This is a genomic window from Nitrosomonas oligotropha (genome assembly GCF_009833085.1).
Taxonomy (GTDB): Bacteria; Pseudomonadota; Gammaproteobacteria; order Burkholderiales; family Nitrosomonadaceae; genus Nitrosomonas; species Nitrosomonas oligotropha.
The window spans coordinates 1-56,835 of sequence record NZ_QRBZ01000005.1; the positions used below are offsets into that span (position 1 = coordinate 1).

The window sequence follows — 56,835 nt, forward strand, 5'->3', positions numbered from 1 at the left end:
AGCCACATAAGAGTTTGAGTAATGCCACTCCTTATGAAATACTCAACGCTTATTTCTATCAACCTCTCTGTAAACAACCCTGAGATTTCTTACACATTAGTTAATATGAATGGGATTATAAGTACCGCAGTCGGTTACGACTTCCCAGGCATCATGATGCTCTTGGTACATTTTATTGAGCGCGTCTTCTACTTTCACGTAATAGGGGCGGCGCATGCCATGATAGTCTACCGGTGGTCCGATCGGATTGAAATTCAAGCCGTAAAAACCCATCAGCTTATTCAGCGCAGGATCGGCAACCGACAGCCAGTGCTTGATATTGTATTTGACGGACATGCGCAACACACCCGCCATCAACACCAGCCCGATGCTGAGCGCGGAACGGCGGTCGCTGGAACGGCGGTCCTGTGTGTTTCTTTTATCGCTGTCAGTCTCGGTGGTTTCCTTACGGCGCTCTTCCCTGCGCCGCTCGTCTTTACGCCGGTCAAATTGGCTGATCACCAGGAAACGGGAAATCTCAGCCGTCTGCTGGCGCGGTAACGCTTTGATATCGCACAATGCCGGGTCTGTTTGGCTATACAATTCAACCGGCAATAGCTTCTCAGGCCGCGTTGAATCCGGCAGAATTAACCGTACCGTGCCGATAAATTGTCCCGATGGGCGATAGCGCAAAAGCACATGGCAGGAGTGGCTGTCATAACTATCTTTTTCCTTTTCATCCGGACAAAGCGCAGGATCGAATCCGGGTAAACGCTGTTCCACGCACAGTACCTGATAGCGAATTCTATAAACATGCTCAAGCAGCTCAGCTGTATCAGCGACTACAATTTCAAAGAACTTCTGAAAATTTTGATACAAATCATTCATAGAATCACCCAATTAAATATGCAGCTGGTTACATTCATTTTTAGCACTCCCCGGACATTCGTTGATATCAAGAAAAGTGTCAGAATAGTAAACTGTGCTGGCGCTACATCATCATTGAAAAAGCGCAGAATCTACGGTGCATTTCTTATTTTTAGCCGCACGAAACAAAGCTTTTCTTTCAATAAGTAATATAAATTTACTACAGCGGTCATTTAAGTATATTTAAAGCGAATATTCAACTGATCTTTAGCAATTAATGGCAGAATTACAACAAAGATAACTGCTTGTACACAATAAACAACAATTGCGCGCAGATTGATGAAATTTAATCGATTAAACCAACACTTCGATGGGTACGGGGTGACTTAAGAATGCGACCGGACTAGCGGTTAAACCGTAAGCGCCCGATTGTAACACCACAACCAAATCACCGGCGGATGCCTCGGCCATGGGTAACTGATCGGCCAATACATCCAGCGGTGTGCACAATGGTCCCGTAACGGATACCACTTCCCTTTCCGCGCCGCGGACTTTATTGCCGATGATGACCGGATAGTTCTTGCGGATGACCTGGCCGAAATTGCCGGAAGCCGCCAGGTGATGATGCAGTCCGCCATCGGTGATGAGAAAAACCTGCCCGCGCGAGATTTTACGTTCCAGAACCCGGCACACATAAATCCCCGCTTCCGCAACGATATACCGGCCTAATTCGATTGCGATTCTGGCGCTTGGCAACTGCCGCTGCACTTCCGGCATCAGACGCTGCAAATTTTCCCCCACAGCAGCAAGATTCAGTGCCCGCTCTCCGGGAAAATACGGCACCCCCAAACCGCCGCCGATATTCAACAAGCGCGGCGGCGATGGCGCGTATTCAGCCAGCCGGATACCCAGCTGCAAGGACTTTGCATGCGCTTCCTGCAGCGCGGCTGCATTGAGACTCTGCGAGCCGCTGAAAATGTGGAAACCGGTAAAGTCCAATCCAAGCACAGCCAGCCGTTTTAATGTATGCGGCACGCACTCGGCATCGATACCGAATGGCTGCGGCCCACCGCCCATTTTCATGCCGGAAGACTTGAGCGCAAAATCCGGATTCACCCGGATGGTTACCTTGGGCATCATCCCTAAACTGGCTCCCAGTTGCGCAATCAATTCCATTTCCTGACCGGATTCAATATTAAGAACAACACCCGCCGCAATCGCACTGCGCAGTTCGTGTTCTTTTTTCCCCGGCCCGGCAAAACTGATATGACCCGGTGGCAGAACCGTATCCAGCGCCACGCGCATCTCGCCCGCCGAAGCCACATCCATGCCGTCGACCAAACCGGCCACATGCTGCACCAGCGCCGGCATCGGGTTGGCTTTCATGGCGTAGTGCAGCAAAATCCCGTCGGGTAAATGACACCGCAAAAATGCAATCCGGTCACTGATTTTCTGCCGGTCATACGCATAAAACGGCGTCGTACCCACGCGTTGCGCTAAACGCGTCAACGCCATACCGCCCACTTGCAGGCAATCGTCCTGCACGGCAAACTGCACCAGCGGCGCATGTTCCGGAGGTAAATTGCTCATTGCGCGGTTTCCTTAAATAAATGCTGTAATTCCTGAGAAAGCAATTTGCGGTCTATTTTACCGTTCGGGTTGCGCGGCAGATCACCCTCACGCATTTCGATGTGACTGGGCAGCATATACGCAGGCAATCGCTGTTTGCATAGATGCAGCAAAAGACCGGCATCCGGCTGCATGCCGCGGCGGGCCGTCACAATCACCGCAATCGCTTGCCCCAGTACGGGATGCGGCACACCGATCGCAACCGCTTCCGCAACACATTCCGACGCATAAATAACTTCTTCCACTTCGGTAGGGCTGACCCGGTAACCGGAGGTTTTGATCATTTCGTCGCGGCGTTCGATGAAATACAAAAAACCTTCTTCATCCATGCGGACGGTATCGCCGGACCAGGCAGCGATCTCCGCAAGTGGCAACCCGGCCTGGCGCGCTTTCAGCGGTTTGAAGCACAACGCCGTTCTTTCCGCATCGTTCCAATACCCCATCGCCACCAATGCGCCCCGCTGCACCAATTCGCCCGGCTCACCCGGTGCGCACGGTGAGCCATCGTCGCGCAGAACCAAAACTTCCGCACTCGGTACCGCCTTGCCGATCGAATCCGGACGCCGCTCGATTTCTTCCGGCGCCAGATAGGTCGAGCGGAACGCTTCGGTAAAACCATACATCAGGAAAACCTGCGTTGCCGGTAAAACACTGCGCAATTGATTCAGCGTCGCACGCGGCATGGCGCCGCCCGAATTGGTGATATAACGCAACGACGGCGCTTTTCCCCAGTCCAATTGCGCCAGCTGAATCCACAATGGCGGCACAGCCGCAAGGCCGGTGATTCCCTCGTCGTTGACGATGCGGATGATGTCGCGTGGAAGCAGATAATTCATCAGGATATTGGTTGCGCCTGCGTAAAAAGCGGTCGTCAATTGATTCAATCCATAATCGAAGCTGAGCGGCAGCACCGTCAAAATCCGGTCATCAGGACGGTTTTGCAAATACTGCGCGACACTTTTCGCGCCAGCCAGCAAATTGCGATGCGACAGCACTACGCCCTTGGGTTTGCCAGTGCTGCCCGAGGTATAGATAATCGCCGCCATATCGCTATCGATCACGCCCGATGCGGAATGTTCTTTTTGCACCGCAGAAACAGCTTGCCAACCGGCAACTGTCAAACCAGCAAGCGCAGGCAAACGATCTCCGCCATCCACGACAATCACGGTATGCAAGTCGTGGCACAGCGGCAAAACCGCTTGCAGCAATTTCAACCGCTCCAGTGAGGTCACCAATATCCTGACATTACAATCGATCAGGATGTACGCCACCTGTTCCGGCTTCAATACCGGATTCACCGGAACCATCACACCACCCGCCGCCGTCGCGGCAAAGAGCGCGATTACGGTCTCGAAACGTTTCTCGAGATAAACCGCCACACGCTCGCCGCGGCTCAAGCCACATGCGCGCAAGCCATCCGCCGTTGCCGCGACTGCCCCTGCCAGCATGACATAGCTCATACGCTGATTGTCATAAGACAAGGCTTCGGCATCCGGTGTCCGTCCGGCAGCGGCAAAAATCAGATCATGGATCAAGTCAGTCATTGAGCAAACGCGCTTGTTAGTGCCACAAGAAAAGCATCCGAATTAGAAAGTGCGCCCATTATAATCGGCTTTGGCTTTCATACGGCTATCAACATACCCGGCGGAATCGCGTAAACTATCCGCTTTCCAATATTCGGCGTAATAGTTGACACAACAATCATGATGGTACGCACACGATTTGCTCCCAGCCCAACCGGCTATCTCCACATCGGCGGCGCACGCACCGCGCTGTTTTCCTGGGCTTATGCCCGCAAGCACGGCGGAAAATTTATTCTGCGCATTGAAGATACCGATCTGGAACGTTCGACGCAACAATCGATCCAGGCGATTCTGGACGGCATGGCGTGGCTGGGACTGGATTACGACGAAGGGCCGTTTTATCAGATGCAGCGCTTAGCGCGTTATCACGAAATTGCCGAGCAATTATTGCAGAATAATCAAGCGTATTACTGCTACGCCACCAAGGAAGAATTGGAACAAATGCGTGAGCAGCAATTGGCGGCGGGTTTGAAGCCCCGTTACGACGGGCGCTGGCGCGATAGCAAGCAAACCCCGCCCGCCGGTGTAAAACCGGTGCTGCGGTTCAAAAACCCGCTGGACGGTTACGTGACCTTCAACGATCAGATCAAGGGAAAAATCACCGTCGCCAACAATGAACTCGACGATCTGGTGCTGCTGCGCGGCGATGGCGTGCCAACGTATAATTTCAGCGTGGTGATCGACGATCTGGACATGAATATCACCCATGTCATCCGCGGCGACGACCACGTCAACAATACCCCGCGCCAGATCAATATTCTTAAGGCATTGGGCGCCACATTGCCGGAATACGCGCATGTGCCGATGATTCTGGGGGCTAACGGCGAGCGCTTGTCGAAACGGCATGGCGCGGTCTCGGTCATGCAGTATCACGAGGATGGGTATTTGCCGGAAGCGCTGTTGAATTATCTGGCGAGACTGGGATGGTCGCACGGCGACGAGGAAATTTTCAGCCGCGAACAGTTGGTAGAATGGTTCGATTTATCCGCGATCAGCCGCTCTCCGGCGAAATTCAATCCGGAAAAACTGCATTGGATCAATCAGCAATATCTCAAAATAACGGATAATACCCGTCTGGCCGGACTGGTAACACCTTTCCTGGCGAAAGACGATTGCCCGACGAATGGCGGCCCCAATCTGACGCAGGTTGTCGATTTGCTCAAGGAACGGGTGAATACCATCGAAGAATTGGCGGATGCCGCAGTGTATTTTTACCGCCCGCTGGAACCCGACAATGAACTGAAAGCACAGCACTTTACTGCGGAAACGAAACCGATCATGACCGGCCTGCTGGAAAAATTCCGCCACATCGAATGGACACGGGAAATCATCCATCAGGAAATAAAAGCTGCCGCCAAGGAACATGATGTAAAACTGCCGAAAATCGCCATGCCGTTACGGGTCATGGTCACCGGCGAAGTTCACACCCCGTCGATCGATGCGGTACTGGCGTTGCTCGGACGCGAGGAGACACTGGCGCGCATGAACAGTCATCTCAGCAGTTTTCCCGGTTGATCTTTTCTTTACAATAAATCATCGCATCAGTATAATCCCCCTTCCTTTGATCAGGGGGTATAGCTCAGCTGGGAGAGCGCTTGCATGGCATGCAAGAGGTCAGCGGTTCGATCCCGCTTATCTCCACCAAGTTTTTCTTGGATTAAGCGGTGCTATAAACGAAACATCATTTTGTCCCCATCGTCTAGAGGCCTAGGACATCGCCCTTTCACGGCGGTAACACGAGTTCGAATCTCGTTGGGGACGCCAAGTACACTAAGGCTTGAAAAATTCAGGCCTTTTTTATTTTCTTGGCGCGAGAAACCACATCTGATCCAAAAAATGCGAGGTCACTCGGCGTAGTTGTTATCCGAGTACATTTCCAGAAGAAATTTTTCTTAACTGACGGGAAGAAAAATCGTGTCTTTTTCAAATAATTGATTGAATTCGCTTGCAGGCACGGGCTTTGAGAACAAGTATCCTTGCCCGAAATCACAACCGATTTGCTGCAATAATTCAAACTGCGCCCACGTTTCTATACCTTCCGCAACCACGCTTAAGTTAAGTTTATGGGCCATCACAATCATGGCTTCGCATAAGGTCAGGTCGTCCGAATCCGGACTCAGGTTCTGCACAAAAGACTTATCGATCTTGATGTAATCGATATCGAATTTTTTCAGGTAGGCAAGCGACGAGTAACCGGTGCCGAAATCGTCCAACGCCACTTGCATTCCATCATCCCGCAGCATCAGCAGATAATCGCAAACATTATTTTTTGCCTCCATCAGCGAGCTCTCGGTAATCTCAATGACAATGCTCTCACCCGGCAAACCAAGCTGCCGCAGGTATTCAAACCAAGAATGACAGCGTCCGGGATCCACTTTAAACTGAAACGGGGATTTATTAACGCTGATCTGAAATTCCGGATTGTAGCGCGCGCGGCACAGCTGCACTTGCGCAGCCGCTTGGCGAAACACCCATTCACCGATTTCAATGATCAGACCTGTTTCTTCCGCGATGGGAATGAAATTATCCGGACTGATCAGACCAATTACGGGGTGCTGCCAGCGAATCAGCGCTTCCGCTTTACGGATCCTGCCGTCTGCCAGATCGATGATGGGTTGGTAATGCACCACTAACTCGTTTCTTTGCACCGCATAGCGCAAATCATTGGCCAGCCGCATGCGCGTATTGGCGGCTTCCTGCATACTGGGGGTGTAATAAAAAAAGCAGTTCTTTCCTTCACGTTTCGCGGTGTACATGGCTTGATCGGCACATTTGAGCAGGCTGGCCACATCGCTCGCGTCTTCCGGGCAGAGCGCCACTCCGATGCTGGCCGTGAGATAGGCAATTTCACCATCCAGATGATAAGGAATGGCCAATTGCTCCAGTATTGAATTAACACAATAACCGGCCCGGCCAATTTCATTCACGTCACTCAGGATCAAGGCAAACTCATCACTCCCCAAGCGCCCCAGCATGCCTTTCCCTCGTGTGAAAGCCGCCAGTCTGCGAGTCACTTCCCTGAGCAGTTGGTCGCCATACAGATGCCCAAGCGTATCGTTCACTTCCCTGAAACGATCGAGATTGATCAAGATTAACGCCAGTTGCCTGTTATCACGCTGGCAGCGCTTTATTTCCTCGTGCAAGCAATCGTATATCATGCGCCGGTTGGGTAATTCCGTCAGCATATCGTAGTTGGCCTGTTTCCAAATCAACGCCTCTTTTCTCTTTTTCTCAGAGATATCGCTGAATAATCCAACCCAGCCTTGAATAGCGCCATCGGGACCGTAAATCGTGTTGATACTCAGTATTTCCGTAAATAATTCGCCATTCTTGCGGCGGTTTTGTATTTCCCCCTGCCATTTCCCCGTCGTGCTGATGGATTGCCACATGGTCCGGTAAAATTCTTTGCTATTCAGTCCCGCACTCAGGATTTTAGGATTCTTTCCAAGAATTTCATCGGGTTGATAACCCGTCACATCCGTAAAAGCCGAATTAACACTGATGATGCATTTATTCGCATCGGTGACCATCATCGCTTCACTGCTTCTTTGATAAACCAGCGCAGCCAATTTCATGTCCGCCTGCGATTTCCTTAACTCGTGGATAATCAGCGTCAGCAATAAACCAATCACGGCGATGACCAGAAAGGCAAGCTGCATATTGATCAAGCCGGATTCTTGCAAATCCCTTCCAAAGAAACCGATTCCTTGCGCCGCGCCGATCATGGCCTGTATAAATGTCATAGTAATCACCAGCGTGATACCGTGGCGGCCGAAACGGATAGCGCCCCAAGTGGCAAAAACAATGATCCAGTAACCGCGAGCAATGAATCCCAGCTCCTGATGAAACCACTCGAGAAAAACGATTTGCCCGGCCAGAAAAGTCAGGCCGGCAAACGCGGCAGTCTCTAAAATACGGCCCCCCTCGAACCACCCTTCCGGTAATTTCCGCCATGTCAGGAAAAACGGAGTGAATATCACGATTCCCAGCAGATTGGCTATCCACCACAGCAGCATGCTGAAAGTTAATACTCTGGGGCTGAGTTCATCGATCAAATACAACCCGATGACGCATAGAATAGTACCGATAGTGATGGATAAAATCGCTGCCAAACCGAGACGGAGATAATCGTCGGACCGTTCAAGACCGGCGATATTTTGATAACCCGCGCCTTTGAGCTGCCAATTCAGAATCCAAACGGCGATAAGCGGTTCACAGGTATTGCCGATGACGAATATCAGATTCGCTTCCAGGGATTTACCCGCCAAATAATTGGCCATGAAAACACCCAGTGCGATGCCCGGCCATAATCGATAGCCTCCGGCAAGCAAAGCCGCCAAAGCTAATCCGCTAGGTGGCCAGATGGGAGAAAAATTTCCCTGGGCGGCAAAATTTTCAATAATCACGCTCGCCAGCACGGCATAGGTCAATGCCAGCAACCCCATGCAACCCATTCCCACCCAATTGTTCAGCAACTGCTGCTTCAGTGAGCGAGTAATTTGTTGTTTTATTAAAGCAAGCATAATTTTTATGATGATTATTCTCGATTTAAAAAGCATTTTTTCGCCAAAACCATTTGCTGCAACTGCAACTTGTTTAGCCCCCACACAGTCCTTCGACTGTTGCGTCAGTGACTCGGCCGATGCTTCCGCTCCTCCTGCCAGCGCAGCATTCTGTTGTGTAACCGCATGCTTTTAAACAGGTAAATTTAACTTCATTGTCACTCATATCGATGTGTACGCTTATGGCAAATATTACGATTAATTCTTCCTATCGGAGAGAGAGAAAGTTCTTATTTTTACAGCATGTTATTCCTATTCACAGAGAAGTACTTATCTGACAAACCCAGATCAAATTTAAACAGCACCACCTTGATACAGGTCAAGCGTGCCGCATCAAAAATGACACCGGTTATGTCTATGGAAGGTTCATTTTAAAAACAGCAGAATGGATTGTTAGCTTACCAGCATGCAGTTAAACCTTGTTCCGGTTCTTGCACTGATTATCAATCATGCCTGCATTTTTATAAGCAAATCGCTTAGATAGAAATAAGCAAAAGCTTATTTCTTTATCCAGCCAGCGGCCTTATCATGAAAAAAATCTGGAGCATTAAGAAGATTCCCAGATAAATCAGTCATCAAAGTAAAGATCGGTGTGGGGTCTGCACTTTTGGGTACTCTGTGTATGGTCTCGCGTAGTTTCAATTCTAAAAATAAGGAGCTACTCATGAGCAAAAATAAAATTCTGGCTGCCTGCATGCTAACCTGCGCGCTGATGATGACATCGGCAGCCAAAGCAGAAAGCTATTTCATCGACAAATTCAGCCAAGGTATTGCAAACATTGCCTTCGGCTTTATTGAGATCCCCAAAAATGTCATCAATATCACCAGCGATCAAAATATTTTTCTAGGTCTGACGTGGGGTGTTATCCGCGGAATTGTGCATGGTGTGAGCCGGACACTGGTAGGCGGCGTGGAAGTCATCACTTCACCGGTTCCATCCAGTGAATTTGCCTCACCGGCTTATGTTTGGAATCGTTTCAGTGAAGACAGCCGTTATTTTGGCTTGCATTACCCTGGCTACTGGACCAGTTACGGCCCACTGGATGATGGCGAATAAGCCTGCTGCGACCCATTCAATCATAAGGATATCATCATGAAAAAATATCACTGCTTACCGCTCGCAATTTTGATACTGTTCCTGACCGCCTGCGCCACGCCCAAAACCGATACGGAAGATTTGAAGGCCGAGATTAAAGCCGCCAGAACCGGTCACTACGGGCAAGCCATGTGGCATCAAGAGCAATCCGAAGAAGATCTGGAAACCGCCAATGAGATTTTGGGTCATCTCGAGAAAAATCACTATTGGAATATCAACGAGAAGCAAAAGGCTTTAGATGCCGCAAAATCAGCCGCACGCCATCGTTTGGAAGCAGAGAAGGAAATGTGTCTGTGGCTGACAGAAGTGCATGGCCATAACCACCATAAAAAAGAATCGATTCACGATACCGTGGCTTACTTCAAAACAGGCAGCGCCGTGCCCTTTAAAACCAAAGACGAAACCATCGGCAAAGTGGGCAACTGGCTGGAAGCGCATCCCGATGCAACTGCAATCGTCACGGCATCAACTGATACTGTCGGCAAACCGGCCTACAACCAGGATTTGTCGGAAAGAAGAGCCCAGGCGGTGATACAACGATTGGTAGCAAGCGGCGCCCGGCCCAGCCAATTAATTACCAAAGCAATCGGTGAAGTTCCAGGCGCCGACAACACACCCGATCAGGAAAACCGTGTGGCGATTGTGATCACATCGCACCCCGTTTACATGGATTGTCCCAACATAAAGTAGCGTGAAAAACTCACTTGGCTGAATAAAAACCAGCCCGGTGAGTTAGAATCTCAGTTCTAACCAATACGGGGGAAAAACATGAAATTACGTTACTTTTTTATGATTGCGATAGTGCTATTCACTTTATCCGCCTGTGGACAAAAATCAACGGAAACCACAGAAAAAGTAGTCGACAAAGTCAACGACGCGCTAGATCGTCGCCCTAACGAAAAAGCGCGCGATGCAATTGAAGACATCACGAGCGCGGTAAAGGATGCTTCTGAAGAAGCTCAGGGAAAAATGGAAGAAATCGCTAAAGAGATCAAGCACCAAACCGGGGATGCTGCGAAATAATTCAGTTTGAGTTCTGCTCTTTTTTTATTTCCGAATCACATTGCAGCATTCGTTCTTTTTTCCGTCCACGCGCAGAAATAGCCTGAAACCGGAGAATCCGACACTACTGACGAAAATCCGCCAACACATTGAGTAAGTAATCCAAATCTTTCTCAGTATGTTCGGCGGAAACCTGCAAGCGGATTTCCTGGTCGCCTTGCGGTACGACCGGATAATTCAAACCGGTGGCGAGAATATCGTGATCGAATAAATGCGCCACCAATGCGGCGGTTTTGGCGGTATCGCGGACAAATACCGGCACGATGGGGTGCTCTCCGGACAAAGTTTCAAAGCCCAGCTGTTGCAATCCGGATCGGAGTTTAGCGCTGAAGCTGCGCAGTCGATTCAGCAGATGCAAGCCCTCCTCGCTTTCCAGAATATCCAACGCCGCCAGTGCAGCAGCCGCTTCGGCGGGCGTGATCGGGTTGGAATAGATATACAACGGCGCGGTTTCCCGCAAGTAAGCGATGGTCGTGGCGCTGGCGGCAACGTAACCGCCGTTGACGCCGAACGCCTTGCCGAGCGTAGCGATTAATACATCCGCCCGCCCTCCGGTAATCTCTTCAGTACCGCGCCCGGTACCGCCAAAAGCGCCGGCGCCATGCGAGTCATCCACTAGCGTGACAATTCCTTCGGGATAATCGCTTTGGTGTCTGGCACAGCAAGCATCGAGTTCATCCAACGGCGCATGATCGCCGCGCATGCTGAAAACGCCGTCAGTGACCACACAAACCCGTTGATAGCGGTCACGGTTGGTGCTCAGGACTTTTTCCAGATCATGCATGCCACCGTGCGCATAAATCGCTTTTCCGGCCGGATGTGCGAGACGGATCGCATTGATGATGCAATTGTGGTTCAGCGCATCGCTGACCACCAGCGTCTGCTCGGAAATCAATTGCGGCAGCACGCCAACCATCGTGGCATAGGCCGCGCTGAACAACAGCGCCGCTTCACGGCCATGAAACGCCGCCAGTCTGCGCTCCAGCTCCACATGCGGCGCGTACGTGCCGCTGATAAATCGCACTGCGCCGGGACCCGCGCCATATTGTTCCGCTGCCTGCGCTTCCGCCTCAATTACCGCCGGATGCCGCGCCAAGCCCAAATAGGAATTCGAATTCATGCGCAAAAATGCGCGCTTGCCATAACCGTGCAGCTGATAGCGTGGCCCCAATCCGTCTTCGCCCGCGAGAATGCCGGTAATGATTTTCTCGTCGCCCTTGCGGACACCCTGTTGTTGCAGTTGATTTAACTTGGCCAGGAATAGCGGTTCCACTTTCGATAGCGACATAGAGATCTCCAATTAACCGTTACGTAATTTGGCGCTGATGTGCGCCAGCATATCGGCCACCATGCCGGGCAAATCGAAACCCGGCTGCCAGCCCCATTCGGTGCGCGCGGCACTGTCATCCATATGCCGCGGCCAGGAATCGGCAATCGCTTGCCGCAGCGGATCGACCGTATAGCCGATGGTAAAACCGGGCAGATGCTTTTGTATTTCCGCCGCCAATTGCGCCGGAGTAAAGCTCATCGCGGTAACGTTAAAACCGTTGCGGTGCGTCAATTTGCCGGGATCGGTTTGCATTAGTTGCATTGCGGCTGCAATGGCATCGGGCATATACATCATATCCAGTTGGGTATCGGCGCGCAGAAAGCAGTCGTAATGCCGTTGTTTGACCGCGGCGTAAAAAATATCCACGGCATAATCGGTCGTACCGCCGCCGGGCAGCACTTGATTGGAAATCAGTCCGGGATAGCGCACACCGCGCGCGTCGACACCGTAGCGGCGATGATAGTAATCGCACAGCAATTCGCCCGTCACTTTGGTAATGCCATAGATCGTCGAAGGGTGCTGCACGGTATCCTGCGGCGTATTGTACGGCGGTGTGCCGGGACCGAATGCGGCAATGGAACTGGGAAAAAATACTTGGCAACCGAACTGGCGCGCGCTTTCCAGCACATTGAGCAGGCCGTTCATATTGATATCCCAGGCTTGCAACGGTCGCTCTTCGGCCACTGCGGAAAGCAGTGCAGCGAGATGATAGATCACCGTGATACCCTGCCCGGCGATCACCGCATCCAGTGCGGCCGCATCGCGCACATCGAGGCTGCAATACGGCCCGGCTTGCGCCAAACCGCCGGAAGGTTCGCGGCGGTGTCCGGCGGCAACGACATTCTCCACACCGTAACGCTCACGCAAAGCCTGCGTCAATTCCGCGCCGATTTGACCGGTCGCGCCGGTTACCAGAATCTTAGGCATTCCCACCTCCATACTTCGGTATTCTGCCGGTTTGCTGCTTTACAGCTCCTGGCAGAGGGAAATCGGAAAGCTGCGCTATTTCTTCCTGCGCTTTTCCACCGCACTGGCTAGTTGTTGCAGCACGTGTTCGGTCGCCTCAAAATTGATGCAGCCGTCCGTAACGCTCTGCCCGTAAACCAGCTCTTCGCGCTTCTTGCCATCGGCTTTCTGATTACCTTCCACCAGATGGCTTTCGATCATCACGCCGCAAATGGCGTTGCTACCGCCCGCAATCTGTTCCGCCACATCGGCCGCCACTTCGGTTTGGCGGCGGTAATCCTTGTGGCTATTGGCGTGGCTGAAATCGATCATCAAATAGGGCGGCAGCTTGGCTTTTTTCAATTCTTCCACCGCTGAAGCAACACTCGCCGCATCGTAATTTGGTTTACGCCCGCCGCGCAGGATGATGTGACAATCCTCGTTTCCTTTGGTAGCAAAAATGGCGGTATGCCCTTCCTTGGTGACAGACAGAAAATGATGCGGGCGTGAAGCGGCCGCGATGGCGTCAATCGCGATATTCAAATTGCCATACGTGCCATTTTTGAAGCCGATCGGGCAAGAAACACCGGATGCCAATTCGCGATGCCCCTGGCTTTCGGTCGTGCGTGCGCCGATGGCCGCCCAGCTGATCAAATCCGATAGATATTGCGGACTCACCAGATCCAGGTACTCGGTGGCCGAAGGCATGCCGATGGTATTCAAATCCAGCAATAACCGGCGCGCCATGCGCAGCCCTTTGTTGATATGAAAGCTGTTATCCAGATCGGGATCGTTGATCAACCCTTTCCAGCCGATGGTCGTGCGTGGTTTCTCGAAATACACCCGCATCACAATATGCAATTGCGGTTTGAGTTTTTCGCGCAAATGCTTCAACCGCGCCGCATACTCCAGCGCGGCATCGACATCGTGAATGGAACAAGGACCGACCACAACCAGCAAGCGGTCGTCCTCACCGTGCAAAATGCGATGAGTCGCTTGCCGCGCGCTATAAACGGTTTCTGTCGTACTCTCCGTCATCGGATATTCGCGATGCAGTTCAACCGGCGGAGTCAGTTCATGCACGCCGACAATACGTAAATCATCGGTCTGGTATTTCATAACAATTCCTTATTGATAGACTTCCAGGTCTAAGAGCAAAGATTCGCCTTGCAATAAACAACGCGGATCGGAAAAAACCGTATTTTAACCTAAGCGGGGAATTTCATCAGAACGGACTTCAGGAAAATCGCTCGCGCAGCCAAACTTCCAGTCTGCGCGTAGCGATCACGTCGTCACGGTTATAACCCAGTATTGCGGCTTGCAGTTTCTGTTTTTCCGTTAAGCTGGTTCCCGCGCGGAAACGGTTGAATTGCACCACCGACCATTGCGAGCCGGATTCCTCGTTTTCCCATTGGAAATTCACCAGCCCCGGATGCTTGCAGATATCTTTCAGACCATAGCCTTGCAGCGGCAACACCAGACAATCCAATACCGGATTTTGCATATCGAACAACGGACTATCCGCGCCCAGCAGCCACTTCACGGTGGCATGATTTCCCATCCCGTAACGCTCGGCGTATTTGCCGATTGTCGCCCTTTCGTGGTTGGAATAATGCGCCAGCACCAAGGCCGGATACTGTGAGCGATACGCATCCATTTTCTGCAAGAAACCCAGCCAGCCCGTATAATCGCTGGCTTCGTCATCGGTCCAGACGTATTCAAAGCTTTCCCGGTCATACGGCGGCGCCAAAAATCCCCACAAATAAACATGACGCTCGCGATTCGGGGTCAATGGGTTGTCTTCGATATCGAAATGAACCCAGGTGCCTTGCGGCAAAACGGCCTTGTTTAGTTGAAATACTTCGCTGCTCAACATCGAGCGGGCTTGCAAAATGGCGCGGTGCTTGCGTTTATTGCCTTTGAGATGCGGCACATCCGGCAGGGATTCGGCCGACTCCCCGGCAAGCTGCGAGATCGTTGCAATCCCGGCTTGCGCCAGATGATCCGCAGCTTTGCCGTGCACGCCGTACAGCAGCGAAATATCCTCTCTGGCTTCAAATTCCGGGCGGCAATACGCCGTATGCGGACAAATACGGCATTTGCTATGGCTATAGCGGACTTCCGGCGGTTGCGGCAAATCCAGCAGCACTCGCATACTGGCGATAAACTCATCGACCAATGGTTCGACTTCATCGCCCAATTGCGCAACACGGCCATCGCCCAGAAAAACCATCGCCGGTAAATTGTTGGCCAGTAAACGGCGATAGATTCCCAGCTGTATCTGAATCGATTTTTTATTTTCACTCAGGGAAAGCTTCGCGTCCGCGGGCTGATATTGACCGCTTTCATGGCGAATCAGGAAATCGGGATAACCCACTAATCCCAGTTGTTCATCCCGCAAACGGCCTTGATAAATCACCGGCGCCCCTTGCTGCATCAAGGCTTGCGTATGTTCAAAGGAAACCGCTTTGCTGACGGCATACTGATCTCCCAGCTTGGCCAGCATGGCCGCTTCATGTTCCAGACCAAGATCGCTGAGCAGCTGATTAAATCCATCGAGCTCCGTTGCAACCGGTTGATGTTTATCCAGCCAGACACGCCGGATACACGTCATCCATGCGCTGGCGTCACTGGGTTTGATCAGAGTTGGGGAAAAATTACCGGCAGTCATCGCTCTACGGGTAAGCTTGTAATGAAACCGCTGATTTTAGCGGATTTAAGCGATACGTACCGGTGGGATTTCGCGGGAAAAATTCAATTGATTCCGGTGTCGCGGCCAGGCGCTGCTAACCGTAGATATCTTCCTTGAACTGTTGTTGAATCGATTCCACCTTCTGCCGGTTTTCAATCAGCGCGATCACGCAATCGATATCCAGTTTCTCACCGGCGAGCTGTTGCAACATGGCGAATGCTTTTTCGTTGCTCCAGGCTTCCTTATACGGGCGGCGTGAAGTCAACGCGTCAAAAACATCGGCCACCGCGACAATCCGTGCTTCAAGCGGAATCTCATCATCGCGCTTACCGGTAGGATAACCGCTGCCGTTCACCGCTTCGTGGTGAAATTCAGCGATATTGCGTAACACATCGATATGATTGAAATTGCCGAAGCCAAAGTTCATCACGATATCGTCGATCATTTCCCTGCCCTTCTGTGAATGCGTATTCATGATCGTTCGTTCTTCCGCGTTCAATGGCCCCGGTTTCAGCAAGATACTGTCAGGCATAGCGATCTTGCCGATATCGTGCAACGGTGAAAACATGAAAACTTGCTCGATATACGCATCGTCCAGATCGTATCGATCGGCGAGCGCTTCAGCGATGATACGGCTGTAGCGCGACATGCGATCCAAATGGCTGCCCGTTTCGGGATCGCGGAAATGCGTAATGCCGCTGGTCGTTTTCAGCGCGGCGTTCATGACCCTCAACGTGGCCAGTTCATTGACGATCATCAGCGCGATCAGGTGTCCGTAAATATCGAGAATGCTCAATACATTCTCGGTGAATACTTCCGCTTCATGCGAGTTAAAAAACAAAAAGCCGACAAACTCGCCGCCATGAAAAATTGGCATGGTATAGCTCGCGGCATAGCCGGAACGGCCGATACGCTGGGTATGCTCGTGCGTACCGTTCTCAAAAGTCACTAGGTTATTGACCACCCGCGGCAGCCCTTGGGCGAGGATTTCCTTCAACGATGGCGCATTATCCAACGATGTTTGATAGTGCACTAAGGGGTTTTCTCCGTCGCTGCTGTTCAGATACGTTTTCAGCACTCGGGTATCGGGATCGTACAGCGCGATGGCAATCCGTGAAATAAATGGAAATTTGTTCTGAACAGAGCGATGCGCGCTGATCATTTTATCCTTCAGCGGTAACGGTTTATTCAAGTCGTCGAGCAGATCGCGATGATGGAACATTTTGCAATTCCTGGGGAAAAATAACATAACGGCCAGATCAAATTTGAGTTTGAATTTATTTCCTTTGACCGGTAAATGCGCACTTCAGCTGCGATTGAAATTGGAGTAATCCATCATCAACTGGTATACTTCCGCCACATTGAGTTTTATGGCGGGCCTCCCCCCATTGCAAGGTAGTCAATCTGGTCAGGTCCGGAAGGAAGCAGCCACAGCTATTTATTGCGAGTGCCGGGGGTCGGGCTCGCCACCCAACACGAACTGGGATCTGCCTTTCCGGATTTTTACTGGTTTAACAGGATCTAATTCGCTTTTCTAATCAAAAACGTGTCCCAAACACAAGTCCTTGCGCGTAAGTGGCGCCCGAGAAATTTTTCCGAATTGACTGGACAGGAGCATGTGGTCAGAGCATTGACCAATGCGCTTGAGCAAAACCGTTTACACCATGCGTATTTACTGACCGGCACGCGCGGTGTCGGCAAAACCACCATCGCCCGCATTCTGGCCAAGTCGCTCAATTGTGAAACCGGTATAACCGCCACACCTTGCGGCGTCTGCCCGGCATGTCGGCAAATCGATGCGGGAAGTTTTATCGACCTGATCGAATTGGACGCTGCGTCCAACACGCAAGTCGATAACATGCGCGAGCTGCTGGAAAATGCGCTGTATGCCCCCACTGGCGCGCGTTATAAGATTTACATCATCGACGAAGTGCACATGCTGTCGAAATCGGCGTTCAATGCCATGTTAAAAACATTGGAAGAGCCGCCGGCGCATGTCAAATTCGTGCTGGCAACCACCGATCCGCAGAAAATCCCGATTACCGTGTTATCCCGTTGTTTGCAATTCAACCTGAAACAAATTCCGCAAACACAAATTGCCGCGCACCTCAAGAATATCCTGGCGCAGGAAAATATTCCCTGCGATATCCCTTCGTTGCAACTGGTCGCGCGCGCCGCACAGGGCAGCATGCGCGATGCGCTCAGTCTGTTGGATCAAGCCATCGCCTTTGGCGAGGGTAAAGTCGAGGAAGCCGGAGTGCGGGATATGCTCGGCATCATCGATCAAGGCTATTTGTTCGATCTGCTCGAAGCGTTGGTGCAGCGGGATGGCGCAAAATTATTATCTCTGGCCGATGCAATGGAAGCGCAGTGTCTTTCCTTCGATTCCGCGTTGCAGGACCTGGCCGCGTTATTGCATCGCATTGCACTGGCGCAAACCGTGCCGCAGGCGATCAGCGAGGATACGCCGGAATACGCGCGTATCGTTGCATTGGCAAAATCCTTAGCACCCGATGATGTGCAACTGTTTTATCAGATTGCATTGCACGGGCGCGGCGATCTCAGTCTGGCGCCCGATGAGTATGCCGGTTTTACCATGACACTTTTACGCATGCTGACGTTCATGCCGGATGATCTGACGGCGAATCGCCAAACCGCCCAAGCCGCACCGGTGAGCGTCAAACCACCCGTAACCGTGGAGAAAAAACCACAAGCAGCACCCGCAAAAACCATCCCGCAAGAACGCACTGCCGCCCCCCTGCTGGACTGGCCGCAACTGAGCCAGCAATTGAAGCTGACCGGCATGGCAAAAATGCTGGCACATCACAGCGAAGCCAAGACCATCGCCGGGGAGAAAATAGAATTATGCGTACCGGATGTGCATAAGCACCTGCTGGAAAAAAAATATCAGGATAAAATCCAAGCCGCGCTGAATAGCTATTTTGGCAAGCCCGTTAGTTTGAGCTTTTCCGTCGGCAGCATCACCGGATTAACGCCGGTCGCACTGCAACAACGCGAAGAAGAAGAGAAGCAGGCCAATGCCATTGCAGCCATTGAAAAGGATCCGGTCGTGCAAGAATTGATTGAGCAGTTTGACGCAAAATTGATCGTCCCTTCCATTAAACCCATTGAAAAATAAAGGAGAGAGAAGAAATGAAAGGCAATATCGGAAACATGATGAAGCAAGCACAGATGATGCAGGAAAACATGCGGCAAATGCAGGAAAATCTGACCAGTATTGAAGTCGAAGGCCAATCCGGCGCCGGCATGGTAAAGGTCACGATGACCTGTCGTCATGATGTCAAGCGCGTCAGCATCGACGATAGTTTGATCGGCGACGACAAGGAAATGTTGGAAGATCTGGTAGCCGCCGCGTTCAACGATGCTGTCCGCAAAGTCGAAACGACCACGCAGGAAAAAATGGCAGCGCTGACCAGCGGCATGGGTCTGCCGCCGGGAATAAAATTTCCCTTTTAGCGTATTCTGTCACCACACCGCAAAGCGCAAGCATAAAAAACAACAGAATAGCGATACAAGCCGCAAGCAAGCCGTACACTTGCGGCAAACAATCTCACAGCCTTTGATAGACAAGTTATCGCCGGATATGGCGATGCTGCGCGGTGAATTCAAAGAACAAGCATGATTGGCCGCGGAATAGTTTAAAATCCGCCATTGCGCGCATTACCACTCATTTCAACTGTCAGCACACATCGCAGGCCAACTATCCATGAAAGTTAAGAGACCGCTCAGACCGGCCAAGAAAAAAACGCCACCCGCTGAACGCACGTCCAGCCAGAAGCCGATCACAACTCGTGACGAACCGCCAGCAGTGACGTTCAAGCTGCAAAAGCTGCTGGCGCAAAAGGGATTGGGCTCGCGACGGGAAATGGAGGAATTGATTGCGACCGGCGCAGTCAGCGTGAACGGCGAGACCGCCACGCTCGGCGACCGGGCCGGGCCGGGTGATGTGATCCGTATCGGCCGCCGCGTGATCCGCGTTCATGCCGAAGCGGATTTGCCCAAAGTGCTGCTGTATCACAAACCCGAAGGCGAAATTGTCAGCCGTCACGACCCGGAAGGCCGCCCTTCGGTTTTCGACAAACTGCCGCATCTGCGATCATCCAAATGGACCGCCATCGGGCGGCTGGACTTCAATACCAGCGGACTGCTCATTTTCACGACCGATGGCGCGCTGGCCAACCGCTTGATGCACCCGCGTTTTGAAATGGAACGCGAATATGCAGTGCGGATAATGGGACAACTTACCGAAGAACAAATGAAACAACTCACCACCGGCGTGATGTTGGACGACGGCGAAGCGGCCTTCACTTACCTCGCCGATCAAGGCGGCGAAGGCTCGAATCACTGGTACCGCGTCATTCTGAAAGAAGGCAAAAACCGCGAAGTACGGCGCATGTTCGAGGCCATCGGACTCACCGTCAGCCGCCTGATGCGCGTACGCTTCGGCCCGATCAACCTGCCGCCACGGATCAAACGCGGCCAATGGCTGGAACTGGATGAAAAAGAAACGCGGCGGCTGTTGAGTTTGATTGGGTAGTCAACTTTCTATCGTTTGTTTCATTGTCCGGTAAGTTTGGCAAATACGCTAAAAATACATTCCTGAGAACATGAATGAGCACAGCTGACACACAAATAGGATTATAGATGGGGATATCACTTGGAGCAATTTGTCATACATTTTAGAACGGTATCTCTTGTAATTCCAAATTGAAATCAAATTCGTGATCATAGTTCCCATCAGCAGTTTCTAGTCGGAGAATCCCTCTTCCACCCACTTTATATTCGTCCTTTATTTCATCTCCCTCCCATGCCTTTGCAATAGTTCGGGTTGCTTTCACTTTAACTTGAGCCCATCCGTTACGACCAATCTTTGGTACAGGTGGCAAAATAAAATAACGATACTTAAACGGTTTAATATCGGCTTCAGAAAATGGACATTCTTTCGAGTCATTCATTATTTTCCACTGATGTCCGGTATATAGATAGATTGCGGATATTTCAGGCGATATGTTATTCGTTTTGTTATGTAGATCAAAAGCCAAAGTGATGGTTGCTTCAGCAGCATGCTTAGAAGTTGATAAGTCTCCAATAGGTGGCTTTGTTATCACTGATATCTTGCTTTTTTCTCTTGCAATAGCTTCACTTTTAGCCCATTCGATATTTTTAACTAATTCTTCTTTTAAATAAGATATAGAAGAACCGTAAACGATGTGCCTCCTGTGTTTCAAATCAAATGGAATATCTGAAGCATCCGTTGTAAGAAGAATGCAAGTTTTCTCTTTTGCATGAGCGTAGCCCAACTCATAAAAGACATTTGCATTCCGATCTGAAAGATCGGCAACGATAAAATCAGCCAAATCAATTTGGCGATAAATGCGATCAAGCATCCCTTCACCAAAAAGCTGTTCGTCTAACCTCTCCGCCTTTACACCACAATCTTTTGCCGCCTCTTTAATTCCAAGCCTATAAACATCATCAAATCCAGAATTAAATGGCATTATTACGAAAGTAAAAAAATCGAGTTCTCTAGTAATCATAGAAGCTCCTCTTATGTGTAAAACCTTTGTAGGCTTCTAAAATGACGCAATATATTCATCAAAGATATATTTATCATTGCTAAATTCACAAATTCGTACCATTCTGAGAATGGCCTATTCATGAAGTTTCGGCTATTCCTTCGGCAACTGCTTTCGCTGCAACAAAAACACAAACTCATCCCCACCGCTGGTTTCCAGCCAGGTAAACGGTAATTTCGGATACGCTTGTTCCAGTTCGGCACGGTTATGGCCGATTTCGACGATCAGGATGCCGTCGTCGGTCAAATGCCGCGCGGCTTGTTGCAGGATTTGCCGGGTTGCGTCCAGGCCGTCTGCGCCGCTGGCCAGCGCGTTTTCCGGTTCGTGACGGTATTCCTGCGGCAATTGTTGCATCGATTCGGCGTTGACATACGGCGGATTACTGATGATCAGGTCGTAACGTTTTCCCTGCAAGGCCGAGAACAGATCGGATTCGATCAGGCCGATTCTGTGTTCCAGTCCGTAATCCTGCACATTCTTATGCGCCACGGCGAGCGCGTGCGGGGAGATGTCGGCGGCGTCGATGTGCGCATTGTCGAATGCGTGCGCCAGCAAAATGGCAAGGCAGCCCGATCCGGTGCAGAGATCGAGTGCGGCGGTGACGCGATCGGGATCGTCGATCCACGGTGACAATTGTGTTTGCAGCAGTTCGGCGATGAACGAGCGCGGAATGATCACGCGTTCGTCGACATAAAAACTGAAATCGCCGAGCCAGGCTTCGTGCGTCAGATAAGCCGCAGGAATGCGGTCTTTGACGCGGCGCTCGATGATGTCCAGCACTTGCTTGCACTCCGCATCGGTGACGCGCGCATCCAGGAACGGTTCCAGCCGGTCCAGTGGCAAATAAAGGGTTTTCAGAATAAGATACGCCGCTTCATCGTACGCATTGGCGGAGCCGTGGCCAAAATACAGACCGGCTTTGTTAAACTGGCTGACAGCGAAACGTAAAAGATCACGGATGGTATGAAGTTGCGATTGCGCTTGAGCGATCATAGGTGGTCACAATGTTAGAAAAATGAGGTGTTGATGTTACAGTGGCCCGAGGATGCTTTCCCAGCCGGAATGGGGTAGCAATGTAGCACAAAAACCGCCGTGACGATGAGCCGGTGAATATTGATTTTTTGCAACGAAAACGGAATGCCATTGGAAACAAATCCCGATCATTATTTCATGCAAGCTGCACTGGAATTGGCGCAGAAAGCGCAGGATTGCGGCGAAGTGCCGGTAGGCGCGGTGGTGGTGCAGAATGGCCGCATTATCGGGCACGGCTACAACCGCCCGATTTCCACTGCCGACCCCGCCGCGCATGCCGAGATCATGGCGATGCGCGCTGCCGGCAGTCATCTGGGCAATTACCGTTTGCTTGACTGCACATTGTATGTGACGCTGGAACCCTGCACGATGTGCATCGGTGCGATTTTTCACGCGCGCATCCAGCGTCTGGTGTATGCCGCGGCCGATCCGAAAACCGGCGCCTGCGGCAGCATCATCGATCTTCCGGCGGAAACCCGGTTGAACCATCATTTGCAGGTAGAAGCCGGCATAATGGCGGCCGAAGCCAGCACGTTATTGAAACAATTTTTTGCGCAAAGGCGCAAAGCAAGCGAGCGGAACAACCATGAAAATTAATATTACGATTGCAACCCAACAACTGGATTTACTGGATGAACACGGACAAATCGTGCGGCGATACCGTATTTCCTCAGCCAAAAACGGCACTGGCCAGGAAAATGGCAGCTTTTGCACGCCGCTGGGAAAGCATATCATCCGCGCCAAAATCGGCGCCGGTCAGCCGGTCAATACGGTTTTTATCAAACGCCGCCCGACCGGGGAAATCTATTCGCCGGAGTTTGCCGCGCAATTCCCCAGAAGGGATTGGATTCTGACGCGTATTTTATGGCTGCGCGGCTGCGAGCCGGGTTTTAACCGTTTCGGCTCGGTCGATACCATGCGCCGCTATATTTACATTCACGGCACGCCGGACAGCGTGGAAATGGGTAAACCCGGATCGATCGGGTGTATCCGCATGCGTAACAGCGAATTATTGGAGTTGTTTGACCGGGTCAGTGCGGGAACTGAGGGAACCGAAGTGAATATTCTCCGGTAACAGCTTGATTCAGACGGGGCGCAGCACTTTCGCAACCGGTTGGCGTAAAGTACTGCGCAATGGATCAAGTGTTTACGCCAGCTCCGTCTTTGTTCTTCTCATGCTTGCAAATGCCTATACCAGCAACGAGTTGTTGTTTCTGGCGCGGGAAGCAGTACCTTCATCGATTAAAATCTTGAGCGCAGGAAACTCTTTTTGATGCAGCTCTTGCAATGTATAGATTTCTTGTAACACTTCCAATGGAAATCCTTGTCTGTTCTGGTCTTTCTCAACGACCAGCAGCTTCTGGATGAGCTGATAAAATTCCTTGTATCCCCAATGCAGTTCGATCATATCCGCAATTCTTTTGTAGTTCGTATCCAGCAACGATTCTTTATCGCCCAAATATGCTTTAAATCCTTTAATTGAATTTTTTAATGGCATGTCAGCACTCCTTGCACTTTTCCAATATAAATTTATTCATTGATAGCCGAAAAATTCGACGCATCCCAGCTTAATATTCTGGAATTGCAGATTCTTCCAGATGAAACCCAGTGAATCTCACGTCTCAGTTTTTATATATAACGGCAAACTGTAGGAATTATCTGAGTCAATTTTTAAAATAATTTTTGTACTGTATAACCTGAGAGCAGAATCGAGCTCAATTGAAATAACGCGCACTTCAGGAAAGTAGTTTATTACTGATTAAAATCATTCTAAGCAGATATTTTGCATAAAATTTAACCGGTTCCTCCCATCCCTTGCTCATAGGCGTTTGATGCTGCAATCAAATCAAACCTTATAAGCGCCGGTATTCTGTAAAGTATTTTCAATCTTTAAATCTCCTAACGAGGTGGCTTACTTAAAATAATTTTTTTCTTCTGTGCGTTTATTCTGGCAGAACAGCAAAAGGTTCAATGTTGATAAAAATTCCTTGCGACGTGGATTGAAGCCCGTTCATGGACGCATCATGAAATTCAATCTATTCAATGTGAATCAACAGTTTGCAGCGCTCATGAATGAATTGGCCGCAAAGATTACTACATCATGATGTTAAAATTTCCTACTGGAAATCCATTTTGAATTTTAATTTATCCACTAAACTCCGGTTCTCATTGCCCGGCACTGAATCACTTTAAAACAATCGATGGTTTAATCATTTGCGTTCACAATCCATAAAAATAAAAAACCGTCGGCTGCTAGGATTGCTGTTCATTCTGAGTTACCCGATCAGCGCTCATGCTCAGCTAAGCGCCAGCGTAACCGGCACGACCGATTATATTTGGCGCGGTTATTCCAAAAGCGATGGAAAACCCGCCGCGCAGTTCAATATAGACTACGGGTTCAAATCGGGGCTTTACCTCGGCACTTTCGCGTCGACAGTCAATTTTGCCGATCAAGGATTCGCCGCGCGCTCCGATGCGGAATTCAAGCCCTATGCCGGTTGGGCCTATCAACTATCGGACGATTGGCGCTTTAATGCGGAGTGGACCCGTTATATTTTCACGGGCAAAATATTCGGACAGAGCGTTGATTACAATGAATTTTACTTGCATACGCATTTCCGTGATTTGCTATCCGCCAACTTTAGTTTCTCCGAAAATGGCTACCAGCAAAACCATATGTCATTCAATTATGAAATCACCGGGCGCTACCCGATTACCAGCTCAATCGAAATGTCAGGCACGTTCGGTTACAGTCAGCAGAAGAAAGTGCTGCACTATGATTACCTGTATTGGACTTCCGGCGTGACTTGGCATTTTTCCCCGAATATCGGCGTCGATGTCCGCTACTATTCCGGATTGGATTTAGGCGCTGAAAAAGAGCATATCGCAGGCTGGCAATTCCGCCCGCATGTGGTTGATAACCGGGTTTTATTCTCGATTACCGTCGGATTCTGATTTTTATTTTTGCCGCAATGAACTTTTAACCCGCCGCACGGAATAAACAGGGCAAATTTACCGAGACTTAATCAATAGTCATAGCGATTATGAAACACCATGAGTGAATTGCCGGGGTCTAAAGTAAGAAAATCTTTTAACTCGGACGAACAGCAAGTTAAGGAAAGGAATCTGATCGCCGAAGCGGCGGGCGGCAATGGAAAAGCTTTTGAACAACTGTATCAACGTTACTTTGACCGCTTGTATCAGTTCATTTTTCACATTACCCGGCGGCATGATTATATTGAAGAAATTATTAATGACGTGATGTATGTGGTGTGGGAAAAAGCATCGACCTACGATCAAACATGCCGCCCGTCCACCTGGATTCTGGGGATTGCATATTTCAAGGCATTAAAAAGCATCGAACAAAGCCTGATTCGAGAAGACCGGTCCGTTGAATTCAATGATGAATTGGATTACTTTCCCAATCCCGCAGCGCAGTGGGTTTCGCAGCTGGAGATCAGTAACTGGCTGGAAGCGGGCTTCGATAGCTTATCCCCGGAACAGCGCGCTGTGGTGGAGATGACCTATTATCAAGGGCTGCATTACAGTGAGATCGCAGAAATCATGCAATGCCCTGAGAACACAGTAAAAACCAGAATGTTTCATGCACGGAAAATTTTAGCGAAATTACTTCCAGAGCTTAAAGGCAGGAGTTAAACGATGTCTTCTACAATGATCAATGTCACGGGTAAAAACGAGCATCAGAAAGTATGGAATCTCCTGCCCTGGTATGTGAATCACTCCCTGGATGCTGTTGAGAAAGATCGGGTGAGAAATCACATAAGGACGTGCATAGCCTGTCGGATTGAGCTGCAACAGCAACAGCAACTATTTGAAGAAATGCAACAAACGGATCTCTTGCGGCAAGTTTCGCAGGCTGCTTTCGCGCAACTGAGAAAGCGCATTGAACGGCAATCTGTAATCCGTCCTGTTACCCGGCCTAACCAGCCCGGCGAAGAATCCAAACCTTCTTCCGGACAATCTCCCACTTTTGTAAAACATATTGCCTTAGCAGCGAGTTTATTATTGCTGGCAATGCCGTTTATGTTGCATTTACCGGTAAATGAACCTGCGTTGACAGCGGAATACAGAACACTCGCCAGCGCACCGGAAAACACACCGGCGCACAATTTGGTACGTATCGTCTTCGCCGATCAACCGGACCTCAAGCAAATCGGAGCCATCTTGCATAGCGTCTCGGGCCATATCGTTCAAGGGCCTTCGGAAAATGGCATTTATGAAATTCAAATCGGTGACCGGCATACCCGTCCGCAAGAGATCGACGCTGCCATCGCCCATTTACGTAACAATAACCAGATTATTTTTGCCGAACGGGTTCAAGGATTGCAACCAGCCGGTCAGGATATACGCTAATGCAAACTCATCGCGTGCGCATCCACGCCTTTTTCTTTTCGTTGCTGATGGCGATGCTGGTCGTTTCACCTGCCAGTGCGGAGCAGGAATTTTTTGCCGATCCTCAACTTTTCGATAGCACGCAAGCCGACCGGATCATCTTAGTCACCTACGCCGACAAGCACATCGACCGCATCCCGGTTGGCGTGGCGAACCAATCTTATCGCCGCAGAGGCGAATACAGCAGTTCAACCTGGGGAAAAAGAGTAGCTTCGAGTATCGAAGCGGATTACAAACTGACCATCCTGTCGCAGTGGCCAATCCGGGAAATCGGTGAGCATTGTGTCGTCTATCTGATTGACGAAGACCAATCCGTGGACGCAATCATCAAAGCCTTAAGCGAGGACGACCGTGTCGATAATGTTCAAACGATGAGCACTTTCAAGGTCATGGCGAATAGCTACAGCGATCCTTATTACCGCCTGCAATTCAATATCCAGTCGATGAATCTGGCCGAAATACACCATCATACAACCGGCAAAAATGTAACCATCGCCATAATCGATACCGGAATCGACGCGACACATCCCGATTTGCAAGGCCAGATTCAGCAAACCAAGGATTTTGTCACCCGGAAATCCCCGGAATCGTTCAACGATCTGCATGGCACCGCCATAGCGGGCGTCATTGCGGCCAAAGCAAACAATGGACAGGGCATCGTCGGTATCGCGCCGGATAGTCAGGTGATCGGATTGAAAGCCTGCTGGGAAATCAAAACCGGCAGTTTCGAGGCAGCTTGCAACAGCTTTACCTTGGCGCTCGCGCTCAATACCGCGATCCAAATGAAAGTCGATGTGCTCAATCTCAGCTTAACCGGGCCGCATGATCCGCTGTTGGCCAGATTAATCGAAAAAGCCGTGCAAAAAGGCATGATCATCGTCGCTTCGCAAGCGGACAGGAACGACAGCAAATCCGGCTTTCCGGCGCAACAAGCGGGCGTTATCGCGGTTCGCAGCACGCATAACACCATCGTGCCATCGTCCCATGGCAGTAGTGACCTCGCCATCTCCGCGCCGGGACAAGAAATACTGACGACATTACCCAAGGGCGCGTACGATTTTGTGTCCGGTAATTCCCTCGCGACAGCCCACGTCTCCGGCCTTACCGCCTTGCTGCTGCAAATCAACCGTAACCTGACGCATCAAGAGATCTCCAGATTGCTGGAAAAAGCGAACGAACCCACTTTCTATCAGTTGTTCAGCAAAAACAAACTGTTCAGCACCATCAGCGTAAAAACCTCAAAAGCTCATAAACAGCACACAGGAAGTTAATTTCATCACTTGAAATAACGCTTCCGCATCGTATCGCCGCAGCATTTCACTCCGCCAGGTTTCACAACCCCGCTTCACCCGGTAAAATTAACTACAGCAGACTGAACGTATTTGCGCGCCGCGCAACGCAGCCGAATTTCGTTTTGCGCGGTGTCGTGTTAATCTCTGCGCTGCATTTTTCAAACGATTCCGTTTGAACTTGCTGCTTTTGCAATCTGATTTGAATTGATGGGTTATGAACAAGGATAAAAAAATAAAAGTACTATTTGTCTGTATGGGCAATATCTGCCGTTCGCCAACGGCGGATGCGGTATTCCGGCACCATGTCAAATCCGCCGGGGTTGATCATCTGATTCACGTGGATTCCGCCGGAACCCACGCCTACCACATCGGCGATCCGCCGGATCATCGCGCGCAAAGCACGGCATTACAGCGTGGATACAAAATGCACGAACTGCGCGCCCGTGCGGTAGAGTCCAGCGACTTTGAGGAATTCGACTATATTCTGGCGATGGACAAGGAAAATCTCACGTTACTGCTGCAACGCAGCCCGCGGCAGCATGTCAACAAGATCCAATTATTCATGCAATATGCGCCCAGCAGCGAGGCGGATACCGAAGTGCCCGATCCCTATTTCGGCGGGCAACAAGGATTTGAGCTGGTGCTGGACATGGTCGAGGAAGCCAGCCAAGGCCTGCTGGCGCATCTGCGCACTATCAATACACAACAAGGACAATTCCCATGAAAACAAAAGCCGCTGTCGCCTGGAAAGCCGGTCAACCGTTGACGATTGAAGAAATCGACCTGACCGGCCCCAAATCCGGCGAAGTGCTGGTCGAAATCAAAGCCACCGGTATTTGCCACACCGATTACTACACACTGTCGGGCGCCGATCCGGAAGGTTTGTTTCCGGCCATTCTGGGGCACGAAGGCGCGGGCGTGGTGGTCGATGTAGGCCCTAACGTCAAATCGTTGCGCAAGGGCGATCACGTCATTCCGCTGTACACGCCCGAATGCCGCGAATGCAAATTCTGCCTGTCGAAAAAAACCAATTTATGCCAGGCCATTCGCAGCACCCAAGGCAAAGGTTTGATGCCGGACAGCACCTCGCGTTTTTCCATCGACGGCAAACCGCTGTACCATTACATGGGCACCTCGACCTTCTCCAATTACACCGTCGTTCCCGAGATCGCACTGGCGAAAATCCGCGAAGATGCCCCGTTTGATAAAGTGTGTTACATCGGCTGCGGCGTCACCACCGGCATCGGTGCGGTGATCTACACCGCCAAAGTCGAGGCTGGCGCGAATGTCGCAGTGTTCGGTCTGGGCGGCATCGGTTTGAACGTGATCCAAGGCGCGCGCATGGTCGGCGCGGACAAAATCATCGGCATCGATATCAACCCCGAACGCGAAGCGATGGCGCGCAAATTCGGCATGACGCATTTCATCAACCCGAACGACGTGCCCAACATCGTCGACGCCGTGGTGCAACTGACCGACGGCGGCGCGGATTACAGCTTTGAATGCATCGGCATCACCAAAGTGATGCGCCAGGCATTGGAATGCACGCACAAAGGCTGGGGACGCAGCATCATCATCGGCGTAGCGGAAGCCGGCGCTGAAATCAGCACGCGGTCATTCCAGCTCGTTACCGGACGGAAATGGGAAGGCTCCGCATTCGGCGGCGCGCGCGGCCGCACCGATGTGCCGAAAATCGTCGACTGGTACATGGAAGGCAAAATCGACATCGACTCGCTGATCACGCACACGCTGACGCTGGACAACATCAACGAAGGTTTCCGCCTGATGAAAGCCGGTGAATCGATCCGTTCCGTGGTGATTTACTGATCGTGACCACACTCGAAACCCGCAGCCTGTACCACTGCTTTGGCGGCATCCAAGGCTATTACCAGCATCCCTCGACGATCATTGGTTTACCGATGCGCTTCTCGGTGTACCAACCGCCGCAAACCGAACAGCAACGCGTTCCGGTACTGTTTTTCCTCGCCGGACTGACCTGCACCGAAGAAACCTTCATGATCAAAGCCGGTGCGCAGCGCTACGCCGCCGAGCTCGGCTTGATGCTGGTCACCATGGATACCAGCCCGCGCCAAACCGGCATCCCCGGTGAAACCGATGCCTGGGATTTCGGCGCCGGTGCAGGATTTTATCTCGACGCCACCGCCGAACCGTGGGCGCGGCATTACCGCATGGAAAGTTACGTCACGCAGGAACTGCGCAACATCATCGTCGAACGATTTCCTGCCGACCCGAATCGCATCGGCATTTTCGGCCATTCGATGGGCGGTCACGGCGCATTAACCTTGGCGCTGCGCTACCCCGAACTGTTCCGCTCAGTCTCTGCCTTCGCCCCGATCTGCGCGCCGATGCGCTGCCCGTGGGGACAAAAGGCATTCAGCCACTACCTCGGTGAGAATCAGCAAAACTGGCAACAATACGATACCACCGCATTGCTCCAAGCCGGACACCGCGTCCCCGATCTGCTCATCGACCAGGGATTCAACGACCAATTCCTAACCACACAACTCTTCCCCGAAGCACTGGAACAAGCCTGCGGCGACGCCGGTCAACCCCTGACGCTGCGCTATCATCAAGGCTACGATCACAGTTATTACTTCATTAGCACGTTTGTCGGGGAGCATTTGAAGTATCATCGAGAGCAGCTTGGTTAGCATTCATTTAATTACATTTATGCCAATAAACAACTGAGTAGCTTTAGTTCGTTATGCTAGAATTTCACATGGACTTTGAAATTATCGGTGAAATCAAACACCCCGAAACCATTGCTCGCGGTTCCGGTATTCGGGAGATAAACCGGCTTCGAAAAATTCATGGTCCGGGCAATTGGCGCAAACGCAAAGGTAATGCGATGATACGCTTGCATGATGGATCAATCCGGGAGGCTGAAATTCATTGGTATGAAGCAGCTGGTATCGGCAAGCGTGAGTTCAAAATCAAACGTTATAGGGATATAACATCATGAGTAAACATCAATTTGCAATTTGTATTGATAATCGTGGATATGAAGTATCGTTAGAAATTCGAAAACTATACGAAGTATTAGCCGATGTCGATGCGGAAAAGCATGGGCAGATTCGCGTCATCGATGAATCTGGAGAAGATTATTTATACCCGGCCACTGCTTTTACTTGCATATCGTTACCGGAAAATGTTGTTGAACGTGTTATTTCTGCGCATGCTTAGTAGTTTGTAGGGCGGAAGTCTGGTAAGGCGTTCCGCCAAAAACATAAATATAGCCTAATGTTGAAAACGGCTGAACACCCTGACGGGCTTACGCCTTACGGGTTACTTTATCAGCACGTTTATTGGGGAGCATTTGAAGTATCATCGGGATGCGCTGTCATGATCTCTTATCATCTACTGTGAGCAATGTGTGTATTTTTATGCGGAAGTTTGTTTAAAGAAATACCAGGGACAATAACGTATTAAATTTCATTATTGACTCAATATATTTTTTATTTCAGATGTTTAATTCCTAGTTAAATGCCCATTCTATGACTACACTGCTGTGTCGCCTATGCTGGAATAGTGAGGGGTGGCGAAGACCAACCGACGAAGCATCTCGCTTGGAGAAAGGCTCATACGTCGCTGAAAATCGATTTGGCCACGAGGAGTGGTTATTCAATCATGAGTGCCTCGTAGATGGACATCGAGTGGGTTTCATCCAAGCTATCTCCAAGTCACGCAGAAAATTAGCAGGGCAAGACATAGAGATTCTACTCTATACAAAGAATCCCGATGGCCTGTGGTGCAAGGTTGGTCGAATTGCATCAGCTATTGTCCTCACTGAGACCGAGGCCACCGAGGTTGTAAAGAAACTTAGCGATGCCAACATTCTCCAGGCGATGAGCGCTGACCTCGAAAGGCTAAAGATTTCTGGAGATAAGATTAGAGATGCACTTGCCACGAACATAGTGAACATTCGCTTTTACCCAAAAGACTGCGAGGTTTTGGATCCTCCTGAACCATTTAAAGAGCAAAAGTTGTTCTCAAAAACTTATCCCCGCTATCTTTCATACAAAGTGGATAGTACTGATAAATTTCTAGAACTAATAAAACCACCCGCCGCAAGATGCGGCTCGACAAATCAGAAGAAAGTGGACCAAAGATTACGTCGTAGTGTGCCCGCGACAACCCAAGATCCAAAGCATGATCGTTTACAGAATGCTATTCATACACTTCTGAAAACAAACTTCCCGGATGTTGACTACGAAAAAAACTGGATTGATCTCTCTGTAAAGATAGAGGACATACAATTTATCTTCGAGGTTAAAGCTGCATCCTCAGTAAAAAGATGCATCCGCGAAGCCTTGGGCCAATTACTGGAATATGCTCATTACCCAAATCACAATGAGAAGCTATATCTCGTTGTTGCTGGAGATGCTGTAGCACTGCCTGATGATCGATTGTATATTTCATTCCTGCGAGAAACTTACAATCTCAAATTATACTATGCCTGTTACGATTGGAATGATCGTAAGCTTAATTTTTATCCATTAATAAATCACTTTGCCGACTCTTAAAGTACCGCATAGTAACTGAGATTCCTCGTTATTTATTTTAGATAAAACATCTCACTGTAATCTGCAATGTACTAAATACACTCTTCAAATTACTAGTTCCCTCCCTACTTGCGCTCTAGTAGATGCGAAATTAAACCCGAAAGAGATTAAAAGCTCAGAGTGAAATAATTAAATGCACCCCATAGTAGATATCGCGGCAACGCTTAACTTGCAACCGGACAACTTCATGCTGTTCGGTGAACACATGGCCAAACTGCGGTTGGGTGCTTTGCCGAAAAAAGGTACACAACCAAAAGGCAAAATCGTGCTGGTTTCGGCGATCAATCCGACGCGCACCGGCGAAGGGAAAACGACCGTTTCTATCGGATTCGCGCAAGGTCTTGCGCGTATCGGGCAGCGCGTTGCATTGGCGTTGCGCGAGCCGTCGTTGGGGCCTGTTTTCGGCATTAAAGGCGGCGGCACCGGTGGCGGACGTTGCCAGCTGGAACCGTCGACGCGCATCAATATGCATTTTACCGGCGATATGCACGCCGTCGGCGCGGCGCACAACCTGCTTGCCACGTTGCTCGATAACGCCGTTCATTTCCGCAGTGAGCTGGATCTGGAGCATCGTCAAATTTTCTGGCGCCGTGTGCTGGATATGAACGACCGTTCGCTGCGGCAAGCGGTGATCGGATTGGGTGGACGGCTCAACGGTGTGCCGCGCGAAACCGGTTTCGACATTACCGCAGCTTCCGAAGTGATGGCCATTCTCTGTCTGGCCGAAGATCTCGTCGACCTCAAAGCACGATTGGGGCGTATCCTGGTGGGATTCGATCGTTCCGGCAATCCGGTCACGGCGCAAAGCCTGCAAGCAACGGGGGCGATGGCGGCTTTGCTGCACGATGCGATACTGCCGAATCTGGTGCAAACCACCGAAGGCGCACCGGCTTTTGTGCACGGTGGCCCTTTCGGCAACATCGCGCATGGTTGCAACAGCGTGATCGCCACCAAAGTGGCGGCTGCTTGTGCCGATTGGGTGGTAACGGAAGCGGGTTTCGGTTTCGATCTGGGCGCGGAGAAATTCTTCGATCTGAAATGCCGCAGTTCCGGCTTATGGCCGAGCGCGGTGGTGTTGGTCGTCACCGCACGGGCGCTGCGGGTGCATGGCGGCGGCGATCCTTCCCGTCCCGGCAGTATCGAAGAAATCGAGCGCGGCCTGCCACATTTAGAACATCACGTACACAGTGTGCGGGCTTTCGGTTTTGAGCCGGTCATCGCCATCAATCGCTTCATTGGCGATACCGGCAACGAACTAAGCCTTATCGAACAGTACTGCGCTAAGCTTGGATTGAGTACCGCTATTTTCACCGGCTTCACCGATGGAGGTGCTGGAGCTGAAGCGTTGGCGCACGCAGTGGTCGCGATGACCAACCGGCCGCAGCCGCCCGTGCGCTATTTGTACGATTTGAACGATTCGCCCGAAGAAAAGATTGCGGCTGTTGCCAGCACTATCTATGGTGCCAGCGAAGTCGAGTTCAGCCGGACAGCCCAGAAAGATCTGGAGCGGATTCGCGCGCTGGGTTACGACCGGCTCCCGGTGTGCATCGCCAAAACCCATCTGTCGCTGAGCAGCGACCCCGCCAAAGTAGGTCACCCCGAAGCATTCCCGCTACCTGTGGAATCGGTGCGCATCGCCGCCGGTGCGGGCTATTTGCTGGTGATGACCAGCGATATCGTCACGATGCCAGGACTGCCGCACGAACCGGCCGCGCATCGCATCGATCTAAGCGACGATGGGGATATTATGGGCGTTTGAGGGTTGATTGAAAACTCCGTGGCAAGACGATGGGGAATTGTGAGTTTAATACCGGCTAACAATTACCTGCCGAATACCGGCGCAACCAAGCATCCCGTTTTATCGATTCAAAACTTCCCGTCTTGTAAAATTTCCACCAAGTGCGCCAGCGCCTGACCGCGATGGCTGATTTGATTTTTCTGTTCGGCGGTTAATTCGGCGGAGGTTTTACCGAATGCGGGCAGGAAAAAGTAGGGATCGTAGCCAAAACCGCCGCTGCCGCGCGGTTGATCGATGATTTCACCATGCCACGAACCGTCGACGATGATCGGTTGCGGATCGTCGGCATGGCGTACCAGCACAATCACGCAATAGTAATACGCGCGCCGGTCGGTTTGGTTTTGCAGCGCTGCAACTAATTTCTGGTTATTACGTTCGTCCGATTTGGGTTCTCCGGCGTAGCGTGCGGAATTCACGCCGGGAGCACCGCCCAGTGCGCTGACGCAGATACCCGAATCGTCTGCCAGCGCGGGTAATCCGGAGCAGCGGCTGGCGTGGCGGGCTTTGGCGAGAGCATTCTCCACGAATGTGATGTGCGGTTCGTCGGCTTCGCTCACGGCATATTCGGATTGCGGTACCACTTCAATGGCCAGCGGCGCGAGCAATTCGCCGATTTCGCGCAATTTGCCTTTATTGCTGCTGGCGATAACCAGTTTTTTCAGCGTGCTCATGGTTGCGTCAGCACATTGCGCTGGATGGCGATCAGTTCTTCGATGCCTTGTTGCGCCATGTCGAGCATGGTATTCAATTCGGCGCGGCTAAAGGCATTGCCTTCGGCGGTTCCCTGCACTTCGATGAGATGCAATCTGCCGGTCATGACGACGTTCATGTCGGTGTCGCACGCGGAATCTTCCACGTAATCCAAATCCAGAACCGGTGTGCCTTCATAAATGCCGACAGAAATCGCCGCAACGTGGTCGATGATCGGCGTGGCTTCGATGAGTTTCTGATCGAGCAATTTCTGGATCGCGTCGTGCAATGCGACAAAAGCACCGGTGATGCTGGCAGTGCGGGTACCGCCATCGGCTTGGATAACATCGCAATCGATTTGGATGGTGCGCTCGCCCAGTTTTTTAAGATCTACTGCGGCGCGCAAAGCGCGTCCGATGAGGCGCTGGATTTCCATGGTGCGCCCGGTTTGTTTGCCTTTCGCCGCTTCGCGTTGCATCCGGCTATGCGTCGAACCCGGCAGCATGCCGTATTCCGCAGTCAGCCAGCCCTGCCCCTGACCTTTCAGGAACGGCGGAATCTGTTCGCTGATGCTAGCGGTGCAGATGACTTTGGTGTCGCCACATTCGATCAGCACGGAGCCGTCGGCGTGCTTGATGTAATGACGGGTAATTCTAATGGGCCGGATTTGCCCGGCCGTGCGCTGATGACTTCGGGTCATGATTTATACTCTGTGCGGGAATGGAAAACTGATTAACTGGAAAAACGGTAAACCGGTTTCGGTGGAGAACCTGCGGATACGGTCAGCACTTCATAACCGTTGTCAGTCACCAGAACGGTATGCTCCCACTGCGCCGACAAACTGCCGTCCTTGGTGGTGATGGTCCAACCGTCCGGAAGGTGCCGAATCGCGGCTTTACCGGCGTTAATCATCGGTTCGATGGTAAAAATCATACCGGCTTTGAGTTCCATGCCGGTGCCGCGCCGCCCGTAATGCAGCACCTGCGGATTTTCGTGGAATTTGGCGCCGATGCCGTGTCCGCAAAATTCCCGCACCACGCTATAGCCAACACCTTCCGCCAGCTTTTGAATGGCATAGCCGATATCGCCCAGATGAGCGCCCGGTTTCACTTCATCGATACCGCGCCACATGGCTTCGTAGGTTACTTCGCACAAACGCTTGGCTTGAATCGAGGGTTCGCCGACATAAAACATGCGGCTGGTATCGCCGTGATAGCCTTCATAAATCACGGTGATATCCAGATTGACAATGTCGCCGTTCTTTAATTTTTTCGGTCCGGGAACACCATGACAGATCTGATTGTTGACCGACGTGCAAATCGATTTGGGATAAGGCGTGTGCCCGGATGGGGCATAATTCAGCGGCGCGGGAATGGTTTCTTGCACATCCACCATGTAGCGATGGCATAGCGTATCCAATTCCTCGGTGGTAATACCCGCCACCACATAGGGTGCGATGTAATCCAGGACTTCCGACGCCAACCGGCCGGCAATGCGCATTGTTTCTATTTCTTGCGGTGTTTTGATGGATACCGTCATTATTGTTTAGTTATTATTCGTGATAGAAGTGATAGCGTGGATTATTCCGCTTTACAGCAGTGCTGTCCATTATAAACGTTCACACTTGCCTTGAGCCAAACGGGTATCGTCAAATTGTTCGACCAGTTTTTGCATTTGCTCCTTCACCATGTGCGCCGGATTATGAATGACAATTTTTTTCAGCATCACGCTACGTTCTTCTATCTTAGCATTGGTGATGCCTTTTTTTTCGATCTCCCGTAACTGCTTGAGCGCATCCTGCTGATCGTAAAACATGCCGAGCGATACCGCATTCTGCCATTGATTGTCGTCTTTGACACGGAAACTGACGATACCCAGATTCCTTAACTTGTTGATCTCACGATTGGCCGCTTCTTTATTCGGATAGCGTGGAATATACAGCCAATACATCGTGGTTTGACTGGATTCCTCGGCGTCGTATATCAAACCCGGAAATAAATCGGTCAGCACGGTTTCTGCGTAGCGGATCTGCTCTTCATAAAAATCGCCCCACAGCAAACAATTTTCCTGCGCCGGAACCAGCACGATTTTTTCGGGATTGACCGAGACCGGCGCGCTCCCTTTTTGTCTGTCAAAATAAAGCTGTGTGCCAGCCAGATAGGCGATGTTAGCAATCAATAACAGCATAAAGATTATTTTCATTGAAAAATAAAATATTAAATAATGAAGACCATTTGAATTTTGTTGTTAATGCTCTTGCGCCTTGTTAAAATACGCCGTTAATTTTCAACACACCTACCAACTTTTGAATGCTCTTAAATGGGACACGAAATATGAAAATGATTAAACATATGGTAATGCTCGCAGCGCTTGCAATGGCTGCACCTCTGGCGGCTGAAGAAGCAGCTGCTGACTCCAGCGCCGCGCCTGCTGCTCCAGCCAGTGCGCAAGAAATCGCTTCCGGTGTTTGCGCCGGCTGTCACAATGCGGATGGTAACAGCGTCATCCCGATGAATCCTATCCTGGCCGGACAAAAAGCGGAGTATATCACCAAGCAACTGATGGATTTTAAAGCAAACGGAACCGAACCCGCTAAACGTAATAGCTCGGTTATGTCCTCAATGGTGGCAGCACTCACGCAGGAAGACATGAAAAAGCTGGGTGAGTACTATGCCAGCCAAAAAGCAAATCCAAGCCAAGCAGCTACCGAAGCCGATGAGAAATTAATTGCGATGGGAAAAATTCTTTATCATGGCGGCAATTTGTCGGACGAGATACCCGCTTGCGCGGGCTGTCATGGCCCTACGGGTGCAGGCATTCCGCCTCGCTATCCAGCACTTGCCGGTCAGCATGCCGAATACACCATGACACAATTAAATTTATTTAACACCGGCGATCGCGCCAATGACAACAGTGTCATGCGCAAAGTTCTTACTCGCATGAACCCGGAAGAAAAACGCGCTGTTTCAGCGTATATTGCTACTATGCGTTAAACCGGATTCAAGTCTATTGCAGTAAAAAGGCGGCATTTGCCGCCTTTTTTATTACCGCCATTCACGCGCGCAATGACGTTACCGGGTTGTGTGTTTACCAGCTCTTAAATATTTTCTCTGCTGCGGAGAACGTTTTATCCAATTCCGCGTCCCCATGCATCGACGACACAAAACCGGCTTCAAATGCTGATGGCGCAAAATAGACCCCCTCTTCCAGCATGGCATGGAAGAACCGGTTAAACGCCGCTTTGTCGCATTGCATCACTTCGGCGAAACTGGTGGGAATATCCTTACTGAAATACAGTCCGAACATACCGCCAATCGATTGCGCGCAAAAATCGATGCCATGATGCCTCGCTGCGGCGCTTAGGCCATCGACCAATTGCCGCGTCCTATCCGCTAACCGGTCATAAAAACCGGGCGCTTGAATCAATTTCAACGTAGCCAATCCAGCCGCAACCGCCACCGGATTACCGGACAACGTGCCGGCTTGATAAACCGGGCCGAGTGGCGCAAGACACTGCATAATCTCGCGGCGTCCGCCGAATGCGGCCATCGGCATGCCACCGCCGATGACTTTGCCCAAAGCCGTCAAATCGGGCTTAATCTGATACAGACCCTGCGCACAGCCTAAGCCCACACGGAATCCCGTCATCACTTCGTCGAATATCAGCACACTACCGTTTTGCGTGCACAATGTCCGCAGTTTGACGAGAAAATCCGCTTTGGGAGCGATCAGGTTCATATTGCCAGCCACCGGCTCCACAATCACCGCCGCAATTTCCTTGCCCCATTTGTTGAAGGCATCTTCCACTCCGGCGATGTCGTTGAAATCCAGAACGATGGTATGTCCCGCCGTTTCCGCCGGAACACCGGCTGAGCTCGGATTGCCGAAAGTCAATGCGCCAGAACCCGCTTTGACCAGCAAGGAATCGTCGTGACCGTGATAACAGCCTTCGAATTTAATGATCTTGCTTCTGCCCGTAAAACCACGCGCCAAGCGGATGACACTCATACCCGCTTCGGTGCCGGAACTCACCAGCCGGACTTGTTCAATGGATGGCAGCAATTGGCAAATCAATTGCGCGATGTTCAGTTCCGCTTCGGTCGGCGCGCCGAAAGTCAAACCGTTTTGCACGGCTGCCTGAACGGTCTTGACCACATCCGGATGGGCATGGCCGAGAATCAGCGGTCCCCACGACCCGACATAGTCGATATATTGCTTACCATCCGCATCCCAAAAATAAGCGCCCTCGCCGCGTTGAAAAAAGACCGGCTCGCCACCAACCGATTTAAAAGCGCGTACCGGAGAATTAACGCCGCCTGGAATATAGTGCTGGGATTGTTCAAATAACTGATGATTGCGTGATGTCATTTAGCCGCTCTTAAAAAAATTAATCGATATACTGCTGTTTAAATTACATTATGTTTTTATTTTTCTGCAAATAACTGAGTGTATTGCAGTGCTTTTGCCGTGATATTTTCCGTACCGAACAAATCATTGCAAACGGCTATCGCGTCGCATCCACTTTCGATAACCGCCGCTGCATTGATCAACCGGATACCGCCGATTCCTACAATGGGAACCGTTACTTTCTGTTTGGCATAATCAACCAGATTGGTTGAAACCGGTACTGTATCCGTTTTAGTCGCCGAAGGAAAAAATGCGCCGAAAGCCACATAATCCGAACCCGATTCTTCCGCCTGAAGCGCCAGATGCAGATTGTTATAACACGATGCGCCGACAATTTTTCCTTGCCCCAGCCGCTCGCGCGCAGCGCTAACCGGTATATCGCCCAACCCCACGTGCACCCCATCCGCATCGATTGCCGCCACCAGATCAATATGATCGTTGATGATCAAAGGAATGCCGTACGTCCTGCACAATTGCAGCAATGATTCGGCTTGTTCCTTCAGCAACATCTTATCCGCTGATTTATTGCGATATTGCACGAGCCGCGCGCCACCTTCCAACGCCTGCTGCGTTTTATTCAGCAGATCATCCGTATTGCTCAAATCCGGCGTTATTGCATACAGCCCGCTAATCCTTGAGTTTCTCAACGATTAGCTCTTTTCTTCGTGATCATGGTCGTGGTCGTCTTCGACATCTCTAGCCCAGAAAAGCCGGTTGGGGATATATTGTCCCATGCCGGGACGGAATCCTGCTTGCAGTGTGTGCCAGGTATAGTCCTGCGCTTCCAGCACGCTGTCGGTGATGGATAATCCATTGGCCAGTGAAGCGGCTATCGCCGAAGCCAGCGTGCAACCCGAACCGTGATAGGTATGCTCCAGCCTTTCCCAGTGATCCGCGCGCACAATGCCATCGGCGGCAAAGAGCGTGTTCGTCACCTGGGCGGTATTCTCGTGCGTGCCGGTGATCAACACATATTCGCATCCCATATGCAGTAATCGCTGCGCGCAAAGACTTAAATCCAGTTTGTTTTCGCTGCTGTCATTGTCCTGCTGCGCGAGATGCCTGGCTTCCAGGCTATTGGGCGTCAATATGGTGACTTGCGGCAGTAATAATTCCCGCATCGCATCGATCATCTCATCGTTCGCCAGCTCATCGCCGCGCCCGGAGGTTAATACCGGATCCATAACCAGAGGAATATGCGGATAATCGGAAATCACTTCGGCGATCGCGGCGATAATCTCAACGCTGCCCAATAAACCGATTTTGAATGCATGCACCGGCATATCTTCCAATACCGCCCGCGCCTGATCGGCAACCCATTCGGGATCAAGCGCCATGACATCATCCACGCCGGTTGTGTCTTGCACCGTAATCGCGGTCATCACCGATAACGGATGGCAGCCCATACTGGCTATGGTGAGCAGATCAGCCTGCAGACCTGCTCCGCCAGTGGGGTCATTGGCTGCAAAAGAAAGTACGATTGGGGGTGGCTGTAACATGCATTAATACCGTAAAATATCATTTTAACCTAAAAGGAAACTGCTATCTATCATGCCTACCGAAGAGAATCGTGAATTCAATCGTTACATGTGCTTAATTTGCGGCTACATCTATGATGAAGCCTTGGGATCTCCGGATGAAGGCATTGCACCAGGCACACGCTGGGAAGATGTGCCGATCAACTGGACTTGCCCGGAATGCGGTGCGCGTAAAGAAGATTTTGAGATGGTGAAAATATAAATGCGCATTTTGCATACCATGCTTCGTGTCGGCAATCTCGACAAATCACTGGCATTTTATACGCAAGTGCTCGGGATGAAGCTGCTGCGCCGCAAAGATTATCCCGACGGTAAATTCACCCTTGCTTTCGTCGGTTATCAGGACGAGGCCAGCGGCACTGTTCTGGAACTGACGCACAACTGGGATACACCGTCGTACAGCCTTGGTGATGGCTTCGGTCACATTGCCGTCGAAGTGGACGATGCTTACCAAGCCTGTGAGAATACCAGGAAAATGGGCGGCAAAGTAACCCGCGAAGCGGGTCCGATGAAGCACGGCACAACGGTGATTGCATTCATCGAAGACCCCGACGGATACAAAATCGAATTCATTCAGAAAAAACAACCCGGTCAGTAACTCCCGCGAGCTGCAATTCAACAATACCCTGCCAACAAGTTTTATCCATGCAATAAAAAAATAGCCGGTATCTTGTTGATATCCGGCAACGAACGCCGCCATTCCTTGACCGGTTTGGTCATAACCAACTCGCTGGAAAAGGTAAGATGACTCGCCACGCATAAATCCGTGCTGTCACGGCACACGCTGACCAGTTGCTCCAGCAACTTCTGGTTGCGGTACGGCGCTTCGATAAAAATCTGCGTCTGCTGCAAACTGATCGATAATTTTTCCAGCTCAACAATCCGGTTTGCCCGCGCAACGCTTTCCACCGGCAAATAGCCATGAAAGGCGAATCGCTGTCCGTTCAAACCCGACGCCATCAGCGCCAATAAAATGGCTGAAGGGCCGACCAGCGGCGTCACGACGATATTGTGTTTGTGCGCCAGACGAACCAACTCAGCGCCCGGATCGGCCACCGCCGGACATCCCGCTTCCGACAACAAACCAACATCATGCCCGGCCAGCAAGGGATCGAGCAACGCCCGCACATCTTTTGCCAGGGTATGTTCGTTCAAGGTTTGCATATGCAAATCCTGCAAGGGCAATTTGCAGTTCAGTTGCTTCAGAAACTGCCGCGCGGTTTTCGGATGCTCGACGATGAAATAGGATAATTCCTCGATACAGTGCTGCACTGCCGCAGGCAAAGCCCAATCCCTATTTTCCTGACTGATCGGGGTTGGGATTAAATACAGTTTTCCGGTCATCGGAATACCGGTGGCGTGAAAATATCAGGCATGGAATTGAACAAAAAGTCCGGTCGCGCTAATGCAATATTCTCGGCGCGCTCAGCATGAATTCCGGTATCGCGACATCGAAGTGATAACCGTCTTCCGCCGCCATCTGATAGCTTCCCTTCATCGATCCGACCGAAGTCGGAATGACCGTCCCGCTGGTATATTCAAAGCTATCGCCCGGCTTGAGCAAGGGTTGTTCACCCACGACACCGAGTCCGCGCACTTCTTGGGTGGTACCGTCGCCATTGTTGATGATCCAATGCCGGCTGATCAGCTGGGAAGCCACCGTTCCGTTATTGGCGATGGTAATGGTATAAGCGAACACATGCCTTTCCGCTTCTTCATCCGATTGATCGGGCAGGTACAGCGTGCGTACAGTAACATCGATTTCGTACTTCTTTTCTTCGGTCATCTTGCAGTCCAGGTTGTTTTTGCTTTTGCCAGTAGTTTACCAAGAAAAAGTTTAAGACGTATCGATGGGAATAATTTACGCAATAATTTTCACTCTGTTACGCGCAGCTTGTCATTTGCGGTTAAAATACCGAATTTGCTTATTTGAGAGGTTTTTTCCATGTATCGCATTGCCCCTAGTATCCTTTCCGCCAATTTTGCCAAACTTGGTCAAGAGATCACCGATGTGATCAGTTCGGGTGCGGATATTGTTCATTTTGACGTGATGGACAATCACTATGTACCGAATCTCACCATCGGTCCATTGGTTTGCGAAGCCATTCGCCCGGTTACCGATGCCATTATCGATGTGCACTTGATGGTCGAACCCGTGGATAGGATTATCCCTGACTTCGCCAAAGCCGGCGCCAATATCATTTCGTTTCACCCGGAAGCATCCAACCATATCGACCGCACCATTGGCTTGATCAAGGAACAAGGCTGCAAAGCGGGATTGGTATTTAACCCGGCCACACCGCTGCATTATCTGGATCATGTGCTCGACAAACTGGATTTGGTTCTGATCATGTCGGTCAACCCCGGTTTTGGCGGACAGAAATTCATTCCCGAAGCGCTGAACAAACTGCGCGCCGTTAGAAAACGCATCGACGCCAGTGGCCGAGACATTCTGCTGGAAATCGACGGTGGCGTGAAAGTCGACAACATTGCCGAAATCGCCCGCGCCGGCGCCGATACTTTTGTCGCCGGATCCGCTATTTATCAAGCTGGCAAAGATGCCGATCCGCATCGTTACGATTCCATCTTGGCTGCATTCCGCGCTGAATTGGCAAAAGTTTAACTCACTGAAACGGCTGTTTCCTGTATTCAAATGAACCCAAGTCTCTCTAGCAACGCAAACGCCCCGGCAAGGAAAATCGAGCTTCCGTTAGCAGTCAAAGTCATCATGATCGATCTCGATGGCACGCTGCTCGACACCGCCGAGGATCTCGCATTATCCGCGAACCTGATGTTGAAAGATCTGAATATGCCGGAGCAATCGACGGCAACGATCCGCTCGTATATCGGTAAAGGCATACAAAAGCTGGTCAAACGCACCTTGACCGGCCAGCTCGACGGCGAACCGGATGCCGCTTTGTTTGCCAAAGCGCTGCCGATTTATGAACAGCATTATGCCAACAATCTGAGCCGGAACACGCGTCCCTATCCGGGCGTGGTCGAAGGTGTGGCAGCATTACAGCAAGCGGGTTTCAGACTGGCGTGCATCACCAATAAAGCGGAAGCTTTCACGCTCCCGCTGCTGCGCGCCACCGGATTGTTCGACAAATTTGAAATCATTCTGTCTGGCGACAGCTTGCCGAAGAAAAAACCGGATCCGCTGCCGCTGACGCATATCTGCAAGCACTTCAACGCGCAACCACACGAAGCGCTGCTGATCGGCGATTCGCTCAATGACGCCATTGCCGCCCGCGCGGCAGGCTGTCACGTGTTCTGTGTAACCTACGGTTATAACGAAGGACGTAACGTGTACGAATTGGATTGCGATGCCATCGTCGAGTCGCTGGTGGATGCTTCCAAATTGATTACAAAACTGCCCTGACTGCGCACATGACCGAAGCCGAATTTGATCAGCTCGCGCAGCAAGGATACAACCGCATTCCGGTTGTGCTGGAAACTTTCGCCGATCTCGACACACCGCTATCCATCTATCTGAAGCTGGCGAACCGGCCTTATTCTTATTTGCTGGAATCGGTGCAAGGCGGCGAGCGTTTCGGCCGCTTTTCGATCATCGGCTTACCGGCCACAACGCGTATCGAAGCGCGTGAAAATTCGGTTACCACGATCAGCCCGGATTCATCGGAAACTGTTACTGTCAGCAATCCCTTGTTTTTTGTCGAATCCTATCTGGCGCAATTCAAGGCGGCACCCTGCCCAGCCGGAAAATCGCGCTTCTGCGGCGGTCTGGCAGGCTACTTTTCGTATGATACCGTGCGTTACATCGAGCACAAACTGCAGGGCCGCGCAAAACCGGATGTTCTGAATACGCCGGATATGCTGTTGCTGCTATCGGAAGAACTCGCGGTGGTGGACAACCTTTCCGGCAAGCTGTACCTGATCGTTTATGTGAACCCGGAAAATAAAAACGCTTATGCGGACGGGCAAAACCGTTTAAGAACACTGCTGGCGAAGCTGCGTCAACCGATTACGATTCCGACTGAACAAGCGGTTGCTTCCATGGCTGCCGTTCCCGAATTTCCCGAAGCGGATTTCAAAGCCGCGGTGGAACGGGCCAAACGCTACATTTACGACGGCGACATCATGCAAGTCGTGCTGTCGCAGCGCACCAGCAAGCCTTTCGGCGCATCGCCACTGGCGCTGTACCGCGCTTTGCGCAGCCTTAATCCGTCGCCGTACATGTTCTTTTATCACTTCGATGATTTCCATGTCGTCGGCGCTTCACCCGAGATTCTGGTACGTCTTGAAAACGGTAACGTGACCGTCCGCCCGATTGCAGGCACACGTCCGCGCGGCAAAAATCCGCAGGAAGATGCCGAATTGGCAGCCGATCTGTTAGCTGATCCGAAAGAAATCGCCGAACATGTCATGCTGATGGACTTAGGCCGCAACGACATTGGCCGCGTCGCGCAAACCGGAACGGTTAAGGTCACGGAAAAAATGCAAATCGAAAACTATTCGCACGTGATGCATATCGTGTCCAACGTGGAAGGTAAATTAAAACCTGAGCTCAGCGCCATCGACGTGCTGCGCGCGACTTTCCCGGCCGGGACCGTCAGCGGCGCGCCGAAAGTTCGCGCGATGGAAATCATCGACGAGCTGGAAGTCTCCAAGCGCGGCGTGTACGCCGGAGCGGTCGGCTATCTCGGCTTCAACGGTGACATGGATCTGGCCATCGCCATCCGCACCGCCGTTATCAAGGACGGCACACTGCATGTTCAGGCAGGCGCGGGAATCGTTGCCGATTCGGTGCCGCAAAGCGAATGGATTGAAACGCAGAATAAAGCCAAGGCCATTCTTCGCGCGGCGGAAATTGCCGAGAGCGGCTTGGATAGTAAGATCTGAACGGAAAATGGTGATTCCGTTCATGGCTCCATTCGAGTAGCCGTAAACGGAATCAAATCAGTACTGCTTTTTCACTTGCTTGGATTAATTTCGGATCTAACTGGCAATCAACGTCGATTCAATTTCCGCAAAGCTCTTCGCGACATTGTTGGGTGGAATGATGGTACCGAGCTGCTTTTCGATTTGCGTCCAGGAAAAAATACCGCAAATCCTCGGCGATCCGATGGTGTTTTCGTCGATCACCAAGGCATGCAACCGGCCGCTTTCGCGCAAACTGGCAACAATATTACCAACTCGGGCATGCGACACTTCTTCCAGCGGGATGGCTTCCAGCTTGTCCAATGGCGTCATCATATCCATGACCTGAATTTCGCTGTGTTTGACACCTCTTTCCTGAATAAAGCGCATCGGCTTTTCACTCAGAATGTCAGTGGCTGTGATAATGCCAGCCAGCGAATTATCGTCGTTCATGACTAACAGCGTCCGCACGCCACGCTGCATCATATAAGTATTGGCCACTTCCATCGTATTGCTTGGGGCGATAACGGCCGCTTGTATCCGGCGTAAATCGGTCATGACTTCGAGTGCGGGGGAATCAAATGCGACAAGATTCGGTGCTGCGGGCTTAGAAATCTGCACAGTGCCTGTTAAATACTGTACCGAAAGAGATTTATATTCATTCATCATTTTGTGCACTCCCTAGAGGGTTGATGGGAAACACCTGATTACAAAATAGATCATCTACTTTGAGTTGAAACTCTACGCCGAAAAGACATTTGAAGCAATAGGCCTATTTGCCGTGGGGGAAAAGCTTATTGCCGGTTATACACCCACTGCACCAGCGTATCCATGGCAGCACGGGATTGTCCGGCCTGTTCGTGATTGACAAAAAAGACCACGATGACACGCCGTCCCGACTTATCCAGCAGGTAACCGGCCAACGCACGCACATTGTTGAGCGCGCCGGTTTTCATATGCGCCAGCCCTTTCACCGGCGTATCGGTAAAACGGTTTTTCAGCGTGCCGTCCACCGCCGCTATCGGCAGTGACGAAATGAATTCCGGCATCACCGGACTGTTAAACGCGGCCAGCAGCAATTGCCCCATGTGCCGCGCGCTGATCTGTTCCTTGCGCGATAATCCGGAGCCGTTCTCCACGATCAATTCTGGAAAGTTGAGTTGTTTGCTTGCCAGCCATTGGCGGATCGCCACCTCGGATTTAGCCAGCGTCGCCGGTGAACTATTGATCACCACATCGCCGATTCCCAGCGTTAGATACAGCTGGCGCGCGGCGATATTGTTACTGAATTTATTGATGCCGCGGATAATATCCGCCAGCGGCGGGGATTGATAAATCTTCAATGGCGATAAACTCTGCGGCGTCTGCCCGGACATGACATCGCCATGAAACACACCGCCCTGCTGCCCCCATAGGCGCTTAAACAAATCTCGGGTATATACGGCACTGTCTTGCAAGCTCAACATATACGATTGCTTGCCGCATTGCCGGGAAAAACTGCCGTTCAGAGCCACGGTAAAATTATTTTTGTCTTCCTTGTCCGCAACCACGTCGATCGTCAGCAAATTCTGCCAATCACCGCATTTACCTTGCGTCAGTTTCAAATTATTCTGCACGCGCAACGATTCCGGCAAGGGATCGACCACAACGCGCACGGCATTTTTTTCCGGCTCCGGGAACAGGTGGATGGTCGATGTGCGGTAATTGATCAGTAAAGCTTCCGGCAACACGTTATAGGTGCGGTAAGGCTGTCCGTCGAACTCGCCCGGATCGTCGGCGGGAATGTCGTAATGCGAGTGATCGAGTATCAGATTGCCTTTGATCTCGTGCAACCCGGTTTGCCGCAGGCGATGAATCAACAACCAGAAATTCTCCAGATCCAGCTTGGGATCGCCGTACCCTTTAATGATCAGATCGCCATACAGTACGCCGTCAACTATCTTGCCATTGGCGTACAGCATGGTCGACCAGGTATACGCCGGCCCCAGCAATTCCAGCCCGGCGTACGTCGTCAGCAATTTCATCACCGATGCCGGGTTCATCGCGGCATCGGCATTGACCGCCACTACCGGCTGATTTTTGCCGATTTCCTGAACGTACACACCGGTTGCCGTCTCCGGAATAGCCAGTTGCTGCAACTTTTGCTTCACCGCCGCTGGCAATCCCTGCGAAAAAGCAACGCCCGGCAACGCGCCGTGCAGGATCAGCAGGCTGAGACTGAGGCAGAGATAAAAATGTGGCATCCGGCTGAATGACCGTAAGAAATTATTTCTTTCCGTTACACAAAGCAAACCCGTCATCCCAGCCCATGCGGTACTGGTCATCCTTATCATAGCGGTTCAGGTCTTTAAAAGCCCAGCTGGTTCTTTTTGCGGTTTCGCAACCGTCGATATAGCCCTGCTGCGTATTTTCCGGATAACCGGTCAGGTTGTATTTGGGTTTTGCACTTTCCGGCAGCGGGCCTGCGGGCCGTTCCGGTTTCTTACCCGGCAGCGGAAGTTGCTTATCGGACAGCGGATGCTGCTTATCGGGGATTGTGCTGCACGCGGAAATGATGACGGCTAAAAGAATGACGAAAAACGATGAACGATAACCCATGAATGTACCTTTGCTCATTACTCAATAAACTACAAAACCGATTTTAACAACTTACCCATTTCCGCCGGGTTGCGCGTGACTTTGATGCCGCACGACTCCATCACGTCGAGTTTTTCCTGCGCCGTTCCCTTGCCGCCGGAAATGATCGCACCGGCGTGTCCCATGCGCTTGCCCGGTGGCGCCGTAACACCGGCAATGAAACCGGCCACCGGTTTGCGCATGTGATCCTTGACCCAGCGCGCGCAATCCTCTTCGTCGCTGCCGCCGATTTCTCCGACCATCAGCACGGCATCGGTTTCATCGTCGTCGTTGAATAACTGCAACACATCGAGGTGTTTCAAACCATTCACTGGATCGCCACCAATACCGATGCAAGTCGACTGCCCAAGCCCGAGCGCCATCAATTGCGCCACCGCTTCGTAGGTCAACGTGCCGGAGCGCGACACCACACCGATGCGGCCTTTTTTATGGATATAACCCGGCATGATGCCGATCTTGAGCTCGTCCGGCGTGATGATCCCCGGACAATTCGGCCCGATCAGGCGGGTTTTCTTGCCCTGCATGTTGTAACGCGTGCGGATCATATCGCGTACCGGAATGCCCTCGGTGATGCAGATCACCAGATCCAGCTCGGCTTCCACCGCCTCGTCGATCGCCGCGGCGGCAAACGGCGGCGGCACATAAATCACCGACACATTGGCGCCGGTTTGTTGTTTGGCTTCCTTAACGGTAGCATAAATCGGAATGCCTTCAAAATCCTCGCCCGGTTTGCGCGGATTCACCCCCGCAACGAAGCATTCCTTGCCATTGGCATAGTCGCGGCACATTCGGGTGTGAAATTGCCCGGTTTTTCCGGTTATGCCCTGCGTCATGACGCGACTGTTGCGATTGATCAGAATAGACATAGTGTGCTCCTGAGATGATTAACTCTGACAACCGCACGAAGACGGTTTCGACTTCGCCGCGTTCACCGCTTTCTGCGCGGCATCGGCCATATCCGTCGCCGAAATGATCGGCAAACCGGAATCGGCGAGAATTTTCTTGCCAAGATCGACGTTAGTGCCTTCCAGCCGCACCACCAGCGGCACCGTCAATTGCACCTCACGTGCCGCAGCAACCACGCCCTCGGCAATCACGTCGCATTTCATGATGCCGCCGAAAATATTGACCAGAATCGCCTGCAATTTGGGATTACGCAGCATCAGCTTGAACGCCTCGGTCACTTTCTCGGTCGTCGCGCCGCCGCCGACATCGAGAAAATTCGCCGGATTGCCGCCGTATAATTTGATGATATCCATTGTCGCCATCGCCAGTCCCGCGCCGTTCACCAAACAGCCGATATTGCCATCGAGCGGGATGTACGATAATTCATATTTCGCCGCTTCGATCTCAACCGGATCTTCTTCGTCCAGATCGCGTAACGCAACGATCTCTGAGTGACGAAACAATGCGTTATCGTCAAAATTCATTTTGGCGTCGAGCGCGATCACTTGTTTTTCCGCAGTCAACGCCAGCGGATTGATCTCCAGCAACGACGCATCGGTTTCATCGAACGCCCGGTACAATCCTTGCAGCAACGACGCGGCGCCCGGCAAGCTCTGCGCCGGAATGCCCATTTTTTGCGCGATCTCCTGCGCCTGCTGCTGGCTCAATCCTGCGATGGGATCGATAAATACTTTATGAATCTTCTCCGGCGTTTCGGCGGCTACTTTTTCGATCTCCATGCCGCCCTCGGAACTCGCCATCAAACACACGCGCTGCTGACGCCGGTCGACCACCATACCGGCATAAAATTCTTTCTCAATCCGCACGCCCTGCTCGATGAAAAGGCGATGCACGATCTGCCCTTCCGCGCCGGTCTGATGCGTCACCAACCGCATGCCCAATATCTCACCGGCACGCCGCCGCAATTCGTCCAACGACCGTGCCACCTTCACCCCGCCGCCCTTACCGCGCCCGCCGGCGTAGATCTGCGCCTTCACCGCCCACACATCGCCGCCCAATTGCTTGGCCGCATTCACCGCCTCGTCGACACTGAAACACGCAATGCCTTGCGGTGTTGCAACGCCGTATTGCCGTAAAATTTCCTTGGCCTGGTATTCATGGATTTTCATGGATATCACTTCTCCTTAAGGTATCAACAACACGCCTTCACACCGGACGATTTTCAGTAGTGCCAGCAATCGGATCGATTCGATTTTGAGTGTATCCGTTGTCATAGCATCACGCCGGTTTGACGCGCTATTTGGTGAATCGGTTGTTCCCGTGTCTCCGGATCGACAATGATGACGTCGATTTTCTGATCACCGAGCTGCATTTGCAATTGACTCGTCAACCGGCATGCGGTTGAAACGCGATCGGCCAGTTTCTGTTCCGTTTCAATCAGTAAATCGATATCTCCACCCTTCTCATCCAACCCCGCCCTGGAGCCAAAAATGCGAATACGCGCACCGTCTCCCAGCAAACGAAACACCGTCGCACGGATGATCTCGATTTCCCTGGCCGATAATCTGACTCTGGAATCGGTGTTACAGCGATGAGAATCGTCAGGATCGAGTTGCATCATTCATCAGAAACCGTGAGCTTGATAGTTAATTTAATCCGTCAAATAAAAAACCGCCGAAAGTGAGCGGAGAATATAACCGGAAGCTATTGAGCCTGCCGCGGCAGTCACTCAATTGCATTTCACCAGTGTTCTAAGCTCGTCAGGGCAGATAACCAGTAGATCATTTCAATAGGTTGAAATACCGCATTTACCATTACAGCAAGTTTAAATTTTGATTTGTTACATACCGGATAATGTAAGCAGACACCCAAGGGTGCCACACATGATGCACTTAGCAAGGTTTCATACGCCGCAACACCAGAAGTACTTGATTTTCTTCTTCCGTGCGTTTTTCTGCGTTTATACCAACTCTCTATTTATCCTATTGCTTAATATGATCAAAGTAAAGAAGCATCTGATTCGTACAGTCAGTTCAGACATATGAGCAGCAAAAAATCGTGGCTGTCAACATCATACCAAGCACAAATTTGCTGATGCATGCCTTTCTGTCTGTGTCACCGTGAGCATACGCGTTTTCATTGACGGTTAAAACCGCGCGTTACTCATGAATTGATGCAATCCATAAATCAACGCAACAAGCGCATCGTATATCCACTTCCACCGTATTGAAAATCCAGCTTAAACTGCGGCGCATTTATTTGACGGCATGCGGCTGTGGTTTTTATCACTGACTGAACCAACAAAAAATCATATCTTTTGACATCTGCTTTAATTTTGCCGGTTTTATGCAAAACCGGTTCAGCAACGCAATGACCCACCCCGTTTGAGGAGATTTATGATGAAAGTAAAAACACTAGCAGCAGCGATTCTGGGTTTGACCCTATCGATGGTTATCACGCACACGCAGGCATCGCACGCGGACGGCACCAACACTTCGGAGCTGGTGCACAACGCCGATCTGATTTTTGAAGGCACGGTCGTTAACGTCGAATACCGCACCTCGGATGTTCTGAAAGCGGACGATGTGGCCATGCCGCATACCTATGTCACTTACGAGATCACCAAAAACTTCAAAGGCCGCTCCAGTGAAGATAAATTGATCACGCTACGCTTCCGCGGCGGGCCTGACGATGCCGGCAATACCCTGATTATTCCGGGTGTACCGTTATTCCAAGCGGGCGATCAGGACATCGTATTCGTGCGCGGCAACGGCGTGGAAATTTCGCCGGTGGTCGGCGGTAATTTTGGCCGTTTCCGTATCAGCAAAGACGCCGTGCATTCGGATGCCTGGCAAGAAATCTGGTTGCTGAGCAACGGCCAGCTCGACCAAGGCAAATTTAATGAAGAAAAGAAAAGCGTGACCCACCGCATCGGTGTCCACGAGTTTACCTTTGAAACCGAAAACAAAGTGGAATGGACTCCTCCAGCCGATGCTAAAAAGCTGACGCCGGTGCAGTTCCGTAAATTCCTGGGCGACAGCGTGAATCAGCACTATACCCCGCAAGCGCTCAGCACGCTCAAAGCAGCCAGAAGCGTTCCGGTTCATGAACGATTCTCCATTGGAAAAGCAAAACCGCTGGCCGCACCGGCTGTGACACCGGTTGTCCACAAGCTTGATCCCGAAGCAATACGCCCGGAAGAAATGACGATCCGCAAACATTAAAACGCATTTCCGCACGGCATCTGAACACTGCATTCACAGCATGAACCAACGATTAGGAGACTTATCATGAACGCATCGCGATTCAACCAATTACTTGCCGCGCTGTTTCTGGCAACCATGACTCAACAGGCATCCGCTTACACCACGATCAAATGCGGCGGCAGCTCAACCAAATGGAGCGGCAACAATTACACCGTTCGCGCATCAACCGTCGGCTTTCCCGTAGGCCCGTGGCGGGATGCTCTATCTTCCGTGGTTTCACACTGGAACGGCAATCCTAGCAATTTAAGCTTTGGCGTGGTTTGGAATGAACCCGCCGTTGCCGCCAACAACAATGAAAACGAAGCCTGGTGGGAAGCCAATAACGGTCCGAACATCGGCACCTATCCGGCAGTTACTTATGTATGGTTTAAAGGCGATTGCACGCTGAAAGAAGCGGATGTCATATTCAATAACAGCGTGGCTTTTCACTATACCACCAGCAAAACCAGCCTCTGGCCTTACGGCGGCGCGAACCGGCCATTCCAAACCACCGCTATGCACGAATTCGGCCATGCCGCCGGATTGGCGCATACCGCCAATACCTATAACATCATGGGATCCGATTGGACGCATATCCACGCCAACGGTGCGACCGCAACCGCTTACAGCGGCGAGGATGCCAACAATGGATTGGTAGCGGTGTACGGCCTGTGGACAGGCGGTCCGGAAGACCTCGGCGTGGTGCATTGGAAACATACCGGCAGCAGCGGCGAATACAGCACGCATGGCCGCACTCGCATTCTCGATACATCGAATATCGAATTGGCAAAAGTGGCTGGCACGGCTGAGCCCGTGTATCGCGTCAACAAAGGGCAAACCATCAAGCTCGAGTTGACCTATGAAAACCTTGGCAAAACCAGTCCATTGGCCGCCAAGGTGGGCTATTACCTGTCGAGCAATGACATCATCAGCGTGGCCGACCGGTTCCTGGGTGAAGGCAATGTCACTTTATACCGGGGCTTTCCGGACACCACATTCAATACCTCTCTGGTCATTCCAACCGATCTGGTCAGCGGCCAAATCTATTGGGTCGGCGCCATCATCGATTACAACAATGCCTATAGCGAACGCAGCGAAGCCAATAACGCCACGTACATTGGCATTCGCGTGAATTAATTCACAACGTATTCAGTTGCATTGCAAAAAGCTTCTTCGCTCACACCAAGACACGTGAGCGAAGAAGCTTCCGATTCTGAAAGCAATTATCCCCAAGCGGCCTGTTGCAGCACGACGCGGTAACCATCGGGATCGGCAAAAGTCCGGCCATGATATCGCCAGTAAGGATTAAACGGCGGCACCTCGGTAAAACCCGCATCCAGCATGCGCTGACAGGCTTCCTGCCAATCCTTCAGCTCCGGCAGATAAAAAACCAGCAAATCTTCCGGTGTCGGCGCTGGATTAACGGGATGCGTGCGGCAGTAAGTAAATTCCAAGTGATGATCTAGCCCCTTCTTACCCAGCATCACGCCATCGAATCCTTCGTGATCCTCAAAACGGCCGATTTCTTCAAGACCCAAGCCATGACGATAGAGCGTTACCGATTGTTCCAGATTGCTGACGGGGCGGGCAATGCGTAAATGAAGCGGCATTCTGATTTCAGTGTGCATAGGATAAATTCAGATTTTTTAGCCTAAAATCATAGTGAATGTACTACTCCAACGCTTCAATATCCAACCTCACACCATACCCCGGTTTTTTATCATCCGTTTCGCCATGCTTCGTCAAAACCGATCTACACGTCGTGATTTGATCTTCTAGTTCCTTTTCCCTGAGTTTATGGCGGAAACTGTGTGCTTGCTGGCGGCTGAAGTGGCCGATGGTATGGTTGTGGATTTCAACGCGCACGACGTCGGTATCGAAGGGATTGCTCGCGTCGGGGATCAGCTCGACTTTGAAGTCATGCGATTGCGAGGCCGTGGCGGTTTCAAAACGAATACTATTTTCCTGCACCAGCTGCTCGATTACCTTCTGATACGGCTCTGCTGACACGGCGCAGGCAAATTGACCCGGTTCCGGCCAGGCATAATGACTCTGCGCTGGTTTGGCATGCGATGGTGCGTTCTTTTTCACATCGGATGCGGCGATTTTGTCCCGGTTGAAATAGAGAATAACCGCGGAAATGAGCGCTACCGGCAGGATATGCGATTTATCGCTTCCGGCGCCGACGATGAGCCCGAAAAATAGCGACAGTACCAGAATCGACAGAATGCTGATTCCCGGTTTCCGGTCAGGCGAAGAATCGGGCCTTTCTTCCATCAACTTATTGTTGCAACGCTTGTTCGATGGCGGTGATCACTGCCGGATCGGAAGGCTTGGTGTGCGGCGTGAAATGCGCGATCAGCTTGCCGTCGCGCCCGATCAGATATTTCTGGAAATTCCAGGTTGGATAGGTGCCGGATAATTCCGCCAGTTGCACATAGAATGGATGCGCGTGGCCTTTTTTCACCGGCGTTTTCTCGAACATCGGGAATTTGACATCGTAAGTCAGGCGGCAGAAATCCTGAATTTCCGTTTCGGTGCCGGGCTCCTGGCCCATGAAGTCATTGGACGGAAAGCCCAGCACGACAAGCCCCTTTTGTTCATATTTCTCGTACAGCTGCTCCAAGCCTTCGTACTGCGGCGTGTAACCGCATTTACTGGCGGTGTTGACGACGAGCAATACCTTGCCAGAGTAGCTTTCACATAAATTCACCGTATCGGTCCCCGCCAGTTTGCGGAAACTCTGATCCAACAGTGAACTGTTGCAGGCGGCATAAACGGGGTTCATCAAAAAAGTAGTGAGTAAAACGAGCAAAATGCGCATGGTGATCTCCTCAATCATTGTTGGCTGCATCGGAACGGATAGCAAAGTTTATTCTATCTTACTTCGCGCATTAGAAACTGATTTGGGTGCGGAAAGAAAAAACCGACAGATGATCGGTGCGCGCCGCGGTGCCTATGCCGGCATTACCGCGCATGGCTTCGGTCAGGTAGTAGTTGAACATGAAGCGGGTGTTCGGATACGGGTACCAATTCAAACCCAGCGTAATGACCTGAACCTGGCATTTTGACGTGCCGCTGCGGCACGGATTGGCGCTGAGACTTTGACTGAAATTTTCCGCCAGATCGTAACGCCCGGCCAATTCCAGCGCACCCCATTTGCCGTTCGGCTGCGGTTTGCCGAAAGCGCCGCGGTCTTTTCTATACACGGCATGCTCCCCGGTGATAAACCAGCTTGCCTGCGCGTAGAACGCTTGGACAGTGGAATCTTTATTGCTGCCGTTTACCTGATGCGTGTTATCGAGCCGTGTGATGGCGTATTCGCTTTGCAGCGTAAACGGTCCGGCGGAATACGCCGCTTCCGCTGCAAAAGTCGATTGGCTGTTGTGACCCGGCGCGCCCGGGCTGGCTCCGGCAATGCCCAGCGATTGGCTGATACCCTGGCGTCCGCCATAAATATCGACAGCACGGGCTTGCAACGAGTCTTTGTTGGCGGTGTCCCGGCTGGCGGAAAGCCCGAGATGCACAATATGGCCTTCCTTATCGACCGGCAGCCACACCGCCCGCCCGCCGTAGCTGATGCCTTCCACCGGCAAACCGAAATGCGACAGGCTCATGACATAAACACCGAAACCCAGATTATCCTTGACCATCCCGCGATAACCGATGCCGCTTAAAAATTGCCGCCCGCCGTAGATGCCGGTGGACGATGTGGATGGACGTTCCATAAGGGTGATCTCGTTGGAACTGGTGATTTCCTCCAATCCCCGGTACGGCTTGAACTGCCCGACGGTCAGTTGCCCGGGGCCAAGTTTGGCGGCTACCCAAGCTTCGCGCAGACTATGCGGAAAAGCCGTGGTTGCATTGACTGCAAAGTCATTCTCGAATTTAAAACTGACGCCGTAAATTTTGCCCGTGATGGTGGCGTAGGTTCTGCGCCAATTGAATCCGTCGCGGTCATTGCCGCTCAACAGCTGGCTGCCAAAGGCGGGATAATTTGCACTGGGCTGATCCGGATAGAGTGAGTGTACGTCGAGGTGGGCACGGCCGTTCAGGCCGATTTCGAAATTA

General features: G+C 51.3%; 59 protein-coding genes, 2 tRNA genes and 1 other RNA gene (1 of these 62 only partly in view). 31 read left to right on the plus strand and 31 right to left on the minus strand.

Annotation, left to right across the window (positions count from 1 at the left end; all coding sequences use genetic code 11):
• Nucleotides 1-96: 96 nt before the first annotated feature.
• From ABD07_RS02170 to ABD07_RS02180, 3 genes are all read right to left on the minus strand, one after another.
• On the minus strand, nt 97-867 hold the full coding sequence (locus ABD07_RS02170; protein WP_160816927.1) for a PEP-CTERM/exosortase system-associated acyltransferase: 771 nt from the start codon (nt 865-867) through the stop codon (nt 97-99).
• 333 nt (nt 868-1,200) lie between these two features.
• A complete protein-coding gene (locus tag ABD07_RS02175; protein ID WP_160816928.1) occupies nt 1,201-2,436 on the minus strand; it encodes a pyridoxal-dependent decarboxylase, exosortase A system-associated in 1,236 nt (411 codons plus the stop codon).
• Complete coding sequence (locus ABD07_RS02180) at nt 2,433-4,019, minus strand: acyl-CoA ligase (AMP-forming), exosortase A system-associated (RefSeq protein WP_160816929.1); 1,587 nt, start codon at nt 4,017-4,019, stop codon at nt 2,433-2,435. Before ABD07_RS02180 ends, ABD07_RS02175 begins: the two co-directional genes overlap by 4 nt.
• A 162-nt stretch (nt 4,020-4,181) precedes the next feature.
• Here ABD07_RS02180 and gltX point away from each other — a divergent pair, with 162 nt between their 5' ends.
• The 3 genes from gltX to ABD07_RS02195 all read left to right on the plus strand — a co-directional run bounded on the left by gltX (nt 4,182) and on the right by ABD07_RS02195 (nt 5,822).
• Nucleotides 4,182-5,573: a glutamate--tRNA ligase gene (gene gltX, locus ABD07_RS02185; RefSeq protein WP_160816994.1), complete on the plus strand. Its 1,392-nt coding sequence runs from the start codon at nt 4,182-4,184 to the stop codon at nt 5,571-5,573.
• A gap of 53 nt (nt 5,574-5,626) precedes the next feature.
• Nucleotides 5,627-5,702, plus strand: a tRNA-Ala gene (locus ABD07_RS02190).
• Nucleotides 5,703-5,746: 44 nt separating this feature from the next.
• A tRNA-Glu gene (locus ABD07_RS02195) sits at nt 5,747-5,822 on the plus strand.
• Nucleotides 5,823-5,950: 128 nt separating this feature from the next.
• On the opposite strand, the gene ABD07_RS02200 is transcribed toward ABD07_RS02195, so the two are convergent.
• Nucleotides 5,951-8,581: a bifunctional diguanylate cyclase/phosphodiesterase gene (locus ABD07_RS02200; RefSeq protein ID WP_160816930.1), complete on the minus strand. Its 2,631-nt coding sequence runs from the start codon at nt 8,579-8,581 to the stop codon at nt 5,951-5,953.
• 703 nt (nt 8,582-9,284) lie between these two features.
• Between ABD07_RS02200 and ABD07_RS02205 the strand changes: the two genes are divergently transcribed.
• The 3 genes from ABD07_RS02205 (at nt 9,285) to ABD07_RS02215 (ending at nt 10,739) form a co-directional block, all read left to right on the plus strand.
• Nucleotides 9,285-9,677 carry an exosortase system-associated protein, TIGR04073 family gene (locus tag ABD07_RS02205; protein ID WP_160816931.1) on the plus strand — a complete coding sequence of 131 codons (393 nt, stop codon included), beginning with the start codon at nt 9,285-9,287 and terminating at the stop codon, nt 9,675-9,677.
• A gap of 36 nt (nt 9,678-9,713) precedes the next feature.
• On the plus strand, nt 9,714-10,406 hold the full coding sequence (locus tag ABD07_RS02210; RefSeq protein ID WP_160816932.1) for an OmpA family protein: 693 nt from the start codon (nt 9,714-9,716) through the stop codon (nt 10,404-10,406).
• Nucleotides 10,407-10,484: 78 nt separating this feature from the next.
• Nucleotides 10,485-10,739, plus strand: coding sequence for a nuclear hormone receptor family protein (locus tag ABD07_RS02215; RefSeq protein ID WP_160816933.1), 255 nt, complete (start codon nt 10,485-10,487; stop codon nt 10,737-10,739).
• Between the two features lie 103 nt (nt 10,740-10,842).
• On the opposite strand, the gene ABD07_RS02220 is transcribed toward ABD07_RS02215, so the two are convergent.
• The 5 genes from ABD07_RS02220 to ABD07_RS02240 all read right to left on the minus strand — a co-directional run bounded on the left by ABD07_RS02220 (nt 10,843) and on the right by ABD07_RS02240 (nt 16,967).
• On the minus strand, nt 10,843-12,066 hold the full coding sequence (locus ABD07_RS02220; RefSeq protein WP_160816934.1) for an aminotransferase class I/II-fold pyridoxal phosphate-dependent enzyme: 1,224 nt from the start codon (nt 12,064-12,066) through the stop codon (nt 10,843-10,845).
• A 12-nt stretch (nt 12,067-12,078) separates the two neighbouring features.
• Nucleotides 12,079-13,035, minus strand: coding sequence for an NAD-dependent epimerase/dehydratase family protein (locus ABD07_RS02225; RefSeq protein WP_160816935.1), 957 nt, complete (start codon nt 13,033-13,035; stop codon nt 12,079-12,081).
• A 75-nt stretch (nt 13,036-13,110) separates the two neighbouring features.
• Entirely contained in the window at nt 13,111-14,172 is a 1,062-nt protein-coding gene (aroG, locus tag ABD07_RS02230; RefSeq protein WP_108699597.1) for a 3-deoxy-7-phosphoheptulonate synthase AroG, read from the minus strand.
• A gap of 118 nt (nt 14,173-14,290) precedes the next feature.
• Complete coding sequence (locus ABD07_RS02235) at nt 14,291-15,724, minus strand: TM0106 family RecB-like putative nuclease (protein WP_160816936.1); 1,434 nt, start codon at nt 15,722-15,724, stop codon at nt 14,291-14,293.
• Between the two features lie 115 nt (nt 15,725-15,839).
• Nucleotides 15,840-16,967: an HD domain-containing phosphohydrolase gene (locus tag ABD07_RS02240; protein ID WP_160816937.1), complete on the minus strand. Its 1,128-nt coding sequence runs from the start codon at nt 16,965-16,967 to the stop codon at nt 15,840-15,842.
• Between the two features lie 150 nt (nt 16,968-17,117).
• Here ABD07_RS02240 and ffs point away from each other — a divergent pair.
• The 4 genes from ffs to rluB all read left to right on the plus strand — a co-directional run bounded on the left by ffs (nt 17,118) and on the right by rluB (nt 20,303).
• An RNA gene (gene ffs / locus ABD07_RS02245) (signal recognition particle sRNA small type) lies at nt 17,118-17,216 on the plus strand.
• 75 nt (nt 17,217-17,291) lie between these two features.
• Nucleotides 17,292-18,884 carry a DNA polymerase III subunit gamma/tau gene (gene dnaX / locus ABD07_RS02250; protein WP_160816938.1) on the plus strand — a complete coding sequence of 531 codons (1,593 nt, stop codon included), beginning with the start codon at nt 17,292-17,294 and terminating at the stop codon, nt 18,882-18,884.
• Between the two features lie 14 nt (nt 18,885-18,898).
• Complete coding sequence (locus ABD07_RS02255) at nt 18,899-19,222, plus strand: YbaB/EbfC family nucleoid-associated protein (protein ID WP_160816939.1); 324 nt, start codon at nt 18,899-18,901, stop codon at nt 19,220-19,222.
• 250 nt (nt 19,223-19,472) lie between these two features.
• Entirely contained in the window at nt 19,473-20,303 is an 831-nt protein-coding gene (gene rluB, locus ABD07_RS02260) for a 23S rRNA pseudouridine(2605) synthase RluB (RefSeq protein WP_160816940.1), read from the plus strand.
• 142 nt (nt 20,304-20,445) lie between these two features.
• Here the strand turns inward: rluB and ABD07_RS02265 are convergent, their stop codons facing one another.
• On the minus strand, nt 20,446-21,303 hold the full coding sequence (locus ABD07_RS02265) for a TIR domain-containing protein (RefSeq protein ID WP_160816941.1): 858 nt from the start codon (nt 21,301-21,303) through the stop codon (nt 20,446-20,448).
• Between the two features lie 132 nt (nt 21,304-21,435).
• A complete protein-coding gene (gene prmB, locus ABD07_RS02270; RefSeq protein ID WP_160816942.1) occupies nt 21,436-22,335 on the minus strand; it encodes a 50S ribosomal protein L3 N(5)-glutamine methyltransferase in 900 nt (299 codons plus the stop codon).
• 144 nt (nt 22,336-22,479) lie between these two features.
• Here prmB and tadA point away from each other — a divergent pair, with 144 nt between their 5' ends.
• Nucleotides 22,480-22,971 carry a tRNA adenosine(34) deaminase TadA gene (gene tadA, locus ABD07_RS02275; RefSeq protein ID WP_160816943.1) on the plus strand — a complete coding sequence of 164 codons (492 nt, stop codon included), beginning with the start codon at nt 22,480-22,482 and terminating at the stop codon, nt 22,969-22,971.
• On the plus strand, nt 22,961-23,449 hold the full coding sequence (locus tag ABD07_RS02280; protein WP_160816944.1) for a L,D-transpeptidase: 489 nt from the start codon (nt 22,961-22,963) through the stop codon (nt 23,447-23,449). The genes tadA and ABD07_RS02280 overlap by 11 nt, the downstream gene beginning before the upstream one ends.
• 114 nt (nt 23,450-23,563) lie before the next feature.
• Here the strand turns inward: ABD07_RS02280 and ABD07_RS02285 are convergent, their stop codons facing one another.
• Nucleotides 23,564-23,872, minus strand: a complete 309-nt coding sequence (locus ABD07_RS02285; protein WP_160816945.1) for a hypothetical protein — start codon at nt 23,870-23,872, stop codon at nt 23,564-23,566.
• A 761-nt stretch (nt 23,873-24,633) separates the two neighbouring features.
• Here ABD07_RS02285 and ABD07_RS02290 point away from each other — a divergent pair.
• The 11 genes from ABD07_RS02290 to ABD07_RS02340 all read left to right on the plus strand — a co-directional run bounded on the left by ABD07_RS02290 (nt 24,634) and on the right by ABD07_RS02340 (nt 34,421).
• The gene (locus ABD07_RS02290; protein WP_240142377.1) at nt 24,634-25,329 is read left to right on the plus strand and encodes a TorF family putative porin; all 696 of its coding nucleotides are present in this window, start codon (nt 24,634-24,636) and stop codon (nt 25,327-25,329) included.
• A 99-nt stretch (nt 25,330-25,428) separates the two neighbouring features.
• A complete protein-coding gene (locus tag ABD07_RS02295) occupies nt 25,429-26,031 on the plus strand; it encodes an RNA polymerase sigma factor (RefSeq protein WP_160816946.1) in 603 nt (200 codons plus the stop codon).
• A 3-nt stretch (nt 26,032-26,034) separates the two neighbouring features.
• Nucleotides 26,035-26,748: a zf-HC2 domain-containing protein gene (locus ABD07_RS02300; RefSeq protein WP_160816947.1), complete on the plus strand. Its 714-nt coding sequence runs from the start codon at nt 26,035-26,037 to the stop codon at nt 26,746-26,748.
• Nucleotides 26,748-28,058, plus strand: a complete 1,311-nt coding sequence (locus tag ABD07_RS02305; protein ID WP_160816948.1) for a S8 family peptidase — start codon at nt 26,748-26,750, stop codon at nt 28,056-28,058. The genes ABD07_RS02300 and ABD07_RS02305 overlap by 1 nt, the downstream gene beginning before the upstream one ends.
• A gap of 235 nt (nt 28,059-28,293) precedes the next feature.
• Complete coding sequence (locus ABD07_RS02310) at nt 28,294-28,803, plus strand: low molecular weight protein-tyrosine-phosphatase (RefSeq protein WP_160816949.1); 510 nt, start codon at nt 28,294-28,296, stop codon at nt 28,801-28,803.
• On the plus strand, nt 28,800-29,906 hold the full coding sequence (locus ABD07_RS02315; RefSeq protein WP_160816950.1) for an S-(hydroxymethyl)glutathione dehydrogenase/class III alcohol dehydrogenase: 1,107 nt from the start codon (nt 28,800-28,802) through the stop codon (nt 29,904-29,906). Before ABD07_RS02310 ends, ABD07_RS02315 begins: the two co-directional genes overlap by 4 nt.
• A 2-nt stretch (nt 29,907-29,908) precedes the next feature.
• Nucleotides 29,909-30,751, plus strand: a complete 843-nt coding sequence (fghA, locus tag ABD07_RS02320; RefSeq protein ID WP_160816951.1) for an S-formylglutathione hydrolase — start codon at nt 29,909-29,911, stop codon at nt 30,749-30,751.
• A gap of 68 nt (nt 30,752-30,819) precedes the next feature.
• A complete protein-coding gene (locus tag ABD07_RS02325; protein ID WP_240142378.1) occupies nt 30,820-31,062 on the plus strand; it encodes a hypothetical protein in 243 nt (80 codons plus the stop codon).
• Nucleotides 31,059-31,283, plus strand: coding sequence for a hypothetical protein (locus ABD07_RS02330; protein ID WP_160816953.1), 225 nt, complete (start codon nt 31,059-31,061; stop codon nt 31,281-31,283). The genes ABD07_RS02325 and ABD07_RS02330 overlap by 4 nt, the downstream gene beginning before the upstream one ends.
• Before the next feature lie 470 nt (nt 31,284-31,753).
• Nucleotides 31,754-32,623 (plus strand): hypothetical protein, encoded by an 870-nt coding sequence (locus tag ABD07_RS02335; RefSeq protein ID WP_160816954.1) that lies wholly within the window; start codon nt 31,754-31,756, stop codon nt 32,621-32,623.
• Nucleotides 32,624-32,795: 172 nt separating this feature from the next.
• Nucleotides 32,796-34,421, plus strand: coding sequence for a formate--tetrahydrofolate ligase (locus tag ABD07_RS02340; RefSeq protein WP_160816955.1), 1,626 nt, complete (start codon nt 32,796-32,798; stop codon nt 34,419-34,421).
• A 107-nt stretch (nt 34,422-34,528) separates the two neighbouring features.
• On the opposite strand, the gene rdgB is transcribed toward ABD07_RS02340, so the two are convergent.
• From rdgB to ABD07_RS02360, 4 genes are all read right to left on the minus strand, one after another.
• Complete coding sequence (rdgB, locus tag ABD07_RS02345) at nt 34,529-35,131, minus strand: RdgB/HAM1 family non-canonical purine NTP pyrophosphatase (RefSeq protein ID WP_160816956.1); 603 nt, start codon at nt 35,129-35,131, stop codon at nt 34,529-34,531.
• Entirely contained in the window at nt 35,128-35,850 is a 723-nt protein-coding gene (gene rph / locus ABD07_RS02350; protein WP_160816957.1) for a ribonuclease PH, read from the minus strand. Before rph ends, rdgB begins: the two co-directional genes overlap by 4 nt.
• A 32-nt stretch (nt 35,851-35,882) precedes the next feature.
• Nucleotides 35,883-36,689 (minus strand): type I methionyl aminopeptidase, encoded by an 807-nt coding sequence (gene map / locus ABD07_RS02355; RefSeq protein ID WP_160816958.1) that lies wholly within the window; start codon nt 36,687-36,689, stop codon nt 35,883-35,885.
• 69 nt (nt 36,690-36,758) lie between these two features.
• The gene (locus ABD07_RS02360; protein ID WP_240142379.1) at nt 36,759-37,337 is read right to left on the minus strand and encodes an SPOR domain-containing protein; all 579 of its coding nucleotides are present in this window, start codon (nt 37,335-37,337) and stop codon (nt 36,759-36,761) included.
• Between the two features lie 152 nt (nt 37,338-37,489).
• Here ABD07_RS02360 and ABD07_RS02365 point away from each other — a divergent pair, with 152 nt between their 5' ends.
• Nucleotides 37,490-38,143, plus strand: a complete 654-nt coding sequence (locus ABD07_RS02365; protein WP_240142380.1) for a c-type cytochrome — start codon at nt 37,490-37,492, stop codon at nt 38,141-38,143.
• 94 nt (nt 38,144-38,237) lie between these two features.
• Here ABD07_RS02365 and hemL read toward each other — a convergent pair whose 3' ends face one another.
• The 3 genes from hemL to thiD are packed head-to-tail and all read right to left on the minus strand — an operon-like array spanning nt 38,238 to nt 41,056.
• Nucleotides 38,238-39,518, minus strand: coding sequence for a glutamate-1-semialdehyde 2,1-aminomutase (hemL, locus tag ABD07_RS02370; protein WP_108699057.1), 1,281 nt, complete (start codon nt 39,516-39,518; stop codon nt 38,238-38,240).
• A 56-nt stretch (nt 39,519-39,574) separates the two neighbouring features.
• A complete protein-coding gene (gene thiE / locus ABD07_RS02375; RefSeq protein WP_160816959.1) occupies nt 39,575-40,204 on the minus strand; it encodes a thiamine phosphate synthase in 630 nt (209 codons plus the stop codon).
• A gap of 3 nt (nt 40,205-40,207) precedes the next feature.
• Nucleotides 40,208-41,056, minus strand: a complete 849-nt coding sequence (gene thiD / locus ABD07_RS02380) for a bifunctional hydroxymethylpyrimidine kinase/phosphomethylpyrimidine kinase (RefSeq protein WP_160816960.1) — start codon at nt 41,054-41,056, stop codon at nt 40,208-40,210.
• Nucleotides 41,057-41,108: 52 nt separating this feature from the next.
• Between thiD and ABD07_RS02385 the strand changes: the two genes are divergently transcribed.
• Nucleotides 41,109-41,297, plus strand: a complete 189-nt coding sequence (locus ABD07_RS02385) for a rubredoxin (RefSeq protein ID WP_090320551.1) — start codon at nt 41,109-41,111, stop codon at nt 41,295-41,297.
• A complete protein-coding gene (gene gloA, locus ABD07_RS02390) occupies nt 41,298-41,693 on the plus strand; it encodes a lactoylglutathione lyase (protein ID WP_108699060.1) in 396 nt (131 codons plus the stop codon).
• A gap of 41 nt (nt 41,694-41,734) precedes the next feature.
• Here the strand turns inward: gloA and ABD07_RS02395 are convergent, their stop codons facing one another.
• Together ABD07_RS02395 and apaG are read right to left on the minus strand one after the other, a co-directional pair.
• Entirely contained in the window at nt 41,735-42,439 is a 705-nt protein-coding gene (locus tag ABD07_RS02395) for an SAM-dependent methyltransferase (RefSeq protein ID WP_160816961.1), read from the minus strand.
• 58 nt (nt 42,440-42,497) lie between these two features.
• Nucleotides 42,498-42,881 (minus strand): Co2+/Mg2+ efflux protein ApaG, encoded by a 384-nt coding sequence (gene apaG, locus ABD07_RS02400; protein WP_108699062.1) that lies wholly within the window; start codon nt 42,879-42,881, stop codon nt 42,498-42,500.
• A 159-nt stretch (nt 42,882-43,040) separates the two neighbouring features.
• Here apaG and rpe point away from each other — a divergent pair, with 159 nt between their 5' ends.
• Genes rpe through trpE form a run of 3 tightly spaced genes read left to right on the plus strand, consistent with a single transcriptional unit; the run spans nt 43,041 to nt 45,958 of the window.
• Nucleotides 43,041-43,718, plus strand: a complete 678-nt coding sequence (gene rpe / locus ABD07_RS02405; RefSeq protein ID WP_160816962.1) for a ribulose-phosphate 3-epimerase — start codon at nt 43,041-43,043, stop codon at nt 43,716-43,718.
• A 30-nt stretch (nt 43,719-43,748) separates the two neighbouring features.
• The gene (locus ABD07_RS02410) at nt 43,749-44,477 is read left to right on the plus strand and encodes a phosphoglycolate phosphatase (RefSeq protein ID WP_160816963.1); all 729 of its coding nucleotides are present in this window, start codon (nt 43,749-43,751) and stop codon (nt 44,475-44,477) included.
• A gap of 8 nt (nt 44,478-44,485) precedes the next feature.
• Complete coding sequence (gene trpE / locus ABD07_RS02415) at nt 44,486-45,958, plus strand: anthranilate synthase component I (RefSeq protein ID WP_193566051.1); 1,473 nt, start codon at nt 44,486-44,488, stop codon at nt 45,956-45,958.
• Nucleotides 45,959-46,054: 96 nt separating this feature from the next.
• On the opposite strand, the gene ABD07_RS02420 is transcribed toward trpE, so the two are convergent.
• The 6 genes from ABD07_RS02420 to ABD07_RS02445 all read right to left on the minus strand — a co-directional run bounded on the left by ABD07_RS02420 (nt 46,055) and on the right by ABD07_RS02445 (nt 51,140).
• The gene (locus ABD07_RS02420) at nt 46,055-46,645 is read right to left on the minus strand and encodes a CBS domain-containing protein (RefSeq protein WP_160816964.1); all 591 of its coding nucleotides are present in this window, start codon (nt 46,643-46,645) and stop codon (nt 46,055-46,057) included.
• 125 nt (nt 46,646-46,770) lie between these two features.
• Nucleotides 46,771-48,219 (minus strand): D-alanyl-D-alanine carboxypeptidase/D-alanyl-D-alanine endopeptidase, encoded by a 1,449-nt coding sequence (dacB, locus tag ABD07_RS02425; RefSeq protein ID WP_160816965.1) that lies wholly within the window; start codon nt 48,217-48,219, stop codon nt 46,771-46,773.
• 22 nt (nt 48,220-48,241) lie between these two features.
• Nucleotides 48,242-48,592, minus strand: coding sequence for a hypothetical protein (locus tag ABD07_RS02430; protein WP_240142381.1), 351 nt, complete (start codon nt 48,590-48,592; stop codon nt 48,242-48,244).
• Between the two features lie 11 nt (nt 48,593-48,603).
• Nucleotides 48,604-49,479 carry a succinate--CoA ligase subunit alpha gene (gene sucD / locus ABD07_RS02435; RefSeq protein ID WP_160816966.1) on the minus strand — a complete coding sequence of 292 codons (876 nt, stop codon included), beginning with the start codon at nt 49,477-49,479 and terminating at the stop codon, nt 48,604-48,606.
• Nucleotides 49,480-49,497: 18 nt separating this feature from the next.
• Entirely contained in the window at nt 49,498-50,688 is a 1,191-nt protein-coding gene (gene sucC, locus ABD07_RS02440; protein WP_160816967.1) for an ADP-forming succinate--CoA ligase subunit beta, read from the minus strand.
• A 101-nt stretch (nt 50,689-50,789) separates the two neighbouring features.
• Nucleotides 50,790-51,140, minus strand: coding sequence for a nucleotidyltransferase domain-containing protein (locus ABD07_RS02445; RefSeq protein WP_205010648.1), 351 nt, complete (start codon nt 51,138-51,140; stop codon nt 50,790-50,792).
• Nucleotides 51,141-51,915: 775 nt separating this feature from the next.
• On the opposite strand from ABD07_RS02445, the gene ABD07_RS02450 reads away from it, so the two are divergent.
• A complete protein-coding gene (locus tag ABD07_RS02450; protein ID WP_160816968.1) occupies nt 51,916-52,743 on the plus strand; it encodes a hypothetical protein in 828 nt (275 codons plus the stop codon).
• 66 nt (nt 52,744-52,809) lie between these two features.
• Nucleotides 52,810-53,901: a zinc metalloprotease gene (locus tag ABD07_RS02455; protein WP_160816969.1), complete on the plus strand. Its 1,092-nt coding sequence runs from the start codon at nt 52,810-52,812 to the stop codon at nt 53,899-53,901.
• Between the two features lie 86 nt (nt 53,902-53,987).
• On the opposite strand, the gene ABD07_RS02460 is transcribed toward ABD07_RS02455, so the two are convergent.
• The 4 genes from ABD07_RS02460 to ABD07_RS02475 all read right to left on the minus strand — a co-directional run.
• A complete protein-coding gene (locus ABD07_RS02460) occupies nt 53,988-54,374 on the minus strand; it encodes a VOC family protein (protein ID WP_160816970.1) in 387 nt (128 codons plus the stop codon).
• A 61-nt stretch (nt 54,375-54,435) separates the two neighbouring features.
• Complete coding sequence (locus tag ABD07_RS02465) at nt 54,436-55,041, minus strand: hypothetical protein (protein ID WP_160816971.1); 606 nt, start codon at nt 55,039-55,041, stop codon at nt 54,436-54,438.
• A 4-nt stretch (nt 55,042-55,045) separates the two neighbouring features.
• The gene (locus ABD07_RS02470; RefSeq protein WP_160816972.1) at nt 55,046-55,588 is read right to left on the minus strand and encodes a glutathione peroxidase; all 543 of its coding nucleotides are present in this window, start codon (nt 55,586-55,588) and stop codon (nt 55,046-55,048) included.
• Nucleotides 55,589-55,658: 70 nt separating this feature from the next.
• Nucleotides 55,659-56,835, minus strand: the 3' portion of a protein-coding gene (locus tag ABD07_RS02475; RefSeq protein WP_338040470.1) for an OprO/OprP family phosphate-selective porin. 137 nt of this gene lie beyond the right edge of the window; only the last 1,177 of its 1,314 coding nucleotides appear in the window; its start codon lies beyond the right edge, outside the window; its stop codon occupies nt 55,659-55,661.

Coding starts and splice junctions, on each gene's coding strand:
- ABD07_RS02170 (WP_160816927.1), bottom strand. CDS start 867: ATGAATGATTTGTATCAAAATTTTCAGAAGTTCTTTGAAATTGTAGTC.
- ABD07_RS02175 (WP_160816928.1), bottom strand. CDS start 2,436: ATGAGCAATTTACCTCCGGAACATGCGCCGCTGGTGCAGTTTGCCGTG.
- ABD07_RS02180 (WP_160816929.1), bottom strand. CDS start 4,019: ATGACTGACTTGATCCATGATCTGATTTTTGCCGCTGCCGGACGGACA.
- gltX (WP_160816994.1), top strand. CDS start 4,182: ATGGTACGCACACGATTTGCTCCCAGCCCAACCGGCTATCTCCACATC.
- ABD07_RS02200 (WP_160816930.1), bottom strand. CDS start 8,581: ATGCTTGCTTTAATAAAACAACAAATTACTCGCTCACTGAAGCAGCAG.
- ABD07_RS02205 (WP_160816931.1), top strand. CDS start 9,285: ATGAGCAAAAATAAAATTCTGGCTGCCTGCATGCTAACCTGCGCGCTG.
- ABD07_RS02210 (WP_160816932.1), top strand. CDS start 9,714: ATGAAAAAATATCACTGCTTACCGCTCGCAATTTTGATACTGTTCCTG.
- ABD07_RS02215 (WP_160816933.1), top strand. CDS start 10,485: ATGAAATTACGTTACTTTTTTATGATTGCGATAGTGCTATTCACTTTA.
- ABD07_RS02220 (WP_160816934.1), bottom strand. CDS start 12,066: ATGTCGCTATCGAAAGTGGAACCGCTATTCCTGGCCAAGTTAAATCAA.
- ABD07_RS02225 (WP_160816935.1), bottom strand. CDS start 13,035: ATGCCTAAGATTCTGGTAACCGGCGCGACCGGTCAAATCGGCGCGGAA.
- aroG (WP_108699597.1), bottom strand. CDS start 14,172: ATGAAATACCAGACCGATGATTTACGTATTGTCGGCGTGCATGAACTG.
- ABD07_RS02235 (WP_160816936.1), bottom strand. CDS start 15,724: ATGACTGCCGGTAATTTTTCCCCAACTCTGATCAAACCCAGTGACGCC.
- ABD07_RS02240 (WP_160816937.1), bottom strand. CDS start 16,967: ATGTTCCATCATCGCGATCTGCTCGACGACTTGAATAAACCGTTACCG.
- ABD07_RS02255 (WP_160816939.1), top strand. CDS start 18,899: ATGAAAGGCAATATCGGAAACATGATGAAGCAAGCACAGATGATGCAG.
- rluB (WP_160816940.1), top strand. CDS start 19,473: ATGAAAGTTAAGAGACCGCTCAGACCGGCCAAGAAAAAAACGCCACCC.
- ABD07_RS02265 (WP_160816941.1), bottom strand. CDS start 21,303: ATGATTACTAGAGAACTCGATTTTTTTACTTTCGTAATAATGCCATTT.
- prmB (WP_160816942.1), bottom strand. CDS start 22,335: ATGATCGCTCAAGCGCAATCGCAACTTCATACCATCCGTGATCTTTTA.
- tadA (WP_160816943.1), top strand. CDS start 22,480: ATGCCATTGGAAACAAATCCCGATCATTATTTCATGCAAGCTGCACTG.
- ABD07_RS02280 (WP_160816944.1), top strand. CDS start 22,961: ATGAAAATTAATATTACGATTGCAACCCAACAACTGGATTTACTGGAT.
- ABD07_RS02285 (WP_160816945.1), bottom strand. CDS start 23,872: ATGCCATTAAAAAATTCAATTAAAGGATTTAAAGCATATTTGGGCGAT.
- ABD07_RS02295 (WP_160816946.1), top strand. CDS start 25,429: ATGAGTGAATTGCCGGGGTCTAAAGTAAGAAAATCTTTTAACTCGGAC.
- ABD07_RS02300 (WP_160816947.1), top strand. CDS start 26,035: ATGTCTTCTACAATGATCAATGTCACGGGTAAAAACGAGCATCAGAAA.
- ABD07_RS02305 (WP_160816948.1), top strand. CDS start 26,748: ATGCAAACTCATCGCGTGCGCATCCACGCCTTTTTCTTTTCGTTGCTG.
- ABD07_RS02310 (WP_160816949.1), top strand. CDS start 28,294: ATGAACAAGGATAAAAAAATAAAAGTACTATTTGTCTGTATGGGCAAT.
- ABD07_RS02315 (WP_160816950.1), top strand. CDS start 28,800: ATGAAAACAAAAGCCGCTGTCGCCTGGAAAGCCGGTCAACCGTTGACG.
- ABD07_RS02325 (WP_240142378.1), top strand. CDS start 30,820: ATGGACTTTGAAATTATCGGTGAAATCAAACACCCCGAAACCATTGCT.
- ABD07_RS02330 (WP_160816953.1), top strand. CDS start 31,059: ATGAGTAAACATCAATTTGCAATTTGTATTGATAATCGTGGATATGAA.
- ABD07_RS02340 (WP_160816955.1), top strand. CDS start 32,796: ATGCACCCCATAGTAGATATCGCGGCAACGCTTAACTTGCAACCGGAC.
- rdgB (WP_160816956.1), bottom strand. CDS start 35,131: ATGAGCACGCTGAAAAAACTGGTTATCGCCAGCAGCAATAAAGGCAAA.
- rph (WP_160816957.1), bottom strand. CDS start 35,850: ATGACCCGAAGTCATCAGCGCACGGCCGGGCAAATCCGGCCCATTAGA.
- map (WP_160816958.1), bottom strand. CDS start 36,689: ATGACGGTATCCATCAAAACACCGCAAGAAATAGAAACAATGCGCATT.
- ABD07_RS02360 (WP_240142379.1), bottom strand. CDS start 37,337: ATGCTGTTATTGATTGCTAACATCGCCTATCTGGCTGGCACACAGCTT.
- ABD07_RS02365 (WP_240142380.1), top strand. CDS start 37,490: ATGATTAAACATATGGTAATGCTCGCAGCGCTTGCAATGGCTGCACCT.
- hemL (WP_108699057.1), bottom strand. CDS start 39,518: ATGACATCACGCAATCATCAGTTATTTGAACAATCCCAGCACTATATT.
- thiD (WP_160816960.1), bottom strand. CDS start 41,056: ATGTTACAGCCACCCCCAATCGTACTTTCTTTTGCAGCCAATGACCCC.
- ABD07_RS02385 (WP_090320551.1), top strand. CDS start 41,109: ATGCCTACCGAAGAGAATCGTGAATTCAATCGTTACATGTGCTTAATT.
- gloA (WP_108699060.1), top strand. CDS start 41,298: ATGCGCATTTTGCATACCATGCTTCGTGTCGGCAATCTCGACAAATCA.
- ABD07_RS02395 (WP_160816961.1), bottom strand. CDS start 42,439: ATGACCGGAAAACTGTATTTAATCCCAACCCCGATCAGTCAGGAAAAT.
- apaG (WP_108699062.1), bottom strand. CDS start 42,881: ATGACCGAAGAAAAGAAGTACGAAATCGATGTTACTGTACGCACGCTG.
- rpe (WP_160816962.1), top strand. CDS start 43,041: ATGTATCGCATTGCCCCTAGTATCCTTTCCGCCAATTTTGCCAAACTT.
- ABD07_RS02410 (WP_160816963.1), top strand. CDS start 43,749: ATGAACCCAAGTCTCTCTAGCAACGCAAACGCCCCGGCAAGGAAAATC.
- trpE (WP_193566051.1), top strand. CDS start 44,486: ATGACCGAAGCCGAATTTGATCAGCTCGCGCAGCAAGGATACAACCGC.
- ABD07_RS02420 (WP_160816964.1), bottom strand. CDS start 46,645: ATGATGAATGAATATAAATCTCTTTCGGTACAGTATTTAACAGGCACT.
- dacB (WP_160816965.1), bottom strand. CDS start 48,219: ATGCCACATTTTTATCTCTGCCTCAGTCTCAGCCTGCTGATCCTGCAC.
- ABD07_RS02430 (WP_240142381.1), bottom strand. CDS start 48,592: ATGAGCAAAGGTACATTCATGGGTTATCGTTCATCGTTTTTCGTCATT.
- sucD (WP_160816966.1), bottom strand. CDS start 49,479: ATGTCTATTCTGATCAATCGCAACAGTCGCGTCATGACGCAGGGCATA.
- sucC (WP_160816967.1), bottom strand. CDS start 50,688: ATGAAAATCCATGAATACCAGGCCAAGGAAATTTTACGGCAATACGGC.
- ABD07_RS02445 (WP_205010648.1), bottom strand. CDS start 51,140: ATGATGCAACTCGATCCTGACGATTCTCATCGCTGTAACACCGATTCC.
- ABD07_RS02450 (WP_160816968.1), top strand. CDS start 51,916: ATGATGAAAGTAAAAACACTAGCAGCAGCGATTCTGGGTTTGACCCTA.
- ABD07_RS02455 (WP_160816969.1), top strand. CDS start 52,810: ATGAACGCATCGCGATTCAACCAATTACTTGCCGCGCTGTTTCTGGCA.
- ABD07_RS02460 (WP_160816970.1), bottom strand. CDS start 54,374: ATGCCGCTTCATTTACGCATTGCCCGCCCCGTCAGCAATCTGGAACAA.
- ABD07_RS02465 (WP_160816971.1), bottom strand. CDS start 55,041: ATGGAAGAAAGGCCCGATTCTTCGCCTGACCGGAAACCGGGAATCAGC.
- ABD07_RS02470 (WP_160816972.1), bottom strand. CDS start 55,588: ATGCGCATTTTGCTCGTTTTACTCACTACTTTTTTGATGAACCCCGTT.